Genomic DNA, 47,751 nt, shown 5'->3' with positions numbered 1-47,751 from the left:
AGAATTTGAAAAGAAAAAACAGCAAGGACTTAAAGTCCCTGCTGCACGGGATAACAGTCAAATAAATTTGAATGCTTCCTAAAAATTTATTGCAATTTACTTGTTTTCTAACACAGTACCTATGATTTCGGCGTGGAATCGTCCGCAGGACTATTCCGCAGAGAAATCAGATAAATATATGTTTTTACTTTCGGTTTTTGCACTGTCGCCACGCTGAATTATAGCCGTTGTTGTACACTGGCTTTTATTTTTTCTTTTGTCAGTTTTACAATATAAAATCCGAAAGTATAGGTCGTTAAGAATCCCAAAACGAGTATAAGTCCGATGACTATTAAATTCAGATAAAGATAATTTTCAATTCCGCCAATTACCAATTGAGAAAATAAAAACACAATCCAGATAATCAAATTCACGCCAAACGAAAATTCCGCTGATGTCTTTAAAACACTTTTACCTTGATTTAAACTTTTGGAATTTCTTTTTCCGAAAATCCAGAGTGCAAATGGTAAAGTCAGATATATTAGAGCAAAAGAAATGAATAAGTAGTTATACGACAATAAAGCTCCAATTCCGATTAATCCGAGTAAGCCATCCGAAAACAGTACTCCGATGAATGTCATTATAAACAGAAATCCCAATCCGAATGTCATTCCGTTTATTAGTGCGACTTTTGCTCCAATGTTTTCCGTTTTATTCATCTCATTTCCGTTTTTTTAGCTTGTGTACAACGGTCTCGTATAACCGTCAGTTACGGGTTAATATGCGTTAATTTTGGTATATCACAGTAGTTAGCGATTCCGAGTATATGTTGACGTAGTCGAAACTGCAGTAATTGCGGTTATATATTGTTGTACGCTGGCTTTTTATTCGTTCAGTTCTTTCCAACATTTTTGTACTTCACGTTCAACTTCTTTTTCCATTTTCGGTAATTCATTTAGAATCCAATCTTTACTTTCTTTAGTCAGATAATTTTTATTTTCAGACAGTTTAAATTCCATTGCACTTTTGATTAATGGAATCAAATCTTTCGTTTCTGTGTCTCCATTCGCAAAATTTGGTCCGATTAAATATCCTAAAATGTCTTTCTCATATTTTGGTTTGTAATGTAAAATGTGCGTTACAATCGGAAAATGGAAGTAAAAGAAACTATTGGTATTCGATTGATATTGAATCTTATTAAATTCCGAAATCAACAATTCAGATTGCGAGTCAGAAGTATCAAAGTCCAATTCGCAAAGTAATTCATAAGTCCTTTTTGCACTTGGTTCAATTTCTCCCATTCTCTTTAAGTCAGAAAATGCCTTTTCAAATTCCGATTTAACTTTACTGTTCTTTATCCAATCTAAAATTCTCAATTAGTTCTGTTTCTTAGCTTGCGTACAACTTGTTATATGTGCCTAAATATACTCTTTTATCACAATTCCCCACGGGATATGAGGAGTTTTTCTTCCCCATTACCCATATTTGTTAAGCGTCCTACAGCTACATCCAAGGGGTTCTTAATCTTAACCAAATCCTTCTCTGCTACATGCGTATAAATCATGGTCGTTTCTGGTCTGCTATGCCCCAACAATTCCTGAATGTAGCGCAAATCAACCCCATTTTCAAGCATATGCGTTGCATAACTATGACGTAACGTGTGTGGGGTCACCGCTTTCCTTATGCCAGCTAGCTTACAGGAGGCCTTCAAAAACTTCCGTACAGAACTTGCCGTATAGGCACCACCATCCTGACCCTCAAACATAAAACCCTTCGGCCGGTAGGTCGTCAAATAATTGCTTAACAAAGGCCTAATGGCATCACTCAAAACCACAGACCGATCCTTTCGTCCCTTGCCCATTCTTACAGTAATCATCCCACGCTCATAATCAATATCCTCAGGTTTGAGCTGTAACAACTCCCCAATACGCAACCCGCCAGAATACAACATCGAAATAATGGCGCGGTGTTTCAAATTTTTGGTCACCTGTATTAAGGTAAGAATCTCCTTGGCCGACAATACTACAGGCAAATACTTGCTCTTTTTGGGTCGCTCAAAATGGGTGGCATCAAAACCAGACAAACCACAAAACAAGGTGAAAAGTTTAAAAGCACTCACACATTGTCTGTGACTGCTTATGCTGTAATCCTCCTTGGCAACCACATCGCTCATAAACTGCTCAATGTCTCGGGTCGTCCAATCCGTAAACACACGCTCGCCTTGATAGGCAAGAAACCGTAATATAAAATAACCATAAACCTGTATGGTACTTTCGCTATAGCGCTTGCCCTTTAAATAATTGATAAATTGCTTCAATAAATCCTTGTTGGTCAATGACAATCCTTGGTAGAGCACCTCTTTACTTGGCTTAGTGGCACGTTTCTTAACAGGCTTGGGAGCCGTAGATGGCACCTTTTTAAACCCACTATAATCAATATAATACCCCAAATTCTTAAAATAATGAAACAAGGCATTCAAAGTAACTGCAGAATAAGGCACGTAAAACGTTTTGTGCGTTTGTGACCAAATAACACCAGCAAAACCCTTAACATGGGTTTTAGTTTGGGCATCAAAAACAAACCCAATGGCTATTTGCAAAACATCTTTATGTTGTAGTGGAGATAATGTAATGGTAGGTTTCATAAGCAGCACGAAATCATAAAGATAGCAAATAAAAAACACTTTTTAACCCTATGCCACATCCCCATTTTATACCTTTCACTATAAACTATACACCACACACTACGATATAACTTCAACAATCCTACACCCCAAACCACTAATCCCTCGCGCAGGGTAAACCTCCTCACCAAGAACCTCACAAAACCTTAGTCCCAAAGCAACAATTCCTGTATGTTGTGGTGGTACAACCTCTGCCACATCCAGGCTAAAGGCCGCCACTTCGTCTTTTCCTAGCATAACCGTTTCAGAGACCTGAGAAGTATAGGTCAATGTCTCAAAATCAAAATCGATCACCATAAAGCTTAACGCCAAATGGCTACTGCCGGTGATAAAGGTTTCGTTTCGTAAATCCATAGCGGCAAAATGTAATGTTTGCGTCTCCCAATCAAATTGAGCGCGCGATGCAATATAATTCAAGGCCATACAGTCGGGTAAAAACACAAAATCCTTTAGCAGTTGCTTCCCTTTTAGGGTGGCAATGCCTTGGGCCACCCGCCGGTTGCCAGGTGTAGAAATGCCGTCCAAAACTTTAAGTTCCATAAACAAACCCATCAATCGGGTTTGTAAAGGTCGGTATTTTGGCGGTGAAAACACGGGTAGCAAAGAGCGCCTAAACTGTTTCAAAGCCATAGAAGCGGCACCAAACTCCGTGGCGTTTTCCCTTACTCGGCGCATGCTTTCCTTGGTTCTTATGGCATCACCATTAAATCCGCCACCCGCTTGCCGCACAAAAGCCTCACCCTTAGCAATGTAAAAGTTTAAACCACCTACCGTTCCCGTAATCTTGATAATACCTTTTTGTCTCGCCATACGTTTTTAAATTTTTAGAGGTGCCACCCATAATCACACCATTAAATAAACTTGCCAAAAACCCAACTCACTTTAAGTCATGGTTCGGCTGTGTTAAAGTAATGATTCATAGCGATATAATCAATAGGTATAGCGTATGTATATCGTATATAAAACGAATATATAACGTATATGACTTGGGTAAACTCCGTGTGGGATCCTTATAAAACCCGCATAAGACCCCACAGGCATGCCTTAAAAGTCCGTCAAAAACCAGCAGCCAATCCAATAAGCATCGCAATAATCTAAGGAATATGTCCCCCTTAATTACTACAAACACAAGAAAACCTTCCAGAGCATTTGGATTTTTAATTAAAAATTCCAACATTTGGGTTTCAAATGAACAAGAACCTAATCCATATCATTTCTATTAGTATCGTAGTGATTATTTCGCTCCGATGAGGAATGGTATTGTAGTATGATATAGAAAATGCCTTCCTCATCCGGGAAGGCATTTTTTTTATGGAAAAATTTTAATGGGTTTGAACATCATATAACAAATTAGTTAAATCGCTGATAAATAGCTATTTGAAATGTTAAAAAACTAATTGAATTTAAAGCGTACTCATGTAATGCAACACCCTAGTAGAGTGATTACATTAATTTAGTTTCTTAAAAGAAATGGGTCAAAATCAAATAATGAACAATTTAAATAAATACAGTAAAACAGTAACACAAGATCCCACCTTGCCGGCTGCCCAAGCCATGTTGCATGCCATTGGCTTAACCGATGAAGATTTGAAAAAGCCCTTGATAGGTATTGCTAGTACAGGGTATGAAGGAAATCCATGTAACATGCACCTTAATGACTTGGCAGTCCATGTTAAAAAGGGAGCAGACAAGGCCGATTTGGTCGGACTCATTTTCAATACCATTGGAGTAAGTGACGGTATTTCAAACGGAACCCCAGGAATGCGCTATTCCTTACCGTCCCGTGATATCATTGCAGATTCTATGGAAACCGTCGTTCAAGCTATGAGTTATGATGGTTTGGTGACTGTGGTAGGTTGTGATAAAAACATGCCGGGAGCCTTAATGGCCATGTTACGGTTAAACAGACCTTCCATTTTAGTTTATGGCGGTACTATTGCTTCTGGCTGTCATAATGGTAAAAAACTGGATATTATTTCAGCTTTTGAGGCCTATGGTCAAAAAGTAGCTGGAAGCATAGATGAAACCGAATTCAAAGAAGTCATTCACAAGGCCTGTCCGGGTGCTGGTGCTTGTGGTGGTATGTACACCGCAAATACCATGGCTTCGGCCATTGAAGCCTTAGGTATGTCTTTGCCTTTTAACTCCTCAAACCCAGCTATCACAGAAGGAAAGATTAAGGAGAAGGAATGTGAGAGAGCGGGAGAAGTCTTAAAGTTACTACTGGAAAAAGATATTAAACCATCAGATATTGTTACAAGAAAGTCTTTAGAAAACGCCATTAGGTTGGTAACGGTTCTTGGAGGGTCTACAAATGCCGTGTTGCACTTTCTGGCTATTGCCAAAGCAGCCAATGTGGAATTCACCTTAGCCGATTTTCAGAAAATAAGTGATGCAACACCACTCTTGGCAGACCTAAAACCAAGTGGTAAATATGCCATGGAAGATTTGCACGCCGTAGGTGGAGTGCCAGGTGTTTTAAAGTACATGCTGAAACAAGGCATGTTGCATGGTGATTGCTTAACGGTTACCGGAAAAACCTTGGCCGAAAACTTGGAGACAGCTCCAGACCTTGAAGAAGGGCAGGAGGTCATCAAATCAGTCAACCAACCAATCAAGGATTCAGGCCATATTCGCATCCTGTTTGGTAACCTAGCTACGGAAGGTGCTGTGGCTAAAATTACAGGAAAAGAAGGCTTGTCTTTCAAAGGCGTTGCCAATGTGTTTGATAGTGAGGCGGCGGTAAATGAAGGCATCAAAACGGGTAAAGTAAAAAAAGGAGATGTGGTCATTATTCGTTATGAAGGTCCTAAAGGCGCACCGGGTATGCCAGAAATGCTTAAACCGACCTCTTCCATTATGGGAGCTGGCTTGGGTAAGGATGTGGCTTTGATTACAGATGGTCGCTTCTCAGGTGGATCCCACGGTTTTGTGGTGGGTCACGTGTCGCCAGAAGCACAAGTTGGTGGAAACATTGCCTTAGTTGAAAATGGAGATATCATCTCTATTGATGCAGTAAACAACACCATCAACATCGAAATTTCCGATGAGGAATTGGCAAAAAGAAAAGAAAATTGGAAAGCTCCAAAACTCAAATTTGAGCGAGGGGTATTATATAAATATGCAAAAACGGTTTCATCAGCATCCAATGGCTGTGTGACCGATGAGTTTTAAATGATAGAATATGGAGGATACTCAAGCAGTAGCAAAAAAAGAGCAGCCTACTAAAAAATCCGTTAGAATTACGGGTAGTGAGGCGGTTGTAAAATGCCTTTTGGAAGAAGGGGTTGATATTATTTATGGCTACCCTGGTGGGGCCATAATGCCAGTTTATGACGAGCTTTATAAATATCAAACCCAATTGCATCACGTCTTGACCAGGCACGAGCAGGGGGCAACCCATGCAGCCCAAGGCTATGCTAGAATTTCTGGTAAAGTAGGGGTGGCTATGGCAACCTCGGGTCCCGGGGCAACCAATTTGATCACCGGTATTGCCGATGCTCAAATTGATTCCACGCCTTTGGTGTGCATTACGGGGCAAGTGGGTTCCCACTTACTAGGAAGTGATGCCTTTCAGGAAACAGATATTATAGGTATCTCAACCCCAGTTACCAAGTGGAACCACCAAGTGACCAAGGCGTCTGAAATTCCCGAAGTCATTGCCAAAGCATTTTATATCGCTAAAAGTGGGCGTCCGGGTCCCGTACTCATTGACATCACCAAAAATGCCCAGTTTGAGGAATTTGATTTCTCTTATGAAAAATGTACCTCCATAAGAAGTTATAAACCCGTCCCCGAAGTGCAACTAAGCAAAGTGCAGGAGGCTGCAGATATCATCAATGCGGCTAAGAAGCCTTTAATCGTTTGGGGGCAAGGTATCATATTGGGTGAGGCAGAAGCCGAATTGAAGGCGGTGATGGAAAAGGCTGGCATCCCTTCGGCTTGGACCATTCTGGGAGCTTCCGCCATTCCAACGTCCCATCCCTTAAATGTGGGTATGGTAGGCATGCACGGTAATTATGCACCCAATAAGTTAACCAATGAGTGTGATGTGCTTATAGCCATTGGCATGCGGTTTGATGACAGGGTAACCGGTAATTTGGAGACTTATGCCAAACAGGCCAAGGTGATCCATTTTGAAATAGACCCAGCAGAAGTCGATAAAAATGTAAAGACCGATGTGGCGGTTCTTGGAGATGCCAAAACCAGTCTGTCGGCTTTATTGCCATTACTTAATGAAAATACCCATGACTCTTGGTTAAATGAGTTTAAGAAGCTGTATCAGGTTGAGTTTGAACAGGTCATCAAAAACGATTTGAACCCCACCAAGGAAGGTTTGACCATGGGAGAAGTGTTGAAGAAAATCAATGAAGAAAGCAAAGGGCAGGCAGCCATAGTGAGTGATGTAGGACAACATCAAATGATTGCTTGTCGCTATGCTGAGTTTAACCAGACAAAAAGTAATATTACCTCCGGCGGATTGGGAACCATGGGGTTTGCATTGCCAGCAGCCATAGGCGCAAAGATGGCAGCTCCAGAACGTGATGTGGTAGCTATCATTGGAGATGGAGGTTACCAAATGACCATTCAAGAATTGGGGACCATTTTTCAAACCAGGGTACCCGTGAAGATTGTTGTCTTAAATAATGATTTCCTCGGAATGGTACGTCAGTGGCAGCAATTGTTTTTTGATAAACGATATGCCTCTACCGAATTGATCAATCCAGATTTTGTTCAAATAGCCAAAGGATACCATATTGAAGCCAAAAGAGTGTCAAAAAGGGAGGAATTGGATGAAGCTATCAAGGAAATGATGGCTAGTGAATCGGCATATTTCCTAGAAGTATGTGTAGAGAAAGAAGACAATGTGTTTCCAATGATCCCAACAGGAGCATCGGTTTCAGATATAAGATTAAGTTAATATGGATACAGAAAAAGAATTATATACCGTTTCTATCTACACCGAAAACAACGTGGGTTTGCTCAATCGCATTTCGGCAATTTTCCAACGTAGAAAAATCAATATAGAAAGTATTGCCTCTTCAGCTTCCGAAATACATGGGGTGTTCAGGTGGACCATTGTTGTGGTGGTTACCGAAGAGCAAATCAAGAAAATTATTGGCCAGATAGAGAAGCAGGTTGAAGTCATTAAGGCTTACTACCACAGGGATGAAGATATCATTTATCAAGAGTCTTGTTTGTTTAAAATCAAATCAGACTTACTATTTGATGAGCCACAGATTCAAAATATTATTAAAGAAGGCAATGTCAATATCGTGACGGTGAACAAGGTCTTTTTCGTTTTGGAAAAGTCTGGAAGACGTCATGAAATCAATGAATTGTATAATGAACTAAGTCCGTTTGGAATTATGCAATTTGTCCGTTCTGGAAGGATTGCTGTCACCAAACAGGAAATGAAAATATCAGAAATGCTAGTAGCATTCAACAACTAAAACAAAAACCATGTCAAATTATTTTAACACACTCTCACTACGAGAACAATTAGCACAATTAGGAAAATGTCGGTTTATGGCTGCTTCTGAATTTGAAGATGGCGTAGAAGCATTAAAAGGAAAGAAAATTGTCATCATAGGATGTGGTGCACAAGGATTAAATCAAGGGTTAAACATGAGAGATTCTGGTTTGGATATTTCTTATGCGTTGCGTGAAGCTGCTATTAAGGAAAAGCGTCAATCCTATTTGCAAGCCACTGAGAATGATTTCACTGTTGGAACTTATGACGAATTGATTCCATCTGCAGATGTGGTACTCAATTTAACACCAGACAAACAACATAGTAATGTGGTGAAGGCGGTCATGCCGCTTATGAAAGAAGGAGCGACTTTGTCTTATTCCCACGGATTTAATATTGTAGAAGAAGGAACCAAAATCAGGGAAGATTTAACAGTGATTATGGTCGCGCCTAAATGCCCAGGAACGGAGGTTCGTGAGGAATACCTTCGCGGATTTGGAGTGCCAACCTTGATTGCGGTTCATCCAGAAAATGACCCTGAAGGTAAAGGATTATCTCAAGCAAAGGCATATGCTGTAGCCACAGGAGGACACCGTGCCGGGGTTTTGGAATCATCATTTGTTGCTGAGGTGAAAAGTGATTTAATGGGTGAGCAAACCATCCTATGTGGAGTCCTGCAAACAGGATCTATTTTGTGTTTTGACAGAATGGTAGAAGAAGGTGTTGAACCAGAATATGCTGCTAAATTGATTCAGTATGGTTGGGAAACAATTACCGAAGCCTTAAAGCATGGTGGAATAACCAATATGATGGATCGCCTATCCAATCCTGCAAAAATTGAAGCTTTCAAGCTTTCCGAAGAATTGAAAGTATTGATGACACCATTGTTCCAAAAGCATATGGATGATATCATTTCAGGTCACTTCTCGCAAACCATGATGGAAGATTGGGCCAATGATGATGTCAATCTGTTGACATGGCGAGCAGCCACAGCTGAAACAGCTTTTGAAAAAACGCCTCTTACTTCTGAAACTATTTCAGAACAGGAATATTTTGACCACGGCACCTTAATGGTTGCGATGGTTAAAGCCGGTGTGGAGTTGGCTTATGAAACAATGATAAGTTCTGGAATCATAGAAGATTCTGCTTATTATGAATCCTTACATGAACTACCATTGATTGCAAACACCATTGCGCGTAAAAAACTTTATGAAATGAATCGAGTCATTTCAGATACCGCAGAATACGGGTGTTATCTATTTGATCATGCCGCAAAACCTTTATTGAAGGATTTTATGACTACAGTTGATGCTTCTGTCATTGGCAAAACTTTTGCCACGTCTAATGACGTTGATAATGTGGAGCTGATCCAAGTGAATGAAGCGATTCGCTCTCATTCTATTGAGACAGTAGGTAAACGACTTAGAGCTGCCATGACGGCCATGAAAAAGATTAAAATTACCGAACCAGAAGAAGAGGCCGTATTATCATAATTTTGAAATCTAAATAGCCTCAAGATTCTTGAGGCTATTCTTTTTACTATGGAAACAACCACAACTTATTTTCCCACATTACAAGCAGTTCAAGAAGCTGCTCAGAAATTAAAATCGGTAGTAAACCACACACCGTTGACTTCAAATATTCACTATTCCCGAAAGTTTGATGGTCATATATTATTTAAAAGGGAAGATTTGCAGTTGGTTCGTTCCTATAAAATTAGGGGCGCGTATAATAAAATGTCCTCTTTGACTCCTGAGGAAATAAGTAATGGAGTGGTTTGTGCAAGTGCGGGTAATCACGCACAGGGAGTAGCCTTATCCTGCAGGTTGTTGAAAATTCCAGGAACCATTTTCATGCCTACGCCCACACCCATGCAAAAGATCGAACAGGTAAAAATGTTTGGTGAAGAATTCATAGAAGTGGTTTTGGAAGGAGATACGTTTGACGATTCTTATCATGCTGCCATGAAGGAACAAAAACAGTCGAATAAAACCTTTATTCATCCATTCAATGACGAAAAAGTAATCGAAGGTCAAGCCACCATCGCTTTGGAATTGTTAAGTCAAACAGAAACCCCAATCGACTATGTGTTTGTACCTGTTGGAGGTGGCGGTTTGGCTTCTGGTTTGTCAACCATATTCAAGGAGATGTCTCCCGAAACCAAAATCATTGGCGTAGAACCTGAGGGGGCGCCTTCCATGTTAACTTCGTTAAAAAATAATCAAGTAACAGAACTGGATGATATTGAGAATTTCGTTGATGGAGCAGCTGTAAAAAGGGTAGGAGAGAAGACATTTGCCATATGCAGACAAACCTTGGATGACATGATAATGGTTCCAGAAGGTAAAATTTGTCAAACCATACTGGATTTATATAATAAAGAAGCTATTGTAGTAGAGCCTGCTGGCGCATTGAGTATTGCAGCTTTAGATTTTTATGCCGATAAACTAAAAGGTAAAAATGTGGTTTGTGTTGTAAGCGGAAGCAATAATGATATCACACGCACCGCCGAAATCAAGGAACGTGCTCTTTTGTATTCCAATCTTAAGCATTATTTCATTGTGAAGTTCCCGCAACGTGCAGGGGCATTAAAAGAATTTGTTGTTGAAATTTTAGGACCTAATGATGATATTACCCATTTTGAGTATACCAAAAAATCAAATAGGGATAATGGTTCGGCTGTAGTGGGAATCGAATTAAAAACACCCGACGATTTACAACCGTTGATAACGAAAATGAAGCAACACAATTTCTATGGGGATTATTTAAATAACAAACCAGACTTATTTCAGTTTTTGGTTTAGTTTAACCTTAAGGTAACCAAATTACTAAGAGCTTTATTGTATCTTTAAGGTGAACTTTAAAGTTTTTAGTTTTATGTTAAGTTCCACCTACGTAGAAATTCCAGAAGAATTTCAAATTAAAAATGGGATCAATCAGAATACCTATTTAATCAATGGAGAATTAATTGAATGGAAAGGAGAAACTTCCGATGTTTATTCTACCATTTCTTCAACTGAAGATTATAAACCCACCTTTTTAGGAACCATTCCAACTCTCACTGAAAAAGAGGCCTTGGAAGCTTTGGATGCGGCATGTAATGCCTATGACAAGGGACAAGGATTGTGGCCAACCATGAAAGTGGCAGATCGCATTGCCTGTATGGAAAAGTTTGTAGAGCAAATGAAAACCAAACGGGAAGAAGTTGTGAAATTATTGATGTGGGAAATTGGTAAAAACCTTCCAGATTCTGAAAAAGAATTTGATAGAACTGTAGAGTATATCTACGATACCATTGAAGAATACAAGCAACTGGATCGTGACAGTGCCAAATTCTCAAAACACGATGGGGTGTATGCCCACATCCGTCGAGGTCCTTTAGGGGTTGTATTGTGTTTGGGGCCCTATAATTACCCATTGAATGAAACGTTCGCCCTTCTCATTCCAGCTATAATTATGGGTAACACCTGTATTTTTAAACCGGCGAAACATGGTGTTTTATTATTGACTCCCTTGTTGGAGGCATTCAAAAATAGCTTCCCAAAAGGCGCTGTAAACATTTTGTACGGAAGAGGTCGTGTGGTGGCATCGCCAATTATGCAATCAGGGAAGGTAGATGTTTTGGCATTAATTGGAAACAGTAAATCGGCCAATGCATTAATGGATCAACATCCCAAACAGAATAGATTACGATTGGTATTGGGCTTGGAGGCTAAAAACCCTACTATCGTGTTACCAGACGCCAACCTAGATTTGGCTATAGACGAGTGTATTGCGGGAACCTTGTCATTTAATGGGCAACGGTGTACTGCTTTGAAAATTCTTTATGTTCATGAAGATATTTTGGAGGAATTTAATAGCCGTTTTTCCAAGAAAGTGGATGGTTTGAAATTTGGGAATCCGTGGGAGCAAGGAGCTAAATTGACGCCGCTTCCAGAACCTGAAAAGCCAGCATATATTCAAGAACTAATTGATGATGCTATTTCAAAAGGCGCCAAGGTTCTTAACGAAAAAGGCGGAGAAACATCAGAAAATTATATTTTTCCTGCGGTGCTATTTCCAGTAACCAAAGACATGCGTGTGTATCAAGAGGAACAATTCGGACCTGTGATACCAATAGTACCATTTAAGGATATTGAACAGCCATTGGATGAGATGGCAGAATCCAATTACGGACAGCAAGTGAGTTTGTTTGGTAACGATATTAAAACCTTGGCACCGTTAATTGATACCTTGGTAAACTTGGTGTGTCGTGTGAACTTAAACAGTTCTTGCCAACGTGGACCAGATGTATATCCTTTCACTGGTAGAAAGGATTCAGCTAAAGGAACCCTTAGTGTCCATGATGCCTTAAGGTCATTTTCCATTAGAACTTTTGTGGCAACAAAGGATACCGAATATAACAAGGAGATTTTGAATAATTTATTGGATGCAAATGCGTCAAATTTTGTGAGCACGGACTATATTTTGTAAAAATTTAGTTAATCGGTATAAGCGATTTCAAATAATTTATATATTTGTTGCATGTTTAAACCAGAAAATAATATACGTCCGTCACAACCCAGTTTGCTGATTAGCAAACGCCGACGCTATTGCTAATCTTCTTTTTGCAATTGTATAACGTATATTATTTTAATCTTGAAACATATTTTCCAAATAACATTTTTAATAAAATTAGCAGTTGATTTCGGTCAACCGTTGACTCCTTTCCGTTTGTATCGCCGCCCGTAAGGGTGTATGCTTTCTATGGAACTTAGGTGAGTCCGGTTCTTTTCTTCCAAAATCAAATTAACCTTAATCTTATTTTTTGAACAATGAAAATTGTTATTGCAGACAAATCTCATGCGGTTTACGCATCTCTTATTTCTGATACCATCGCTGAATCGGCTAAGGTACGAGGAACTGGTATAGCGAAGCGCACTCCTGAATATATCATTACCAAAATGGAAAATGGCAATGCTGTTATAGCCTTGGACGGAGATAAATTTGTTGGGTTTTGCTATATCGAGGCTTGGAGCCACGGCAAATTTGTAGCAAATTCCGGATTGATTGTACATCCTGATTATAGAGGAGCTGGTGTGGCCAAACAAATCAAACATAAAATTTTTGAGCACTCTAGAAAGAAATATCCAGATGCCAAAGTTTTTAGTATCACTACAGGTCTGGCTGTTATGAAAATGAATACCGAATTGGGATATCGCCCCGTTCCGTTTTCAGAATTAACAGATGACCCAACCTTTTGGAAAGGATGCCAAACCTGTAAAAACTATGATGTTTTACAACGTACCGAGCAAAAAATGTGTTTGTGTACAGGAATGTTATACAATCCAGAAATAGAAAAAAAAGGAGGGAAAATAAACGTGAAGCCTGTCAAAGAAAAAGTGTTTAAAAGGCTGAAGCAAATTAAAGAAACCTTGTATTTAAAGAAAGAAAAAAATGAAAAGTAAAGTGGTTTTGGCCTATAGCGGAGGCTTAGATACATCCTATTGTGCCGTTCACCTAAGTAAGGATTTAGACTATGAAGTCCATGCCGTTAGTGTCAATACAGGTGGATTTACGATAGAAGAAATCCAAACGATCGAATCGAAAGCTTATAGAATGGGTGTTGCTTCCTATGTGAATGTGGACGCCATCCATACCTTTTATGAAAAGGTTGTTAAGTATCTCATTTTTGGAAATGTGTTGAAAAATAACACCTATCCCTTATCGGTGAGTGCAGAACGTATTATTCAAGCTATTGAAATTGTTGAATACGCCAAGTCTATAGGTGCCAAATATATTGCTCATGGAAGCACAGGAGCAGGAAATGATCAAGTTCGTTTTGATATGATTTTCCAAACACTGGCTCCAGAAATTGAGATTATTACCCCTATTAGAGATAAAAAATTAAGCAGAGAAGCGGAAATTGATTATCTCATTGCAAACGGCGTAGATATGTCATGGGACAAGGCAAGATATTCAATCAATAAGGGCCTTTGGGGGACGAGTGTTGGTGGTTCTGAAACATTGACTTCCGATAAACCACTGCCAGGTTCTGCTTATCCATCTCAACTGCAGAAGGAGGGAGAGGAGAAGGTGGTTTTGACTTTTGAAAAAGGAGAGTTGACTGCCTTGAACGGTGAAGTAAATCTTCCAGAAAAGAATATAGAATTGCTTCAAAATCTTGCTTCTCCATTTGCTATTGGTAGAGATGTGCATGTTGGAGATACCATTGTTGGTATTAAAGGAAGGGTAGGATTTGAAGCCTCGGCTGCATTAATTATTGTGAAAGCGCATCATTTATTGGAAAAGCACACCTTAACCAAATGGCAATTGCAACATAAAGAATATTTGTCCAGTTTCTACGGCATGCATTTACATGAGGGACAATATTTAGACCCCGTCATGAGAAACATTGAGGCGTTTTTGAAGAGCAGTCAGGAGATGGTTTCTGGTGATGTAACCGTGTCCCTTAAGCCTTATCATTTTTCTTTGGATGGTATTGCTTCGGATCATGATCTGATGAATGCCAAATTTGGAAGCTATGGTGAAATGAATAAAGGATGGACAGCTGACGAAGCAAAGGGCTTTATAAAAATACTAGGAAATCAAAATAGAATCTATCACCAAGTAAATTCAGAATCATGATACAAAAAGTAGGAATTGTTGGTGGAGCGGGCTATACGGCTGGTGAATTAATCAGGTTGTTGATGCATCACTCCCAAACAAAAATCGACTTTGTTTATAGTACGTCAAACGCTGGAAACCCCATAGGAAAAGTGCATCAAGATTTAATGGGAGCAGTAGATTTAAAGTTTACTGATGCTATTAATCCAGATGTAGATGTGTTGTTCCTCTGTTTGGGACATGGAAATTCCAAGGCTTTTTTAGAGAGTAATTCGTTTTCAAGCACCACGAAAATTATTGACTTAAGTAATGATTTTAGGTTGGAAGCAGATAAGGTCTTTCAAGGAAATACATTTACTTATGGTTTGCCAGAACTGAATAGGGACGCCATTAAATTGTCCAACTATATTGCAAATCCAGGGTGTTTTGCTACAGCCATTCAATTGGCATTGTTGCCTTTGGCTCAGGCCAATTTTTTAAAGGGTGATGTACATGTGAATGCCGTGACGGGAGCGACGGGAGCAGGAACTTCCCTTTCAGAAACGACTCACTTTACTTGGCGAGACAATAATTTTTCTTATTACAAGCCTTTTACACACCAACATTTGGGAGAAATAAATCAATCCTTGAAACAGCTTCAAAGTGACTTTTCTAAGGAAGTGTTCTTCATGCCCAACCGAGGGAACTTCTCAAGAGGGATTTTTGCAACGGCATATATGCCTTTTTCTGGATCTTTGAAAGATGCTCAGGAATTGTATCAAAATTATTACAGGAATGCTGCTTTTACCTTTGTGTGTGATGAGCCTCTGCATTTGAAACAGGTGGTCAATACCAATAAATGTTTGTTGCATCTTCACAAGCATCAAGAAACTTTACTGGTTACTAGTGTTATTGACAATTTACTTAAAGGTGCCTCAGGGCAAGCGGTACAGAATATGAACTTAATGTGTGGCTTTTTTGAAGACGAAGGATTAAAACTGAAAGCCAACTATTTTTAAACGATTCAATATGAAAATTGCTATTATAGGAACTGGAAATTTAGGACGATCAATCGCCAAAGGATTAATCACCAACAATGCCATTACAACTCTTGTTTTAACTAAGAGACACCCCGAAGCTCTTTCAGAATTTGAAGGTTACAAAGGTGTTTCTATTACGCAGGATAATGTGGCTGCGGTAAAAGAATCTGATATTTTGATTTTTGCCGTCCAGCCATCACATTTTGAAGCCATTTTAAAAGATGTTGCTCCTTTTTTAACCGAAAAACATGTCATAATTTCAACAATCACGGGTTATACTATTCCAAAAATAGAAGCAATTGTAGGTGCAGAGCAATATATTATTCGGGCAATGCCCAATACGGCAATTGCTGTAGGTAAGTCCATGACCTGTTTATGTAGCAATGTGATGGGAGCTAAGAGAATCAAAGTAGCTGAAGCCATTTTCAATAGACTGGGTCACACTTTGGAGATTCCTGAGAGCCAGATGCAGGCTGCAACAGTAGTGTGCGCCAGTGGTATTGCTTTTTGGATGCGTCTCATAAGGGCTACAACCCAAGCTGCCATCCAATTAGGGTTTGACTCTAATGAAGCTCAAGAATTAGCCATGTATACTTGTGAAGGAGCTGCGAGTTTGTTAATCAATACAGGCAATCATCCTGAAGAGGAAATTGACAAGGTGACAACTCCTAAAGGTTGTACCATAGAAGGACTCAATGAGATGGAGCACAAAGGATTGAGCTCTTCTTTAATTCAAGGTATGGTAGCTTCATTTCAAAAAATCAGTAACATTAAAAAAGAGCAAATATGAGTTTGTTTGATGTTTACCCTCTGTTTGATATAACACCTGTAAAGGCAAAGGATGTCTATGTATATGATGATCAAGGTCAGGAGTATTTGGATTTGTATGGTGGGCATGCTGTTATTTCCATAGGTCATTCCCATCCCCAATATGTTGAAGCGATTTCAGACCAAGTGGGTAAATTGGGTTTTTATAGTAATGCAATCCAAAATCCGCTGCAAGAGGCTTTGGCGCAACAATTGGCGCAAATTTCAGGTTGTACCGATTACCAGTTGTTTTTATGTAATTCGGGTGCTGAAGCCAATGAAAATGCGCTGAAATTAGCCTCATTTGTGACAGGGAAATCGAAAGTGCTGGCCTTTAAAAATTCCTTTCACGGAAGAACCTCTGCAGCCGTTGCAGCAACGGATAACCCAAAAATTGTGGCGCCATTAAATGGGCAGCATCAAGTTGATTTTGTTGCCTTGGGCGATTTGCAAGGTGTTGATGCTATATTAAAGGCAGGTCAAACCTGTGCTGTGATTGTGGAAGTTATTCAAGGTGTAGGAGGATTGGATGAAAGTACCACAGAATTTTACCAGGGCTTAGCAGAATTATGCAAAACATATGGCGTTTTATTTATAGCAGATGAGGTGCAATCGGGTTTCGGTAGAACAGGTGGCTTTTTTGCGTTCCAAAAACATAAAATTGAGCCCGATATCATTTCCCTTGCCAAAGGGATGGGAAATGGATTTCCTATCGGAGGGATTTTAATCCATCCAGATATTAAGGCTGTTTATGGTATGTTGGGTACGACATTTGGAGGGAATCATTTGGCTTGTTCTGCATCTTTATCTGTTTTGAAAGTCATGGTTGATGAAGACTTAATGGCGAATGCTATGGAAGTCTCTGCTTATTTCTTGGAGAAAACCAAAGAGCTTCCAGGGTTGAAACAAGTGAAAGGACGCGGATTGATGTTAGGTTTGGAATTTGATTTCAAGGTGGGAGATTTGAGAAAGAAACTCATCCATCAACATCACATATTCACAGGAAGTGCCAACAATCCAAACTTGATAAGAATTTTACCTCCATTGACGGTAAAAAAATCACATATCGATCAATTTTTTAATGCCTTGAAAGCGGAATTATAAATGAAGAAGTACACGGAAATACAGGATATTCCCAATATTCAAGATGCGATTAAGGAAGCCATTTTATTAAAAATGGATCCATTTGAGTATAAAGAATTGGGTAAAAATAAAACCCTGGTCATGTTGTTTTTCAATGCCAGTCTTAGAACCAGATTAAGTACGGAAAAGGCGGCAAAGAATTTAGGGATGGATGTGATGTCATTAAATGTGAATGAGGCTTGGCAGCTTGAATTTGATGATGGAACCATTATGGATGCCAACACTTCAGAGCATGTTAAAGAAGCGGCACAAGTGATTTCCCAATATGCCGATGTGATTGCAGTGAGAGCATTTCCAAGCTTAAAAGACAAGGCCAAAGATCAATCCGAATATATTTTAAAAAGTTTTGAGAAGTATGCCACGGTACCCATTGTCAATATGGAAAGTGCTATAGCGCATCCATTGCAAGCTTTGGCCGATGCGATTACCATTACAGAACTAACAGAAAAGAAAGTTCCAAAGGTGGTGTTGTCTTGGGCGCCGCATCCGAAGGCGTTACCCCAAGCAGTGGCCAATTCGTTTGCAAGTATGATGCAAGAAATGGACGTGGAGTTTGTAATCACCCATCCTGAAGGGTATGAGTTGGATCCTGAAATAACCAAAGATGTCCCAATTGTTTATGATCAAAAGGAGGCCATGAAGAATGCAGATTTCGTTTACGTGAAGAACTGGAGTAATTTCAAGGATTATGGTCAGGTTTTAAATTCAGACCCAAGCTGGATGATGACCCAAGAAAAATTAGGTCAGGCCAAATTCATGCACTGCTTGCCAGTGAGAAGAAATGTGGTAGTAGAAGACGCAGTGCTTGATAGTGAGCAATCGGTGGTTATAAAACAAGCGAACAATAGAACGTTTGCTGCCCAAGTGGTGCTTAAAAATATTTTGGAGAATTTATAAAATGAAAGTAATTAAAATGTGTGCCAATGAGTAAAGAACCGCTTCAAATTATAAAAATTGGAGGTAATATTATCAATAATCAAGAGGCTTTAGCCGAATTTTTATTGGCCTTTTCCAAAATAGAAGGTAAGAAAATTTTAGTTCATGGAGGAGGAAAGCGAGCCACAGAATTGGCAGCCAAGTTGGGTGTAGAGGCAAAAATGGTTGATGGTCGTCGAATTACAGACCAATCCAATTTGGAGATTGTTACTATGGTTTATGCTGGGTTGTTGAATAAGAATATAACTGCCCAATTACAATCGTTTGGATCAAATGCGATTGGTTTGTCTGGAGCCGATGCCAATGTCATTAGGTCCCATAAAAGGGAAGTGAAATATCTGGATTATGGATTTGCAGGCGATGTCGATGAAATTAATGAGGGACAGATTGCACTATTACTCGAAAATAATTTGGTACCCGTATTTTGTGCCATTACCCATAATAAGATGGGACAGCTTTTAAATACCAATGCAGATACGATTGCTTCGGAATTGGCCATAGCTATGTCTTTAAAATATGAGGTGTCATTGATTTATATTTTTGAGAAAAATGGCGTGTTACGTTCTATTGAAGATGATCAGTCCGTAATTGAACAAATCAATTTGGGAACTTATAAAGAATTGGTGTCTGAAGGGGTCATTTCAGAAGGGATGTTACCCAAAGTACACAATTGTTTTGAAGGACTAAAAAAAGGCGTTTCTAAAGTGATTATAGGAAACCCAACCATAATTTCAAACACAAATCAAAAATTTACAACCTTGGTTTTATGATAGAACAGCTTACACAGGAAGCCATCGAGTTGTTAAAACAACTTATAGAAACGCCATCTTTCTCATCGGAGGAAGATGGAACAGCGCACCATATTGAAAATTGGTTTACCGATCATAAAATTCCTTTCAATAGAACCAACCACAATGTTTGGGCCATCAATAAGTATTTTGATGCTTCCAAACCGACTTTGTTGCTCAATTCCCATCATGATACGGTTAAACCCAATAACGGTTATACTAAGGATCCGTTTAAAGCTCTCGTTGAAGATGGAAAATTATTTGGTTTAGGAAGCAATGATGCTGGGGGGTGTTTGGTGTCATTGATTGCAACGTTCACCTATTTTTATGAAAAAAGGGATTTAACTTATAACTTGGTAATTGTGGCATCAGCAGAGGAAGAGAGTAGTGGGGATAAAGGATTGAACAGTATGCTTCCCATTATTCCTAAAATTGATGTAGCCATAGTAGGAGAACCTACTTTAATGAATTTGGCAGTAGCCGAAAAGGGCTTGGTTGTGTTTGATGCCGTGGTAAAAGGAACACCCAGTCATGCCGCCCACCCGAATGATGATAATGCCATTTATAATACCATTAAGGTATTAGAATGGTTCCGAGATTTTAAATTTGAGAAAGTATCTGAAACTTTGGGAGAGGTCAAGCTGACCGTTTCCCAAATCCATGGAGGAAAACAACATAATGCCATTCCTGCCAATGTGGATTTGGTCATAGATTGTCGGGTGAATGATCAATACTCCAATCAAGAGGTAGCAGAGATATTAATGAAGAAGGCCCCTGTAGATAGCTTGATTCCGAGAAGTTTGAGGTTGAATTCGTCATCTATTCCTGTGTCTCATCCATTGGTGCAAGCTGGTATTGAGATGGGAAGAACAACCTATGGTTCCCCAACTTTATCCGACCAGGCAGTCTTATCTTGTCCCTCATTAAAACTGGGGCCTGGGGATAGTACAAGGTCACATTCTGCAGATGAATTTATTCACTTGGAGGAAATAGAGGAAGGGATAAAGATTTATATTGAATTATTAAAGAAAGTATTTTAAATGAACCAATAATCAAGATTGCAGAACCACTATTTTTAAGTCGAGGTTCTAGAAGCGAAGCGGTCTTGATTCTAATATCTATAAAAAATGAAACTTTGGGATAAGGGGATTTCTATCGATAAAAAAATAGAGCAGTTTACAGTTGGTAATGATCGTGAGATCGATATGTTTATCGCCAGATATGACATTCAGGCCTCTTTGGCTCATGCACAGATGTTGAAGGAAGTGGAAATTCTTTCCGAAGGTGAGTTGAAACAATTGGAAGAAGGTCTTAAAATGTTATCAGAGCAACTGGAAAATGGGACGTTTGCTATTGAAGACCAATTTGAAGATGTGCATTCCAAGATTGAATTTGAATTGACCAAGGCTTATGGAGATGTTGGTAAAAAAATCCATACGGCTAGATCTAGAAATGATCAAGTTTTGGTAGCCCTTCAGTTGTATTACAAAGAAAACTTAAAAGAGATTCTCGGTAAGTCAAAAGTTCTTTTTGAAACACTTTTGGACTTGGCAGACGCTTATAAAGATAGGTTACTTCCTGGGTACACCCATCTGCAGGTTGCTATGCCATCGTCTTTTGGGTTGTGGTTTTCCGCTTATGCCGAGATGTTGGTAGACGACGTTTATTTATTGCAAGCAGCCTTAAAAACAGTCGATCAGAATGCATTGGGTTCTGCTGCCGGTTATGGAAGTTCGTTTACTATAGACAGAGAGTTTACTAGGAAAGCTTTAGGGTTTACATCCATGAAATATAATGTTGTGGCAGCACAAATGAGCCGTGGAAAGGCGGAACGAACTTTGTCTATGGCTATATCAAGTTTGACAAATACGCTAGCCAGATTCTCGATGGACATTTGTTTGTATATGAGCCAAAACTTTGGTTTCATTTCCTTTCCAGATGAATTAACCACAGGAAGTAGTATCATGCCCCATAAAAAGAATCCAGATGTTTTTGAGCTAATTCGTGGCAAGAGTAATAAACTTCAAAGTTTACCTATGGAAATGACCTTGATCACTAATAATTTGCCGAGTGGGTATCATCGGGATTACCAATTGCTGAAGGAAAATATGATAGGAGCGATAGAAGATACAAAGGACCTGTTAGATATTTTTAATTATGCCATTAAGCAGATTCAAGTGAAGGAAATTGATTTAAATGATCCCAAATATCAGTATCTCTTTACAGTGGATAATATCAATACTCTGGTCGAGTCGGGGATGAGTTTTAGAGATGCTTATAAAAAAATTGGGGCTGAAGTACAAGATGGTACCTATGTGCCCGATATGTCAAAACAGCATGTGCATGTTGGGAGCATGGGGAACCTCAGGTTAGATAAAATTAGGGCGAAATTTCCTGAGTAGGTTCCTAATATGATTTTGGGATTTTGTGAGTGGCTGCACAGGCAGCACCAATGATTCCGGCATGGTTGCCAAGATGGGCTGGGGCTACGGGTGTTTCTATTTTAATATACTTTTTGAATTTGTCAAAATCATCAGAGGTGCCACCACCTAAAATGATAAAATCAGGACAAATAATAGTGTCTACTAATTCTAAAAAGGTATTAAAGCGCTTACCCCATTTTTTAAAGCTGAGGTTCTTTTTTTCTTTGACCGAATTGGCGGCCCATTGTTCTATTTTTTTGTATTTCTTATATGGGATTTGGCCCAATTCAAAATTGGGTATTAATTTTCCATCATAGAAGGCACCACTGCCCAAACCGGTTCCAATGGTAATAGTGACAACCAATCCTGATTTTCCTTGCCCTATACCATAGTTCATAACGGCATATCCAGCAGCATCGGCGTCATTGATAACGGTTACTGATTGCTTACAGGCTTTAGAGAATAATTCTTCGACATTGACATGGTCCCATTCATCATGTAAATTTCCTGAGGCTTTACAAATTCCATGCTTGATTATGCTAGGGAAACCACAACCAATGGGGCCCGAATAATCAAAATGAGCCACAATATCCTTAAATACTTCAGCCATGGCTTCTGGAGTTCTCGATTTGGGCGTAGGAATACGAAATCGTTCTGTGATTAGTTCCCCTGTTATGGTATTTACTATGGCACCTTTCATACCACTTCCTCCAATGTCGATTCCTAAAATTTGCATACAAGTGTTTTTGATGATATTGTAAATTTAAACATTATCAACGGAACCATTCAAAAACTGATTCATGCATTTTCAAATTAAACGATGTAGACTATGCTGTGATCCTTTAATTTCTAACATAATATTAAGACCATTCCGTATTCATTTTAATAATTTCACGTCATATAAAAATGATTAGAGAATTGAGTGAAGTAAAATACTCCATGCTAGAATTAGCCTTTGTAAATGAAGGCAGCCAAGTCAAAGAAACTTTCGCCAATACGTTGGAGTTGGCCCAATTGGTAGAATCTTTGGGATATCATCGATTTTGGTTGGCAGAACATCATAATTCCATCAATATAGCTAGTTCTGCTACTTCTATTTTGATAGGTTATATTGCTGAAAACACCAAAAGTATTCGGGTCGGCTCGGGAGGAATTATGTTGCCTAACCATTCCCCACTCATTGTAGCTGAACAGTTTGGGACCCTTGGAACGTTATATCCCGATAGAATAGATTTGGGATTGGGACGTGCGCCGGGTACCGATGCCGATACGGCCAATGCGATTAGGTCAGATAGAATGCAGGCCACCATAAGGTTTCCTGATGAGGTGGCTGATATCCAGCAGTATTTTTCACTTGACAATGTTCAAAATAAGGTCCGTGCCACAGTTGCAGAGGGCGTTCAAGTTCCTATTTATATTTTGGGATCCAGTACGGATAGTGCCAAACTAGCTGCTAGATTGGGGCTGCCCTATGCTTTTGCTAGTCATTTCGCAACGGCTCACTTTCATGAGGCACTCCAAATTTACAGACATGATTTTACACCTTCTCAATTTTTATCCCAGCCTTATGTGATTGCTGGCGTGAATGTTATTGCTGCAGATACATTGGAAAAGGCTGAGATGATGTTTACATCGCCTATAAGAATGGTGATGAACCTATTTATGGGGAAACGGGAGTATTTAACACCTCCCACCCAAATGACTTCGGAATTAAAAAGTATTTTGATGAACCCATCAGTTCAACAGATGTTGCGTTTTTCAGTGGTAGGTGATAAAAAGAAGGTGAAGGAAGAGACTGAAAAATTCTTAGCGGAAAACAAGGTAGATGAATTGATGGTAGTGACCAATACCTTTGATCCTCAAGACAGGAGGCGTTCTTATCAGTTGTTTTCAGAAATCATGAATGAAATCAATGGAATTTAATAGAAGCTAAAAAGCACCCCAGAGAGGTGCTTTTAAACTATTAATCATTCATTTAGGGAGGACTTAAATAATGGTAGACTGACCCAAATGTAAGTTTTGAAAATTGATGTTGGAATCTTGAGGGTTATTAATATAATCCTCAATGAAATCTCCAACTTTACTTGTGGTAATATTTTCAGAATCCGGATTTAAATCTGGAGTCGTGATGTTTAATTGTAAGGACTTTTCGACGGCCTTTCTGATTAATTCGGCCTCTTGATAAAGTTCAAAATGATCTAACAACATAGCTGCTGATAAAATAGAGGCTACAGGGTTGGCAATTCCTTTTCCAGTCGCCTGTGGATATGAGCCGTGAATGGGTTCAAATAAGGCATGTTTGTCACCTACAGAAGCTGATGCCAATAAACCAATACTTCCACCTATTACGCTGGCCTCATCACTAATAATATCACCAAACATATTCTCTGTTAAGATGACATCGAATTGTTTCGGATTTAAGATCATTTGCATTGCTGCGTTGTCTACAAATAAGAAATCCAATTCCACATCTGGATAGGACTCGGCAACTTGTTTTACAACTTTTCTCCATAAGCGCGATGTTTCCAATACATTCGCTTTATCAACAAGTGTTAACTTGCTCCTGCGAGCTTGAGCCGCTTTGAATGCCAGATGGGAAATTCGCTCTATTTCTTCTTTGGAATATTCACATAAGTCAGAAGCCCAAGTGCCTTCCTCATTTTGCTTTTTCTCCCCAAAGTAAATACCTCCTGTCAGTTCCCTATAGATGCTGATGTCGGTTCCTTGAATGTTCTCTTTTTTCAAGGGAGACTTATCCAAAAGCATATCATAGGCTTTTACCGGACGAATATTGGCGTATAAACCCAATTCTTTTCTTAGTTTCAATAACCCTTGTTCTGGGCGAACTTTAGCATTGGGATCATTATCATATTTAGGGTCTCCAATAGATCCAAATAAAACGGCATCACTTGTTTTGCATAAATCAAGGGTGCTGTCCGGTAGTGGATTTCCAGTTTCATCTATGGCAATAGCTCCAACTGGAGCCGATGAGAAAAGGAAGGTGTGATCAAATTCTACAGCTATAGCTTTCAATACTTTGATGGCTTGATCGGTCACTTCGGGACCAATGCCATCTCCTGATAAAACAGCAATATTCAGTTTCATGAGTGTTTTTTGTTCGTTGTTGTTTTGGACGTTTCCCTTCGGGTCGCGTTTTTCGTTATATCTTTTGTTTCATGTTCTCGCTTTGCTCGACATCAACAAAAGGATGCCACTGCAACCGCTAACGCAAAAAGCCACCTAAAGGGCGGCCTCAAATTGTTCTATTTCTTTCTTTTTGCTCAGTAAATAATCAATGTCATCATAACCATTGATCATACAGGTCTTTTTGTATGGGTCAATATCAAAAGATTCCTTCAAATCTGTATGCGCCACAAATATGGTCTGGTTTTCTAAATTTACAGTGATCTGAGTGTCAGGTTTTGCTTGGATTAAATCTAAAACCTGCTTTAAAAATGGTGGTGATACCTGTACGGGTAGCAAACCATTGTTTAAGGCATTTCCTTTAAAAATGTCTGCAAAAAAACTGGAAACAATCACTTTAAAGCCGTATCCAACCAAGGCCCAAGCAGCATGTTCCCTGCTAGATCCACAACCAAAATTGTCCCCTGCAACTAAAATACTTCCAGAAAACTTAGGGTCGTTGAGTACAAAATCTTTGTTAGGGTTTCCTTCTTTATCAAAACGCCAATCCCGAAAGGCATTATCGCCAAATCCTTGTTTGTCCGTGGCTTTTAGAAAGCGGGCAGGGATGATTTGATCGGTATCAATATTTTCGATATCTAATGGGATGGCTGTACTATGTAATGTGGTGAATTTTTCCATTTAAATCAATTCTTCTTCATAACTGTGTTCCAATAATTTGGTAACATCTACAATTTTACCTGCTACAGCGGTCGCCGCCGCTACTAAGGGACTTGCTAAAATGGTTCTTGCGCCTTGTCCCTGTCTTCCTTCAAAATTTCTATTCGAAGTTGATACACAGTATTCTCCCTGCGGTATTTTATCATCATTCATGGCAAGACAGGCAGAACATCCAGGTTGTCGCAATTCAAATCCAGCGGCTTCAAAAATGTCTTTCAGTCCTTCAGCTTCAATTTGGGATTCTACTTGCTTACTTCCTGGTACCAACCAGGCTGTTACATTATCAGCTTTTTGTTTTCCTTTTATAAACTGGGCTGCAACTCTAAAATCTTCAATTCTGGAATTGGTACAACTGCCTATAAATACATAATTGATAGGTTTGTTCAGCATATATTCACCTTTTTTGAAATCCATGTATTGCAAGGATTTTTCAAAAGAGGCATCGTTTAATTCTGGTATACGGGCATTGATTTTAATTCCCATTCCAGGATTGGTTCCATAGGTAACCATAGGTTCTATATCAGCTGCATCAAAGGTGTATTCTTTGTCAAAAACGGCATCCTCATCTGACGGTAGGGTTTTCCAATAGGCTACTTTTTTATCAAATTCATCACCTTTTGGAGCAAATTCCCTTCCTTTTACATAATCAAAAGTGGTTTGGTCTGGTGCAATCATACCGCCTCGAGCACCCATTTCAATACTCATGTTACAGACGGTCATTCTTCCTTCCATGCTCATGTCTTCAAAAACATCGCCTGCATATTCACAGAAGTATCCAGTTCCTGCATTGGTTCCTATTTTGGAAATAATATACAGAATGACATCCTTAGGAAGAACGCCATTTTTTAGTTTCCCATTAACGCTCACTCTCAAACTTTTCGGTTTAGTCAAAAGCAAACATTGGCTTGCAAAAACTTGAGCTACCTGGCTTGTTCCAATTCCAAAGGCAATACTTCCAAAGGCACCATGTGTGGAAGTGTGACTATCTCCACAAACCATGGTCATTCCAGGTTGGGTAATCCCAAGTTCAGGTGCCATCACATGAACAATTCCATTATATGGATGGCCAAGACCGTATAAAGTGATACCGTTTTTCTCACAATTTTCAGCCAGTTGTTTTAACTGGTTTCTTGACAGTTCATCCCTAACTGGTAAATGTTGATTTACTGTTGGGGTATTATGGTCTGCAGTAGCAACAATTTGATCTGGTCTAAAAATGGGAATGTTTCGTTCCTCAAGTTCCTTAAAGGCTTGCGGACTAGTAACTTCGTGAATTAAATGTTTGTCTATATATAATACCTGAGGTCCGTTATCAATGGAGTCGACAACGTGAGCATCCCATACTTTATCGAATAAGGTCTTTCCCATACTAGGCTGAAATTATTTGTCTATAAATGGCACTGCTCTCAATTATTTGATGGATGTCATCATCACAAACTTCTTTTTTCTTATCGGCATAATTTAAGAATGAAGCATAAATTTCATCCAATTGAAGCTTGGTAAGTTCATAACCTATGTTCTTGGCACGGTAAGCCAAAGCAGCTCTTCCGCTTCTAGCTGTCAGGACTATGGCTGATTCTGTTACACCTACATCCCTAGGGTCAATAATCTCATAAGTTTCACGATTTTTAATGACGCCATCTTGATGGATTCCCGAGCTATGAGCAAAGGCATTGCTACCTACAATAGCTTTATTGGGTTGCGTGTAAACACCCATTTGTTCCTGAACCAGTTGGCTGATTCCGTATAATTCTTTAGTGCGTATTCCAGTGTCTAAATTAAGATAAGGATGTTGTTTCAATATCATGACTACTTCTTCCAAAGCTGTGTTTCCAGCTCTTTCACCCACACCATTAATGGTACATTCAATTTGACGTGCCCCATTAATAACTCCTTCAATGGAATTGGCTGTGGCCAATCCAAGATCGTTATGGCAATGACAAGATAAAATGGCTTTTTCTATGCCCTTGACATTCTCTCTTAAATATTTGATTTTGGCTCCGTATTCACTTGGTAAGCAATATCCTGTAGTATCTGGGATATTTAAAACGGTGGCTCCTGCTTCAATAGCTTTTTCACATACCCGTGCTAAAAACTCATTATCTGTTCTACCGGCATCTTCAGCATAAAATTCGACGTCTTCTACAAAGGATTTGGCATAGGCCACTGCTTTGAATGCGCGTTCAATAACAGCTTCTCGAGTGGAGTTAAACTTGAATTTAATATGCGAATCAGAAGTGCCAATACCTGTATGGATTCTTGGTTTGGCAGCAGATTTCAAAGCTTCAGCTGCTACCTTAATATCGTTTTCAACTGCTCGTGTGAGTCCACAAACGGTGGCATTTTTTACAATTTTTCCAATGGCTTGTACCGCATCAAAATCTCCCGGACTTGAAACAGGAAACCCTGCCTCAATCACATCTACACCCAAAAAGTCCAAACGTTCAGCAATAATAAGTTTTTGTTCTTTGTTTAATTTGCATCCCGGAACTTGTTCTCCATCTCTTAATGTGGTGTCAAAAATTTGTACTTTCTCTTTAGACATTTAAAAAATAAATTTTTGTATTGTTATACGAATTTATAATTTGGATTAAGAAATGGTTATGAAAGGGCAGGAGTCGTTACGATGTTCAAATGAAAAAAAATATAATAAACAGCTTAAAATCAATAATTTAAAATCTTAATTATTTGATGGTTAAAGATCAAAAAGATAATTTGTTTTCACTGGTTAAGTCGATGACAAAATCAGAAAAAAGACAGTTCAAATTGTATGTTGGTCGGCTTGGAGTAAATGAAGATTCCAAATTTTTGAATTTGTTCAATATTTTGGATAAGCTATCCGTGTATGATGAAGATGCTATTTTGAAAAATGGCGATATCAAGAAGCAGCAATTGGCCAATGTGAAATCGCACCTCTATAAGCAGATTTTGATCAGTCTTAGGTTGAATCCTTCTCATCAAAATGTACGTTCTCAATTGCGAGAACAACTGGATTTTGCCTCGATTCTTTATCATAAAGGACTATATAAGCAAGCTTTAAAGATTTTGGATAAATCAAAAGAAATAGCGATTCAAAATGAGGAAAAGAATTTGGCATTTGAGGTGGTAGAGCTGGAAAAGGTTATAGAGGCTCAATATATTACAAGGAGTATAAGCGGGCGGGCGGATGAGCTAACTATTCAGGCTAAAAAGTTAAGTCAAGCGAATGTGATTACGAGTAAGTTATCCAATTTGTCACTTCAGCTCTATGGTTTGTTCCTCAAATTTGGATATGCCAAAAATGAAAAGGACGCCCAAGAAATTCATGACTATTTTAATGCGCGTTTGCCTAAATATGATTTGGAAGACTTAGGGTTTAGGGAAAAATTATGGCTTTACAGGTCGTATTTTTGGTACAGTTTCCTGTTACAGGATTTCTTAAACTGCTTTAAATATGCCTTAAAATGGGTGAAGTTATATGACCAAAATCCGAGTATGGTCAATTTGAATCCAGTGTTTTTTGCTAAGGGGCAAAACTATTTGTTGGAGTCCCTATTTTATATCAACAACAAAGAAAAATTCAAATATCATCTGGATAAATTTGAAGCGTTAGTTACCAATAAAAGTTTTACCATCGATGAAAATGTAGATGCTTTAACTTTTTTATATCTCAATATACATCGCGTAAACTATTATTTTTTTGATGGGAGTTTTAAAGATGGCTTACATCTAATCCCCAAAATTGAAGCCGAATTGGTCAAATACACGGACCGGATTGATGAACATCACCGAATGATTTTCAACTACAAATTTGCTAGTATGCATTTTGGTGCTGAAAATTACAAGGAATGTATTCGGTACTTGAATAAAATTATTACCACCAAATCCATAGCGATGAGAGAAGATTTGCAATGTTTTGCTAGGGTTTTGAATGTGGTTGCACATTATGAGGGCGGGTATGATTACCACATCGAGGCTTTATTGCGGGATACTTATAAATTTCTCATCAAGATTGATGATATGTATGAAGTGCAAAAAGAGATGATCAAGTTTATTAGAGGTTTGCAGGATATTTATCCCCAAGATATTAAAAAGGCCTTTATTGAGCTACACAAAAGACTGAAGGTGTATGAAAATCATCCTTATGAACGTCGTGCCTTTTTGTATTTGGATATTATTTCCTGGTTGGAAAGTAATATTCAAAATCGACCGGTTTCTGAAATTATTAGAGAGAAATACTACGAGCATTTTGGAACATCCTAAGTTAAATAATTTAGAAAAAGCCGAATTTATTTGGATATTAAATTTTTCTGATTGAATATTTGCAGCATCAAAGTTCAATAACTTAATGTTTCGTTATCAAGAAAGGTGGAGGGAATAGACCCTGTGAAACCTTAGCAACCCTTTGACCTCAAAGAAGGTGCTAAATTCTACTCAAATGCTTGGGCATTTGTATGGCAGATAACTAGGTGGATTACTTCCCTATTTATACTTTTCTTTTTAACATATTAATAATTTGTGCAATCGCATTTGCATGTTTTTTTGTGAAAAGAAATGAAAGATTTACAGTATATTAATCTAGAACAAGTTGTTTTGGAAAGTGGTAAAAAGACAGATATTAAATTGTCTTTCCAAACGTTTGGACCACCACTTAATCAGGCACCCATTGTTCTGGTAAACCATGCACTCACCGGTAACAGTAATGTGGCAGGAGATTCAGGTTGGTGGCGTGATTTAATTGGTGACGGTAAGGTTATAGACACCAAAGTTTACACCATTTTGGCCTTTAACATTCCTGGGAATGGCTATGACGGATTTGTCATAGAAAACTATAAGGATTTTGTAGCTCGAGATATTGCCAAAATATTTTTATTGGGACTCGAAGAGTTACAAGTAAAGAATCTTTATGCCTTGATAGGAGGGTCCCTAGGGGGTGGAATTGCATGGGAAATGGCCTTTTTGTCTCCTAAATTGGCGCAACATTTAATACCTGTCGCTACCGATTGGAAATCGACAGATTGGCTCATTGCCAATTGTCAAATTCAAGAACAGTTTTTGGTTAATTCAAACAATCCTGTTCATGATGCCCGTATGCATGCGATGTTGTGTTACCGAACGCCACAGTCTTTCAAAGAACGATTTCAAAGAAGTATTAATGATGAATTAGAAATATTCAACGTAGAAAGTTGGTTGCTGCACCATGGTGAAAAACTTCAGGAGCGCTTTCAGTTATCGGCTTACAAGTTGATGAACCAATTGCTGAAAACTATCGATGTCACTAAGGGGCGAGGTGATAATGTTCAAGTTCTTGAAACCATTAAATCAACCATTTCCATCGTAGGTGTAGATTCTGATTTGTTTTTTACGGCTGAGGAAAATAGAGAAACTCAAAGACAATTGGCGCAAACGCATCCCAATGTAACTTATAGTGAAATACACTCGTCTCATGGTCATGATGCCTTTTTGATAGAATTCAATCAATTGGAAAAAATCATTGAACCTATTTTCAATTCCGAATCCAAAAATAAGCGATTGAAGGTGTTGAAGTTTGGCGGTAAATCCTTGTCAAATGGCGAAGGTTTAAATCGTGTTCTTTCTATTATTGAAAGTAAAGTGTCTGATGGTGACAGAATAGCGGTGGTGGCTTCAGCCAGAGGAAAAGCGACTGATCAATTGGAAGCCTTGTTAGAAAAGGCAGCTAAAAAAGGGGACTTTGAAGCAGATTTTGAAAGTTTTAAACTCTATCAGTTAGAGCCTTTACCAGGTATTGATTTATCTCAGCAATTCCAAGAGCTGCACAATATTTTGGAAGGAGTCAAATTGCTGGGTGATTATAGTGATAGAATTAAAGCACATGTTTTGGCCTTTGGTGAATTATTATCTGTAAATCTTTTAGCCGAAACACTAAGGTCTAATGGTTTCAATGCACTAGCGGTCGACTCCAGAAAATTGCTTTTAACAGATTCAGATTATTTAAACGCCCAACCCAAGGAGAAAGCTTCCAAAGAGCATGTAGTCTCATTTTTTAAATCATTACCTGTAAATACGCTGCCTATAGTGACTGGGTTTATTGGTTCAGATGCTGAAGGAGAAACGACACTATTAGGTAGAAATGGAAGTAATTATTCAGCTTCTTTGTTAGCGAATTATTTGGATGCCGAAGAATTACAAAACTTTACCCATGTCAATGGAATCTATACGGCTAATCCTGATTTGGTGGAAGATGCCCAAAAAATAAGAGAGCTTTCCTTTAATGAGGCTAATGAATTAGCCAATTTTGGAGCGAGTGTACTACATGCCAAAACGATTATCCCTTTGGTAGAAAAGAATATCAGCCTTCGTATTTTGAATACGTTTAATCCAGAAGATGAAGGAACCTTAATTTCTGCTAAACCGAATAGTAAAAATGTCACATCCCTATCAGTTTTAGAAGATGTAGCACTGGTAAATTTGGAAGGAAGAGGCCTTTTGGGTAAAGTAGGAGTGGATGCCAGAATTTTTAAAGCGCTCAGTAACTATGGAATTAGTGTGAGTATTGTTTCCCAAGGGTCTTCAGAAAGAGGCATAGGGTTGGTTATCCAATCAAGTAAAGCGGCTCAGGCCGTAATAGCTTTGGAACAGGAGTTTGAAAGAGATTTTTATTCCCAAGATGTGAATAGAATAGGAGTCGTAGATGATGTGGCTGTTATTTCAATCATTGGGATTGAACTTAGTTCGTTCCATAAACCGTTTAATGCCTTGATTAAAAACCAAATTACACCTTTGCTTTTTAACAATACGGTGACGGGTAAAAATGTGAGCTTGGTCGTTCAGAAAAAAGAGCTTCACAAGGCCTTAAATGTGATCCATGGTGAGATATTTGGAGTTTCCAAAAAAGTGAACATTGCCATATTTGGGCATGGTTTGGTAGGGGGAACCTTAATAGACCAAATATTAAAAACCAAAACAGACATTGAAAATAGAAAGGGAATCAATCTGAATATTTTTGCCATCGGAAACTCCAAGAAAGTAGGCTTAAGCAAATATGGACTCACAGAAAATTGGAAAGAATCCGTACACCAAGGACTTGAAAATTATTCGGTTGAAGATGTAGTTGCTTATGCAAAAACCAATCATCTGGAAAATTTGATTGCTGTAGATAATACGGCTAACCCACAATTTCATGAAAATTATATCCCCTTGGTAGAGGCAGGGTTTGATTTGGTATCCTCAAACAAAATAGCCAATACCATTTCTCATGACTTTTATGCCGAATTGCGAAATCAATTAAAGCAACATAATAAACAGTATCTTTATGAGACTACTGTAGGAGCTGGTTTACCATTGATTGATACCATTAAATTGCTACATGAATCAGGAGAAAACATAACTAGGATAAGAGGGGTCTTCTCGGGAACATTGAGTTATTTGTTTAATCGCTTTTCAATTGAAGATGTTTCTTTTAGTGCCATTGTCAAAGATGCGGTACAAAACGGATTTACAGAACCAGATCCTCGTGAGGATTTTTCAGGAAATGACGTGGCTAGAAAATTGTTGATTTTGGCCAGAGAACTGGACCTGGAAAATGAATTTGAAGATGTATCGGTTCAAAATTTGGTGCCTGAAGCCTACAGAAGCATATCAGTCAGTGAGTTTTTAGATCGTCTAGAGGAATTGGATGATGTATTTCAAAAGATCAAGGACAATCAAAAAACCAATTATGTATTAAGATATGTAGGTGATTTGTCTGGTGACTTGCAGTTGGATAAAGGAAATTTGGAAGTGAAGTTGGTATCTGTTCCAGCAGATAGTGCATTGGGTCAGGTTAAGGGCGCAGATGCCATAATAGAAATATTTACAGAATCTTATGGGGAACAACCCATTGTAATCCAGGGAGCTGGCGCTGGAGCCAAGGTGACCGCTAGAGGAGTCTTTGGAGATATCTTAAGATTGTCAAAACATATAAATTAAAAGAAAATGAGCAGTAAAAATCATTTTGAGACAGATGCGATAAGAACGCAAATGGAGCGTTCTCAATATTTAGAGCATTCAACTCCTATTCATATAACAAGTAGTTTCTTGTTTGAAGATGCCGAAGATATGCGCGCGTCCTTTGCTGAAGAAAAAGAGAGAAACATATACAGTCGTTTTACAAATCCAAACAATTCTGAATTTGTGGATAAGATCTGTAAAATGGAAGGCGCTGAAGCGGGATATGCCTTTGCTACAGGTATGGGTGCTGTATTTTCAACCTTTGCGGCCTTGTTGAATGCAGGTGATCATGTGGTATCCTGTAGAAGTGTCTTTGGATCAACCCATACTTTGTTTACCAAGTTTTTACCAAAGTGGCATATTGAAACAAGCTATTTTAAAGTCAATGAGGTTGAGAAAATAGAAAGTTTGATTCAGCCCAACACCAAAATTCTATATGCAGAGACACCAACAAATCCGGCAGTAGATATTTTGGATTTGGAACTATTGGCATCCATTGCTAAAAAACATCAATTGTTATTGATCATTGATAATTGTTTTGCAACCCCTTACTTGCAAAATCCTATTGCATTTGGAGCCGATTTGGTATTGCATTCTGCAACCAAGTTGATAGATGGTCAAGGTCGTGTATTGGGAGGTGTTGTTGTGGGTAGTAAAGATTTGATACGGGAAATATATTTGTTTGCCAGAAATACAGGACCTGCTTTATCACCATTCAATGCTTGGGTGTTGTCAAAAAGTTTGGAGACTTTGGCCGTTAGGGTGGATAGGCATTGTGATAACGCCATAAAGGTGGCTGAGTTTTTGGAAGGTAATGAGCACGTTGAGTTCGTGAAATATCCTTTTCTGAAATCACATCCGCAATATGAAATAGCCAAAAAGCAAATGAAGAAAGGCGGAAACATTGTCGCTTTTGAAATAAAAGGAGGTATTGAGGCAGGAAGAAATTTTTTAAATCGTTTAAAAATGTTTTCGCTTTCAGCCAATTTAGGAGATACCAGAAGCATTGCTACCCATCCGGCAAGTACCACTCATAGTAAATTAAGTGAGGCCGATAGACTTGAAGTAGGGATCAGTGATGGGTTGGTTAGGATTTCAGTTGGATTGGAGCATGTAGATGATATTATTGCAGATTTAAATCAAGCATTAGGTTGATATAAGAAATTGGTTATCTTTGAAAATATGCTTTCAAAGAAAACTAAATATGGGCTTAAGGCGTTGGCTTATTTGGCTAAACAGGGCTCCAATCATCCGGTTCAAATCAGTGTGATATCTGAAAGTGAAAATATTTCCAGGAAGTTTTTGGAAAGCATTCTTTTAACCCTTCGGAAAAATGGATTTTTGGGGTCTAAAAAAGGAAAAACAGGTGGTTATTACCTTTTGAAAGATCCCAAAGACATTAAATTGGCACCTATTATGAGAATTTTGGAAGGTCCTATTGCCATGGTACCTTGCGTGAGTCTCAATTTTTATGAAAAATGTGACGATTGCCCAGATGAAACAACCTGTTCGGTCCATAATTTAATGTTAGAAGTAAGGGACAGTACCCTCCAAATTTTTAATAATAAATCCTTGGCAGATATTCTTAAAGATTAAATAAATGCTTGGATATTAAATATTTTTATATAGTTTTGCCTTTAATTCCTATTAGTCCGATAGGAGTAAAGTATTAAATTAAAGAAGATCATGATTTTAGAAAATATAGACATCGATTACTGGAATGCAAAATTAAAGTCAAAATCACCAAGTGAGATTATTCAATGGGCTATGGGATTGACCAATAATAAAATTGTAACAACCAGTTTTGGTGTTTATTCTGCCATTTTATTAAGTAATATGGCAAAGCATGATCCAAAAATTAAAGTCGTTTGGTGTGATACCCTTTATAATGACTTAGAAACCTATGAACATGCCCAAAAGTTAATAGATACCTATGGCTTAAATATTCATAAATACCAGCCGCTTTTGAGCAGGGAAGAAATTGAAGCTACTATAGGTTTGCCCAATTTAGAGGATGACAATTTCAAAGCGTTTTCAGAAGCTGTGAAATTGGAGCCTTTCAGAAGGGCTTTAAACGAATTACAACCAGAAGTTTGGTTTACCAACATTCGCGTGCGCCAAACCGAATATCGCGATAAAAAAGACATTTTGAGCTTGAGTAAGGATGGCATTTTAAAAGTTAGTCCGTTCTATTACTGGAGCGATCAAGAATTAGATCAGTATTTGGAAGAAAATCAGCTTCCAAAGAATCACGGGTATTTTGATCCTGTAAAGGCTCTTAAGAACCGTGAATGTGGGATTCACCTTCAATAAGTAAACGAATACATAATGCAAAGTTTTAGAACCGAAATAGAAAATCCTATTGTCGAGAGGGATATTATTGAGTTAGAGAAAAAAATTCGCCTTTTTAAAGAAGGTCGAATTGATGAGGAGCGCTTTAGAAGTTTGCGTTTAGCCAGAGGAGTTTATGGACAACGTCAGCAAGGGGTTCAAATGATCAGGATCAAATTGCCGTATGGGAAAGTGACGGGAGATCAACTTCTGAGAATCGCAGATGTTTCAGATGAATTTTCAACAGGAAGGTTGCATATTACGACCCGTCAGGACATTCAAATTCACTATGTAAGTTTGGAGCGCACCCCAGAACTGTGGGCGCAATTGGAACAAGATGACGTGACCTTGAGAGAAGCATGTGGTAATACCGTCAGGAATGTCACTGCAAGTGCTACTGCGGGGATTGATCCTGAGGAACCATTTGATGTGTCGCCATATGCCCATGCTGTGTTTCAATATTTTTTAAGAAATCCGGTTTGTCAGGAAATGGGGAGGAAATTTAAAATTTCTTTTTCTTCCTCAGACAGTGATACGGCCCTAAGTTATATTCATGATCTTGGGTTTATTCCTAAGGTTAAAGATAACAAACGAGGATTCAAAGTACTTTTGGGTGGAGGTCTGGGCTCCCAGCCAAGGCATGCTGATGTGCTTTATGAGTTTCTTCCAGAGAACAAGTTAATTCCGGTAACTGAAGGTGTTTTAAGAATTTTTGATAGACATGGGGAGCGTGCCAAAAGATTGAAGGCGAGAATGAAGTTCTTAGTTAAGGATATTGGTTTGAATGCCTTTGTATCTTTGGTTGATGAAGAGGTTCAAGCGCTGTCAGTACAAACTTATGATATAGATACGTCTCAATTTGATTCAGATATTCAGACTGCCAATGTTGAGGTTCCCATTGTTCGAAATTATAATGCCGAAGCATTTGAATCCTGGAAGCGCTTGAATGTCCTTCCACAGAAACAAAGCGGATTGTTTGTCATTGGTATTAAGGTGAAGCTGGGTGATTTTTCTACTGAAAAAGCCAGAAAATTAGCTGCGCTTATCAAAACGTATGCAGCTAATGAAATGAGGTTTACTTTAAGACAAAATATTTTGTTACGCCATGTGAAGGAGGAATTATTGCCCTTCTTTTTTCAGGAATTATCAAAATTGGAATTTACAGATTTGGGGTTCAATTCCACTCTAGATATCACCGCCTGTCCTGGTACCGATACCTGTAATTTGGGAATAGCGAGTAGTACCGGTTTAGCCCTTGAGTTGGAACGGGTGTTGCAAACAGAATATCCGCAATTTGTGAGTAATCAAGACATCACAATCAAAATTAGTGGATGTATGAATGCCTGTGGGCAACATAATATGGCTCACATAGGTTTTCAGGGCATGTCCATCAGAACTAAAGACCGAAGGGTTGCTCCAGCAGTTCAAGTATTGCTGGGAGGAGGCGTTTTAGGAAATGGGGAAGGACGTTTCGCAGATAAGGTTATCAAGTTGCCATCTAAAAGAGGTCCTGAGGCGTTAAGACAAATATTAGATGATTTTGAAGCAAACAGCCAGTTTGATGAAGACTTTTTAGGTTACTATGACAGACAGGGACAGAAGTATTTTTATGATTTTTTGGTGCCCTTATCTGATGCTGAAAATTTAACCGATTCAGATTTTATTGATTGGGGGAATACTACGCAATATATTCAAGCCGTCGGTGTTGGGGAATGTGCTGGTGTGGTGATTGATTTAGTGCAAACATTGATGTTGGAAGCCAAGGAAAAATTGGATTTGGCAAAAGATTCTTTTGAAGATCAAAAGTGGTCTGATGCTATCTATCATACGTACACGTCGTTTGTCAATGGTGCTAAAGCTTTATTGATTTCAGAAAATATCAAAACCAATACCCAAGCCAATATCATCCAATTGTTTGATGAAACATTTGTAGCCAATAATGCATTGGAACTTTCTAAGGAAAGTTTTGCCGATTTGGTTTATCAAATTAAGAGACAAGAGCCTACAAAGGAATTTGCAGAATCTTACGCAGATGATGCCATTAGTTTTTTTAAAACCATAGAAACCTTTAGACAAAACCAGTTGAATTATGAAGCGAGTTAATGTAGTACCTAAGCTAACAGTTGTTGGTGCAGGACCTGGAGATGAAGAATTGATAACCTTGAAAGGTATTAAGGCCATAGAATCTGCAAATGTGATTTTGTATGATGCCTTAATCAATAAGCAGTTGCTAAAATATGCTTCTCAAAATGCCGAACTTATTTATGTTGGGAAGCGAAAAGGTTGCTACAGTTATCAGCAAGAACAAATTAACGAATTGATTGTGCAAAGGGCTTTTCAAAAAGGCCATGTGGTTCGTTTGAAAGGTGGTGACCCTTTTATTTTTGGCAGGGGATCAGAAGAGATTGATTATGTTCAAAAGTTTGGGGTTGAATCTTATGTAGTTCCCGGTATTACCTCGGCTTTGGCTGTTCCTGCCTATCAGGGTATCCCATTGACCAAGCGTGGTAGCTCCGAAAGTTTTTGGGTGATTACAGGAACCACCAAGTCACACGAAATGTCTAATGATATCTTACTAGCTGCTCAATCTACAGCTACAGTAGTAATCTTGATGGGCATGGGAAAATTAACCCAGATTATGGAGGTGTTTTCATCTTTTGGGAAACAGGATGTTCCTGTGGCTATTATCCAAAATGGCACCACCCCAGATGAAAAGTTTGGAGTGGGAACTGTGAAAACTATTGAAGATGTGGTTAGAGAAAAATCATTGTCAAACCCTGCTATTATTGTAGTTGGTGAAGTAGTGAGTCAAAGATCGAAGTTAAATTCTTTGGCAAACCAAATTCACTTAAACGCCAATCAAAATGTAGCATAATAAGCGAGGATTTATGAAAGAGAGAAATAATTTATATCCTGTATTTTTAAAAATGCATGTGCTCCACACATTGATTGTTGGTGGCGGGAATGTCGCTTTGGAAAAATTAACCTTTTTATTAAAATCAAGCCCGAATGCCAAGGTAACTATGGTGGCTATTCAGTTTAAAAAGGAAGTGAAGGAATTGGCTGATAAATTTGATGTTCAGTTGATACACATGGCTTATGATGCGGCTTTTTTAACCGATGTGGATATGGTGATTGCCGCAACAGATAAATTCTTGGTCAACAAACAAATTCATGAGGATGCCAAGGCAATAAATTTATTGGTTAATGTGGCAGACACTCCAGAATTATGTGATTTTTATTTGGGAGGTATCGTGACCAAAGGCCATGTGAAAATAGCCATTTCAACCAATGGGAAATCTCCCACTACCGCCAAAAGATTACGTCAGTTTTTTGAGGAAGTACTTCCCGAAAATATTGATGACCTGGTGCAGAACTTAAACAGGTACCGACAAACTCTAAAAGGCGACTTTGCCTATAAAGTTAGTGCCTTGAACGAATTCACTAAAAGATTAATAGAATAAACAAAACCTTGTTATGATTAAAACTGACATCCTGATTATTGGAGCAGGACCTACGGGACTATTTACCGTTTTTGAAGCTGGATTGTTGAAATTGAAATGTCATTTAATAGATGCATTGCCTCAACCAGGTGGGCAGTGTTCTGAGATTTATCCTAAAAAACCTATTTACGATATTCCCGGTTTCCCTGAAATATTGGCTGGAGACTTGACCAAAAATTTATTGGAACAAGGAAAGCAGTTTGAACCCGGATTCACTTTAGGTGAACGTGCTGAAACTATTGAGAAATTGGAAGATGGGTCTTTTATTGTGACCACTAATAAGGGGACTAAGCACCACGCCCCAATTGTTGCCATTGCAGGAGGGCTGGGTAGTTTTGAACCTAGAAAGCCATTGCTAGATAATTTAGCCTTTTATGAAGAAAAAGGGGTTGATTATTTTATTAAGAATCCAGAAATATATAGAGGTAGGAAAGTCGTCATTTCGGGCGGTGGTGATTCTGCTTTAGATTGGAGTATTTTCCTTGCCGATATTGCTGAAGAGGTAACCCTAGTTCATAGAAGAAATGAATTTAGAGGGGCTTTGGATTCTGTCGAAAAGGTGAAGGAACTAAAATTATTAGGAAAAATAAATTTAATAACTCCTGGAGAAGTAACGGCTATTCATGGTGCTGAACATGTTGAAGGATTGACCATTTCTAAAGAAGGGGAGGAGCATGTCTTGGAAGCAGATCATTTCATCCCACTATTCGGACTTTCACCAAAGTTAGGTCCTATTGCTAATTGGGGTCTGGAGATTGAAAAAAATGCGATTAAGGTGGATACGTTGGATTATCAAACAAACATTCCTGGCGTATTTGCCATCGGAGATGTCAATACCTATGAAGGAAAGTTAAAATTGATTCTATGTGGATTCCATGAGGCCACTTTAATGTGTCAGTCGGCTTATAAAATTATCAATCCAGGAAAAAAATATGTTCTAAAATATACAACAGTAAGTGGCGTGGATGGTTTTGACGGAAGTAGAAAGGAAGCCCCAAAAGCAGTGGTTCAAGCCATTGATTAAGTTTTTTTAGTTGGTTTGGCTCCCTGTTGATTTAGTTCAAAAGGGAGCTTTTTTTATGGAAGTATTAAGAAGATTTATGAATCGTGTATAGTAAATTTATACATTCAACCGATAAAAGCCATCCATGCAAATAAATTTAAGAATCAAGGAAAATGTAAAAACCTTTACTAGGGAGTTATTTTACGCTTTATTTGATGAGGAGGAGTCATTTCAAAGGGAGCTAGGAAACCTGAAAGAACAATTTTTTGTTATTGCTTCTGAATTCCAACATGAAAATCTAGAATCAGTCTGGGAGCAATTTTTAGGAAAATTGCCGCAAATCAAATGTGCCATTCACTTGGATGCTTTGGCAACTGAAAAAAATGATCCTGCTTGTGTAGGGCTTCAAGAAATATATTTGGCCTATCCAGGGTTTCATGCCATTGCTGTTCATAGGGTGAGTCATGAAATCTTACATTTGGGTTTGCCCATTGTTGCTAGAATGATGAGTGAGTACATCCACGGGAAAACGGGTATTGACATCCATCCGGGAGCTACCATTGGAGAATCCTTTTTTATTGACCACGGAACGGGTATCGTTATTGGCGAAACGGCCATTATTAAAAGCCAAGTGAAAATTTACCAAGGTGTTACATTAGGAGGTTTATCGGTTAAAAAGGATTTAGCGCAAATAAAAAGGCATCCTACCATTGAAGACAATGTAACCATTTATGCCAATGCCACTATCTTGGGTGGTGATATCGTTATTGGAGCCAATAGCACCATTGGAGCGAATGTATGGATTACACAATCAGTACCTCCAAATTCCTTGGTGACTTATCAATCTGAAATAAAAATTAGTACAAAAAGTCATGATAAATAGTCAATCAATTACCGATTTAATTGGAAATACACCCATGGTGGAGGTTCAAAACATCCTCCAGAAGGAAGGTGTCCGATTGTTTTTGAAATTAGAAGGGAAGAATCCAGGCGGTAGTGTCAAGGACCGCGCTGCTTTCAACATGATTTCTGAAGCATTAAAAAGAGGAGACATTAAACCTGGTGATACGCTTATAGAGGCCACCAGTGGAAATACGGGAATTGCATTGGCATTTATTGCTAAGTTGTTAAGCGTGAATATGGTTTTAATTATGCCAGAAAACTCTACCGAAGAACGGATTAAAACAATGAGAGCTTATGGAGCGGAACTTATTTTAACTCCTGCAGATGAGGGAATCGAAGGGTCTCGTGACTTGGCGGAGAAACTTCATGAAGAAAAGGGCTATTTCATGTTAAATCAATTTGCTAATGACGATAACTGGAAAGCACATTACAAAACCACAGGTCCAGAAATTTGGAAAGACACTCATGGGGAAGTCACCCATTTTGTTTCTGCGATGGGAACGACTGGGACGATCATGGGGGTGTCAACCTATTTAAAGGAACAAAATCCGTTCATACAAATTGTAGGAGCACAACCCAAGGACGGAGCAAAAATTCCAGGGATTAGAAAATGGCCAGAGGCTTATTTGCCCAAAATATTTAAAAGGGAAAAGGTCGATCAAGTCATAGAGGTCAGTGAGGATGATGCAAAGGAAACAGCTAAAAAGTTAGCTAAAGAAGAAGGCGTATTTGCTGGTATGAGTAGTGGAGGGGCGGTTGCCTCTGCCTTAAAAGTAGCAGAACGTATTGATTCAGGGGTGATTGTGGCTATTATTTGTGATATTGGAGATAGGTATTTGTCTTCTGATTTGTTTGAATAAAAATTGGTTATCCCATTTTTATTGCGTTATTTTGCCACAGTTCTAAAATGTAATGATGTTATCACGAAAGGCAGAGGGACTAGACCCGTTGAAGCCTTAGCAACCCTTTATTCTTAAAGAAGGTGCTAAATTCTACTCTGATTTTTTAGAGACAGATAACCCCGAGTAAATTCCACTCCTTTCTTGATGACATTTAAATATATATTAAAATGTCAAAACTCAAACAAGCGTTACAAAATCGAATTTTGGTTTTAGATGGTGCCATGGGAACCATGCTGCAACGCTATAAATTTACTGAGGAAGATTTTCGTGGAGAACGATTTAAAGAGTTTCCATTTCCTTTAAAAGGAAATAACGATTTACTGTCCTTGACCCAACCCAAAGCAATTGCCGAAGTACACGCTAAGTATTTTGAAGCGGGAGCTGATATTGTTGAAACCAATACGTTTTCAAGTACAACGGTGGGGATGGCCGATTATCATATGGAAGATTTGGTTTATGATCTGAATTATGAATCAGCTAGGATTGCAAAGGAAGTGGCCGATAAGTTTACAACAGAAAATCCAGACAAGCCTCGTTTTGTTGCTGGAAGTATTGGGCCAACAAACAGGACGGCTAGTTTATCTCCTGATGTAAATAGACCAGAATTCAGAGCCATCACTTTTGAAGAACTTCGTATAGCTTATAAGGAACAGGTGGAGTCTTTAATTGATGGGGGTGTCGATATCCTTTTAGTAGAAACTATTTTTGATACCTTAAATGCTAAAGCAGCACTTTTTGCTATAGAAGAAGTAAAAGAAGAACGCCAGATTGACATTCCAGTGATGGTATCAGGAACTATTACAGATGCTTCAGGAAGAACCCTCTCTGGGCAAACAGTTGAAGCTTTTTTAACCTCCATTTCCCATGTGCCTTTATTAAGTGTCGGATTCAATTGTGCCTTGGGAGCCGATCAATTAAAACCGTATCTTCAAAGATTGTCTCATGCCACAGATTTTATGGTTTCAGCGCATCCTAACGCCGGATTACCAAATGCATTTGGGGAATATGACCAGTCAGCCAAGGAAATGCAAGCTTTGATAGAATCATATTTGAAAGATGGATTAATAAACATAATTGGTGGTTGTTGCGGAACAACACCAGAACATATAAAGGCTATTGTTGAGGTTGCTGCCAAATATGAACCAAGAAGCATTGGGGCAGCTGTTTAATGAAAGGGAATATTATGTCTGAAAATAAAATGAAATATTTAAAACTTTCGGGGTTGGAGCCACTCATTGTGACCCCTGAAAGTAATTTTATTAATGTAGGAGAGCGAACCAATGTTACGGGATCCCGAAAATTTCTTCGATTAATCAAGGAAGAAAATTATACCGGAGCTTTGGATGTTGCTAGAGATCAAGTGGAGGGTGGCGCTCAGATTATTGATGTAAACATGGATGAAGGTATGTTGGATGGCAAACAGGCTATGGTGACCTTCCTAAATCTAATTGCATCAGAACCAGATATTGCAAGAGTGCCAGTGATGATTGATAGTTCCAAATGGGAAATTATCGAGGCAGGATTACAAGTAGTTCAAGGAAAATCGGTAGTAAATTCCATTAGTCTTAAAGAAGGTGAGGAAACCTTTATCCATCATGCTAAGTTGATCAAGCGCTATGGCGCTGCTGTTATTGTAATGGCATTTGATGAAGAAGGTCAGGCAGATACCTATCAACGCCGAATTGATATTTGCAAAAGGTCCTATGACATATTGGTGAATCAGGTGAATTTTCCGCCAGAGGATATCATCTTCGATCCCAATATTTTTCCCGTTGCAACAGGAATGGATGAGCACCGGTTGAATGCTTTGGATTTTTTCAATGCCACCAAATGGATTAGAGAAAACCTTCCATATGCAAATGTTTCTGGAGGAGTTAGTAATGTGTCTTTTTCCTTTAGAGGGAATAATGTTGTTCGTGAAGCTATCAATGCCGCTTTTTTATACCATGCCATTCAACATGGGATGAATTTGGGTATTGTTAACCCAACCATGTTGGAGGTTTATGATGAAATTCCAAAGGACCTTTTAGAGCATGTTGAGGATGTACTGTTTGATAGACGGGATGATGCGACAGAGCGTTTATTGGATTTTGCCGAGACAGTAAAGGATCAAAAAAAGGAGGGTGAGGTTAAAACCCAAGAGTGGAGAAATGACCCGTTGCAAGATCGAATAACCCATGCATTGGTAAAAGGAATAGATGCCTTTATTGTGGAAGATGTGGAAGAAGCGCGACAATCAGTGGAACGTCCTATTGAAGTCATTGAAGGTCATTTGATGGCAGGGATGAATGTGGTTGGTGATTTGTTCGGTAGTGGGAAAATGTTCTTGCCACAGGTTGTTAAGTCGGCAAGAGTGATGAAAAAGGCGGTTGCTTATCTACAACCTTTTATTGAGGCTGAAAAAAGTGATGCCCAAAGATCAAATGGAAAAATCCTTATGGCCACTGTAAAAGGGGATGTCCATGATATTGGGAAGAACATCGTTAGTGTGGTTTTGGGATGTAACAATTATGAAATAGTGGATTTAGGGGTTATGGTGCCCCCAGAAAAAATTATTGAAATTGCTAAAAAGGAGAATGTGGATGTCATCGGTTTAAGTGGGTTGATTACTCCGTCCTTAGACGAGATGGTTTATGTGTCTCAGGAAATGGAAAAGCAAAATTTCAATATTCCTTTGATGATAGGAGGAGCCACCACCTCTAGAGCACATTCCGCAGTGAAGATAGCGCCGAATTACTCGAATACAGTCGTGCATGTCAATGATGCGTCCCGAGCAGTAACCGTGGTTGGGAATCTCTTGCAAAAGGACAGCCGTGTTTATAAAGATCAAATTAGGGAAGAGTATGAGAAATTCCGTGAGCAATTTTTAAAGCGAGGAAAACAAAAGGAATACATTTCAATTGAAGCCGCAAGAGAAAATAAATTTCAAATAGATTGGAGTTCCTCAGAACTTGTAAAACCTAATCAAATTGGAGTTCAAGTTTTAGAGTCGTTTGATATCACTTTGTTGGAGGATTACATTGATTGGAGCCCATTTTTTAGAAGTTGGGATTTACATGGAAAGTATCCTGATATATTAACCGATGGTGTGGTTGGTAAACAAGCCGCAGAGCTTTTTTCTGATGCCAAAATTTTACTTCAAAAAGTGTTTGATGAAAAGCTATTAAAAGCTAAAGCAGTCTTCGGATTATTTTCTGCAAATAGCATCAATGATGATGACATTGAGTTGTATGATGAGCAAGGAAATGTGTTGGAAACATTCTTGACTTTACGTCAACAACTTAAGAAACGGGAAGGGGTTCCTAATTTTGCTTTGGCAGATTTTGTAGCTCCAAAAGCTGAAGGAAAATCAGATTATATGGGTGCCTTTTGTGTCACGGCAGGATTTGGCACTGAGGAATTGGCCAAAGAATTTGAGAAAGCTCACGATGATTATAATGCTATTATGATCAAAGCTTTGGCAGATAGACTTGCAGAAGCCTTTGCCGAATATTTGCATCAAGAGGTAAGAACTAAATTTTGGGGTTATGCTTCTGAAGAAACCTTATCCAACGAAGAATTGATTTCCGAAGCCTACAAAGGGATTCGTCCAGCACCTGGTTATCCAGCATGTCCAGACCATTTGGAGAAACATACCATTTGGAAACTGTTACGTGTTGAAGAAAACATAGGTGTAAAACTTACTGAAAGCTTAGCCATGTGGCCTGCAGCCAGTGTAAGTGGATATTATTTTGGAAATCCAGAAGCCAAGTATTTTGGTTTGGGGAAAATTACAACAGGTCAGTTAAAGGATTATGCCAAAAGAAGACAGATAAATGAGGATGAGGCCAGAAAATGGCTTAATCCAAACTTGGCAGAAACTTAACCATTAAATAGAATTAAATTAAAATAGAAATCCAAATTATAAGCTAAGTTCGTATAGTCAAAAAAGGGAAAAATCATGAGTAAATTCAGATTAGAAATACGCTTTGCTGTTCAGTTAGTTTTAATGACTGCAGTTTCCTTGTTGATGGCTTACCTAACGACTTAGATTGGGTTTGGCTATGACGCATTATGAAGGTAACCGAACATATTAAACAAGCTAAAGGCAAAACCTTATTTTCTTTCGAAATCATTCCGCCTACCAAGGGTAGCAACATTCAGGAACTATATAACAACATTGACCCATTAATGGAGTTCAAGCCTCCTTTTATTGATGTCACTACATCCCGGGAACAATATGTTTATATAGAAAAAGATGGGTTACTAGACCGCAAAATAACGAGAATGCGTCCAGGAACTGTTGGGATTTGTGCTTCGCTTCAACATAAATATGATGTGGATACCGTACCGCATGTTTTGTGCGGTGGTTTCACTAAAGAAGAAACCGAATATTTGCTGGTAGATTGTCACTATCTGGGAATTGAAAATGTTATGGCACTTCGAGGTGATGCTATGAGTCACCAAAAATATTTCGAACCCACTAAGGGCGGTCATACCTATGCTAATGATTTGGTAGAACAAATCCAAAATCTAAATAAAGGACATTACCTTCATGATGTTATTGAAGCGAGTGATAAGGCAGATTTTTGTATCGGAGTGGCAGGTTATCCAGAAAAACATATTGAAGCTCCTTCGTTACAATCAGATTTAAAACGGCTAAAACAAAAGGTGGAAGCCGGAGCTGATTATGTGGTTACACAGATGTTTTTTGATAATAAAAAATACTTTGAATTTGTTGAGGCGGCCAAACTTGCAGGAATTGATGTGCCTATTATTCCGGGGATAAAACCTATTGCCGTAAAGCGTCATTTGCAGGTGCTTCCACAGGTTTTTAAAATTGATTTGCCTCAAGAACTTATAGATGCTGTAGAGAACTGTAGGGATAATAAAGACGTCAGGCAGGTTGGTATTGAATGGTGCATCAATCAATCCAAAGAATTGTTGGAAGCTGGTGTGCCCGTGCTGCATTATTATTCCATGGGAAAAAGTGACAACATTAAAGCTATTGCATCAGAATTGTTTTAAATATTCTGCTATTTTTGCCGCATAATCCTCTTTATGAAATATTTTTTCACGGTGATTTTGTGTTTGGTTTCTATGGCTTTTTATGCTCAGGAGCAACAGTACACCAATAACTTTGAATTGAATTACTTTAAGGGGAATATCGCACTTCACAACAATGATATTCTAGGCCTCATTCAAGGGCATCCCGAAGGGTTTATTTTTAGTTGGAACAAAAGAACCTTTGGCTTTCAAGATTGGGAGCAACGTTATAATTATCCCGATTATGGAGTATCATTCGCCTATCAGAATTTAAAGAATGATGTATTGGGAACCAGTTATTCGGTATATGCCCACTACAATTTTTATTTTATAAAAAGGCATTTAATGTTGCGGGTCGGTCAAGGTTTGGCTTATAATACCAATCCGTATGACAAGAATGAGAATCCAAAAAA

40 protein-coding genes and 2 riboswitches (1 of these 42 running past the window's edge) are annotated in these 47,751 nt (G+C 38.6%); of the genes, 31 read left to right on the top strand and 9 right to left on the bottom strand.

Annotated features, from left to right (window positions below; translation table 11 throughout):
* Window positions 1-218: 218 nt before the first annotated feature.
* From LOK78_RS13230 to LOK78_RS13215, 4 genes are all read right to left on the bottom strand, one after another.
* Complete coding sequence (locus LOK78_RS13230; protein WP_232635214.1) at window positions 219-698, bottom strand: hypothetical protein; 480 nt, start codon at window positions 696-698, stop codon at window positions 219-221.
* Window positions 699-863: 165 nt separating this feature from the next.
* A complete protein-coding gene (locus LOK78_RS13225; RefSeq protein ID WP_232635213.1) occupies window positions 864-1,355 on the bottom strand; it encodes a hypothetical protein in 492 nt (163 codons plus the stop codon).
* Between the two features lie 59 nt (window positions 1,356-1,414).
* The gene (gene xerA / locus LOK78_RS13220) at window positions 1,415-2,623 is read right to left on the bottom strand and encodes a site-specific tyrosine recombinase/integron integrase (RefSeq protein WP_232635212.1); all 1,209 of its coding nucleotides are present in this window, start codon (window positions 2,621-2,623) and stop codon (window positions 1,415-1,417) included.
* Between the two features lie 99 nt (window positions 2,624-2,722).
* Window positions 2,723-3,472 carry a hypothetical protein gene (locus LOK78_RS13215; protein ID WP_232395191.1) on the bottom strand — a complete coding sequence of 250 codons (750 nt, stop codon included), beginning with the start codon at window positions 3,470-3,472 and terminating at the stop codon, window positions 2,723-2,725.
* Between the two features lie 678 nt (window positions 3,473-4,150).
* Here LOK78_RS13215 and ilvD point away from each other — a divergent pair.
* The 15 genes from ilvD (at window position 4,151) to argH (ending at window position 21,836) form a co-directional block, all read left to right on the top strand.
* A complete protein-coding gene (ilvD, locus tag LOK78_RS13210; RefSeq protein WP_232395192.1) occupies window positions 4,151-5,836 on the top strand; it encodes a dihydroxy-acid dehydratase in 1,686 nt (561 codons plus the stop codon).
* A 10-nt stretch (window positions 5,837-5,846) separates the two neighbouring features.
* Window positions 5,847-7,583 (top strand): biosynthetic-type acetolactate synthase large subunit, encoded by a 1,737-nt coding sequence (gene ilvB / locus LOK78_RS13205; protein ID WP_232395193.1) that lies wholly within the window; start codon window positions 5,847-5,849, stop codon window positions 7,581-7,583.
* 1 nt (window position 7,584) lies between these two features.
* Window positions 7,585-8,115, top strand: coding sequence for an acetolactate synthase small subunit (gene ilvN, locus LOK78_RS13200; RefSeq protein ID WP_053970345.1), 531 nt, complete (start codon window positions 7,585-7,587; stop codon window positions 8,113-8,115).
* A gap of 10 nt (window positions 8,116-8,125) precedes the next feature.
* Window positions 8,126-9,628, top strand: a complete 1,503-nt coding sequence (gene ilvC, locus LOK78_RS13195; protein WP_232395195.1) for a ketol-acid reductoisomerase — start codon at window positions 8,126-8,128, stop codon at window positions 9,626-9,628.
* Between the two features lie 48 nt (window positions 9,629-9,676).
* A complete protein-coding gene (gene ilvA, locus LOK78_RS13190; protein WP_232395197.1) occupies window positions 9,677-10,939 on the top strand; it encodes a threonine ammonia-lyase IlvA in 1,263 nt (420 codons plus the stop codon).
* Between the two features lie 73 nt (window positions 10,940-11,012).
* Window positions 11,013-12,608, top strand: a complete 1,596-nt coding sequence (locus LOK78_RS13185; protein ID WP_232635211.1) for an NADP-dependent glyceraldehyde-3-phosphate dehydrogenase — start codon at window positions 11,013-11,015, stop codon at window positions 12,606-12,608.
* Between the two features lie 341 nt (window positions 12,609-12,949).
* Window positions 12,950-13,582: a GNAT family N-acetyltransferase gene (locus LOK78_RS13180; protein ID WP_166960837.1), complete on the top strand. Its 633-nt coding sequence runs from the start codon at window positions 12,950-12,952 to the stop codon at window positions 13,580-13,582.
* Window positions 13,572-14,762 (top strand): argininosuccinate synthase, encoded by a 1,191-nt coding sequence (locus LOK78_RS13175; protein WP_232635210.1) that lies wholly within the window; start codon window positions 13,572-13,574, stop codon window positions 14,760-14,762. Before LOK78_RS13180 ends, LOK78_RS13175 begins: the two co-directional genes overlap by 11 nt.
* Complete coding sequence (gene argC / locus LOK78_RS13170) at window positions 14,759-15,739, top strand: N-acetyl-gamma-glutamyl-phosphate reductase (protein WP_232635209.1); 981 nt, start codon at window positions 14,759-14,761, stop codon at window positions 15,737-15,739. The genes LOK78_RS13175 and argC overlap by 4 nt, the downstream gene beginning before the upstream one ends.
* A gap of 10 nt (window positions 15,740-15,749) precedes the next feature.
* Complete coding sequence (gene proC / locus LOK78_RS13165) at window positions 15,750-16,550, top strand: pyrroline-5-carboxylate reductase (RefSeq protein ID WP_053970338.1); 801 nt, start codon at window positions 15,750-15,752, stop codon at window positions 16,548-16,550.
* On the top strand, window positions 16,547-17,671 hold the full coding sequence (locus LOK78_RS13160; RefSeq protein ID WP_232635208.1) for an aspartate aminotransferase family protein: 1,125 nt from the start codon (window positions 16,547-16,549) through the stop codon (window positions 17,669-17,671). Before proC ends, LOK78_RS13160 begins: the two co-directional genes overlap by 4 nt.
* Window positions 17,672-18,607 carry a Rossmann-fold NAD(P)-binding domain-containing protein gene (locus LOK78_RS13155; RefSeq protein WP_232635207.1) on the top strand — a complete coding sequence of 312 codons (936 nt, stop codon included), beginning with the start codon at window positions 17,672-17,674 and terminating at the stop codon, window positions 18,605-18,607. It begins immediately after the preceding gene.
* Window positions 18,608-18,633: 26 nt separating this feature from the next.
* Entirely contained in the window at window positions 18,634-19,416 is a 783-nt protein-coding gene (argB, locus tag LOK78_RS13150) for an acetylglutamate kinase (protein WP_232635206.1), read from the top strand.
* Window positions 19,413-20,474 carry a M20 family metallo-hydrolase gene (locus LOK78_RS13145; protein ID WP_232635205.1) on the top strand — a complete coding sequence of 354 codons (1,062 nt, stop codon included), beginning with the start codon at window positions 19,413-19,415 and terminating at the stop codon, window positions 20,472-20,474. Before argB ends, LOK78_RS13145 begins: the two co-directional genes overlap by 4 nt.
* A gap of 87 nt (window positions 20,475-20,561) precedes the next feature.
* On the top strand, window positions 20,562-21,836 hold the full coding sequence (gene argH, locus LOK78_RS13140) for an argininosuccinate lyase (RefSeq protein ID WP_232635204.1): 1,275 nt from the start codon (window positions 20,562-20,564) through the stop codon (window positions 21,834-21,836).
* A 4-nt stretch (window positions 21,837-21,840) separates the two neighbouring features.
* On the opposite strand, the gene ppgK is transcribed toward argH, so the two are convergent.
* Window positions 21,841-22,593, bottom strand: coding sequence for a polyphosphate--glucose phosphotransferase (gene ppgK, locus LOK78_RS13135; RefSeq protein ID WP_053970332.1), 753 nt, complete (start codon window positions 22,591-22,593; stop codon window positions 21,841-21,843).
* A gap of 170 nt (window positions 22,594-22,763) precedes the next feature.
* Here ppgK and LOK78_RS13130 point away from each other — a divergent pair, with 170 nt between their 5' ends.
* The gene (locus LOK78_RS13130; RefSeq protein ID WP_232635203.1) at window positions 22,764-23,780 is read left to right on the top strand and encodes an LLM class flavin-dependent oxidoreductase; all 1,017 of its coding nucleotides are present in this window, start codon (window positions 22,764-22,766) and stop codon (window positions 23,778-23,780) included.
* Window positions 23,781-23,843: 63 nt separating this feature from the next.
* Here LOK78_RS13130 and leuB read toward each other — a convergent pair whose 3' ends face one another.
* From leuB to LOK78_RS13110, 4 genes are all read right to left on the bottom strand, one after another.
* The gene (leuB, locus tag LOK78_RS13125) at window positions 23,844-24,962 is read right to left on the bottom strand and encodes a 3-isopropylmalate dehydrogenase (RefSeq protein WP_232395216.1); all 1,119 of its coding nucleotides are present in this window, start codon (window positions 24,960-24,962) and stop codon (window positions 23,844-23,846) included.
* Between the two features lie 135 nt (window positions 24,963-25,097).
* Complete coding sequence (gene leuD / locus LOK78_RS13120) at window positions 25,098-25,682, bottom strand: 3-isopropylmalate dehydratase small subunit (protein WP_232395218.1); 585 nt, start codon at window positions 25,680-25,682, stop codon at window positions 25,098-25,100.
* On the bottom strand, window positions 25,683-27,089 hold the full coding sequence (gene leuC / locus LOK78_RS13115) for a 3-isopropylmalate dehydratase large subunit (RefSeq protein ID WP_232635202.1): 1,407 nt from the start codon (window positions 27,087-27,089) through the stop codon (window positions 25,683-25,685).
* A 1-nt stretch (window position 27,090) separates the two neighbouring features.
* Window positions 27,091-28,266: a 2-isopropylmalate synthase gene (locus tag LOK78_RS13110; RefSeq protein ID WP_053970327.1), complete on the bottom strand. Its 1,176-nt coding sequence runs from the start codon at window positions 28,264-28,266 to the stop codon at window positions 27,091-27,093.
* Between the two features lie 146 nt (window positions 28,267-28,412).
* Here LOK78_RS13110 and LOK78_RS13105 point away from each other — a divergent pair, with 146 nt between their 5' ends.
* The 15 genes from LOK78_RS13105 to LOK78_RS13035 all read left to right on the top strand — a co-directional run.
* On the top strand, window positions 28,413-29,963 hold the full coding sequence (locus LOK78_RS13105) for a hypothetical protein (RefSeq protein WP_053970326.1): 1,551 nt from the start codon (window positions 28,413-28,415) through the stop codon (window positions 29,961-29,963).
* A 90-nt stretch (window positions 29,964-30,053) separates the two neighbouring features.
* A riboswitch (SAM riboswitch) is annotated at window positions 30,054-30,168 on the top strand.
* A gap of 86 nt (window positions 30,169-30,254) precedes the next feature.
* Window positions 30,255-33,650, top strand: coding sequence for a bifunctional aspartate kinase/homoserine dehydrogenase I (thrA, locus tag LOK78_RS13100; RefSeq protein ID WP_232635201.1), 3,396 nt, complete (start codon window positions 30,255-30,257; stop codon window positions 33,648-33,650).
* 6 nt (window positions 33,651-33,656) lie between these two features.
* Window positions 33,657-34,826 (top strand): trans-sulfuration enzyme family protein, encoded by a 1,170-nt coding sequence (locus LOK78_RS13095; RefSeq protein WP_166960877.1) that lies wholly within the window; start codon window positions 33,657-33,659, stop codon window positions 34,824-34,826.
* Between the two features lie 27 nt (window positions 34,827-34,853).
* Window positions 34,854-35,267 (top strand): RrF2 family transcriptional regulator, encoded by a 414-nt coding sequence (locus LOK78_RS13090; RefSeq protein ID WP_053970323.1) that lies wholly within the window; start codon window positions 34,854-34,856, stop codon window positions 35,265-35,267.
* Window positions 35,268-35,357: 90 nt separating this feature from the next.
* Window positions 35,358-35,984 carry a phosphoadenosine phosphosulfate reductase domain-containing protein gene (locus LOK78_RS13085; protein ID WP_232395226.1) on the top strand — a complete coding sequence of 209 codons (627 nt, stop codon included), beginning with the start codon at window positions 35,358-35,360 and terminating at the stop codon, window positions 35,982-35,984.
* Window positions 35,985-35,999: 15 nt separating this feature from the next.
* Window positions 36,000-38,105, top strand: a complete 2,106-nt coding sequence (locus tag LOK78_RS13080) for a ferredoxin-like domain-containing protein (protein ID WP_232635200.1) — start codon at window positions 36,000-36,002, stop codon at window positions 38,103-38,105.
* Window positions 38,092-38,877, top strand: a complete 786-nt coding sequence (cobA, locus tag LOK78_RS13075; protein WP_232635199.1) for a uroporphyrinogen-III C-methyltransferase — start codon at window positions 38,092-38,094, stop codon at window positions 38,875-38,877. The genes LOK78_RS13080 and cobA overlap by 14 nt, the downstream gene beginning before the upstream one ends.
* A gap of 13 nt (window positions 38,878-38,890) precedes the next feature.
* Window positions 38,891-39,466 (top strand): precorrin-2 dehydrogenase/sirohydrochlorin ferrochelatase family protein, encoded by a 576-nt coding sequence (locus LOK78_RS13070; protein WP_232635198.1) that lies wholly within the window; start codon window positions 38,891-38,893, stop codon window positions 39,464-39,466.
* Between the two features lie 13 nt (window positions 39,467-39,479).
* Complete coding sequence (locus LOK78_RS13065) at window positions 39,480-40,529, top strand: NAD(P)/FAD-dependent oxidoreductase (protein ID WP_232635197.1); 1,050 nt, start codon at window positions 39,480-39,482, stop codon at window positions 40,527-40,529.
* A gap of 124 nt (window positions 40,530-40,653) precedes the next feature.
* A complete protein-coding gene (gene epsC, locus LOK78_RS13060; protein ID WP_166960892.1) occupies window positions 40,654-41,391 on the top strand; it encodes a serine O-acetyltransferase EpsC in 738 nt (245 codons plus the stop codon).
* Window positions 41,381-42,271, top strand: a complete 891-nt coding sequence (gene cysM / locus LOK78_RS13055; RefSeq protein WP_237692849.1) for a cysteine synthase CysM — start codon at window positions 41,381-41,383, stop codon at window positions 42,269-42,271. Before epsC ends, cysM begins: the two co-directional genes overlap by 11 nt.
* Before the next feature lie 55 nt (window positions 42,272-42,326).
* A riboswitch (SAM riboswitch) is annotated at window positions 42,327-42,433 on the top strand.
* Between the two features lie 47 nt (window positions 42,434-42,480).
* On the top strand, window positions 42,481-43,482 hold the full coding sequence (locus LOK78_RS13050; RefSeq protein ID WP_232635196.1) for a homocysteine S-methyltransferase family protein: 1,002 nt from the start codon (window positions 42,481-42,483) through the stop codon (window positions 43,480-43,482).
* Window positions 43,483-43,511: 29 nt separating this feature from the next.
* Complete coding sequence (metH, locus tag LOK78_RS13045) at window positions 43,512-46,178, top strand: methionine synthase (protein WP_370465575.1); 2,667 nt, start codon at window positions 43,512-43,514, stop codon at window positions 46,176-46,178.
* A gap of 188 nt (window positions 46,179-46,366) precedes the next feature.
* On the top strand, window positions 46,367-47,320 hold the full coding sequence (gene metF, locus LOK78_RS13040; protein ID WP_232635194.1) for a methylenetetrahydrofolate reductase [NAD(P)H]: 954 nt from the start codon (window positions 46,367-46,369) through the stop codon (window positions 47,318-47,320).
* 33 nt (window positions 47,321-47,353) lie between these two features.
* Window positions 47,354-47,751, top strand: the beginning of a protein-coding gene (locus tag LOK78_RS13035) for an acyloxyacyl hydrolase (protein WP_232635193.1). The gene runs 694 nt beyond the window's last position; the window shows 398 of its 1,092 coding nt (coding positions 1-398); its start codon is at window positions 47,354-47,356; its stop codon lies off the right edge, out of view.

The organism is Mangrovimonas futianensis (assembly GCF_021245805.1).
GTDB lineage: Bacteria > Bacteroidota > Bacteroidia > Flavobacteriales > Flavobacteriaceae > Mangrovimonas > Mangrovimonas futianensis.
This window is presented reverse-complemented; position numbering and strand designations above follow the sequence as displayed.

Excerpts from the sequence above, each read along its gene's own strand:
- cysM (WP_237692849.1), top strand. The coding sequence starts at position 41,381 with ATGATAAATAGTCAATCAATTACCGATTTAATTGGAAATACACCCATG.
- ilvN (WP_053970345.1), top strand. The coding sequence starts at position 7,585 with ATGGATACAGAAAAAGAATTATATACCGTTTCTATCTACACCGAAAAC.
- LOK78_RS13050 (WP_232635196.1), top strand. The coding sequence starts at position 42,481 with ATGTCAAAACTCAAACAAGCGTTACAAAATCGAATTTTGGTTTTAGAT.
- ppgK (WP_053970332.1), bottom strand. The coding sequence starts at position 22,593 with ATGCAAATTTTAGGAATCGACATTGGAGGAAGTGGTATGAAAGGTGCC.
- LOK78_RS13215 (WP_232395191.1), bottom strand. The coding sequence starts at position 3,472 with ATGGCGAGACAAAAAGGTATTATCAAGATTACGGGAACGGTAGGTGGT.
- xerA (WP_232635212.1), bottom strand. The coding sequence starts at position 2,623 with ATGAAACCTACCATTACATTATCTCCACTACAACATAAAGATGTTTTG.
- ilvB (WP_232395193.1), top strand. The coding sequence starts at position 5,847 with ATGGAGGATACTCAAGCAGTAGCAAAAAAAGAGCAGCCTACTAAAAAA.
- leuC (WP_232635202.1), bottom strand. The coding sequence starts at position 27,089 with ATGGGAAAGACCTTATTCGATAAAGTATGGGATGCTCACGTTGTCGAC.
- LOK78_RS13155 (WP_232635207.1), top strand. The coding sequence starts at position 17,672 with ATGAAGAAGTACACGGAAATACAGGATATTCCCAATATTCAAGATGCG.
- LOK78_RS13090 (WP_053970323.1), top strand. The coding sequence starts at position 34,854 with ATGCTTTCAAAGAAAACTAAATATGGGCTTAAGGCGTTGGCTTATTTG.
- LOK78_RS13175 (WP_232635210.1), top strand. The coding sequence starts at position 13,572 with ATGAAAAGTAAAGTGGTTTTGGCCTATAGCGGAGGCTTAGATACATCC.
- ilvC (WP_232395195.1), top strand. The coding sequence starts at position 8,126 with ATGTCAAATTATTTTAACACACTCTCACTACGAGAACAATTAGCACAA.
- LOK78_RS13230 (WP_232635214.1), bottom strand. The coding sequence starts at position 698 with ATGAATAAAACGGAAAACATTGGAGCAAAAGTCGCACTAATAAACGGA.
- LOK78_RS13105 (WP_053970326.1), top strand. The coding sequence starts at position 28,413 with ATGGTTAAAGATCAAAAAGATAATTTGTTTTCACTGGTTAAGTCGATG.
- LOK78_RS13185 (WP_232635211.1), top strand. The coding sequence starts at position 11,013 with ATGTTAAGTTCCACCTACGTAGAAATTCCAGAAGAATTTCAAATTAAA.
- LOK78_RS13160 (WP_232635208.1), top strand. The coding sequence starts at position 16,547 with ATGAGTTTGTTTGATGTTTACCCTCTGTTTGATATAACACCTGTAAAG.
- leuB (WP_232395216.1), bottom strand. The coding sequence starts at position 24,962 with ATGAAACTGAATATTGCTGTTTTATCAGGAGATGGCATTGGTCCCGAA.
- LOK78_RS13110 (WP_053970327.1), bottom strand. The coding sequence starts at position 28,266 with ATGTCTAAAGAGAAAGTACAAATTTTTGACACCACATTAAGAGATGGA.
- LOK78_RS13180 (WP_166960837.1), top strand. The coding sequence starts at position 12,950 with ATGAAAATTGTTATTGCAGACAAATCTCATGCGGTTTACGCATCTCTT.
- LOK78_RS13095 (WP_166960877.1), top strand. The coding sequence starts at position 33,657 with ATGAGCAGTAAAAATCATTTTGAGACAGATGCGATAAGAACGCAAATG.
- LOK78_RS13085 (WP_232395226.1), top strand. The coding sequence starts at position 35,358 with ATGATTTTAGAAAATATAGACATCGATTACTGGAATGCAAAATTAAAG.
- LOK78_RS13130 (WP_232635203.1), top strand. The coding sequence starts at position 22,764 with ATGATTAGAGAATTGAGTGAAGTAAAATACTCCATGCTAGAATTAGCC.
- epsC (WP_166960892.1), top strand. The coding sequence starts at position 40,654 with ATGCAAATAAATTTAAGAATCAAGGAAAATGTAAAAACCTTTACTAGG.
- proC (WP_053970338.1), top strand. The coding sequence starts at position 15,750 with ATGAAAATTGCTATTATAGGAACTGGAAATTTAGGACGATCAATCGCC.
- LOK78_RS13070 (WP_232635198.1), top strand. The coding sequence starts at position 38,891 with ATGAAAGAGAGAAATAATTTATATCCTGTATTTTTAAAAATGCATGTG.
- cobA (WP_232635199.1), top strand. The coding sequence starts at position 38,092 with ATGAAGCGAGTTAATGTAGTACCTAAGCTAACAGTTGTTGGTGCAGGA.
- leuD (WP_232395218.1), bottom strand. The coding sequence starts at position 25,682 with ATGGAAAAATTCACCACATTACATAGTACAGCCATCCCATTAGATATC.
- ilvA (WP_232395197.1), top strand. The coding sequence starts at position 9,677 with ATGGAAACAACCACAACTTATTTTCCCACATTACAAGCAGTTCAAGAA.
- thrA (WP_232635201.1), top strand. The coding sequence starts at position 30,255 with ATGAAAGATTTACAGTATATTAATCTAGAACAAGTTGTTTTGGAAAGT.
- ilvD (WP_232395192.1), top strand. The coding sequence starts at position 4,151 with ATGAACAATTTAAATAAATACAGTAAAACAGTAACACAAGATCCCACC.
- metF (WP_232635194.1), top strand. The coding sequence starts at position 46,367 with ATGAAGGTAACCGAACATATTAAACAAGCTAAAGGCAAAACCTTATTT.
- LOK78_RS13065 (WP_232635197.1), top strand. The coding sequence starts at position 39,480 with ATGATTAAAACTGACATCCTGATTATTGGAGCAGGACCTACGGGACTA.
- LOK78_RS13080 (WP_232635200.1), top strand. The coding sequence starts at position 36,000 with ATGCAAAGTTTTAGAACCGAAATAGAAAATCCTATTGTCGAGAGGGAT.
- argB (WP_232635206.1), top strand. The coding sequence starts at position 18,634 with ATGAGTAAAGAACCGCTTCAAATTATAAAAATTGGAGGTAATATTATC.
- argC (WP_232635209.1), top strand. The coding sequence starts at position 14,759 with ATGATACAAAAAGTAGGAATTGTTGGTGGAGCGGGCTATACGGCTGGT.
- metH (WP_370465575.1), top strand. The coding sequence starts at position 43,512 with ATGAAATATTTAAAACTTTCGGGGTTGGAGCCACTCATTGTGACCCCT.
- LOK78_RS13145 (WP_232635205.1), top strand. The coding sequence starts at position 19,413 with ATGATAGAACAGCTTACACAGGAAGCCATCGAGTTGTTAAAACAACTT.
- argH (WP_232635204.1), top strand. The coding sequence starts at position 20,562 with ATGAAACTTTGGGATAAGGGGATTTCTATCGATAAAAAAATAGAGCAG.